Source organism: Pseudomonas sp. GD04091 (assembly GCF_029836165.1).
In the GTDB taxonomy this organism is placed as follows: domain Bacteria; phylum Pseudomonadota; class Gammaproteobacteria; order Pseudomonadales; family Pseudomonadaceae; genus Aquipseudomonas.
Map to the genome: position 1 here is coordinate 1 of NZ_JAOEBG010000024.1, position 55,640 is coordinate 55,640.

Genomic DNA, 55,640 nt, shown 5'->3' on the forward strand with positions numbered 1-55,640 from the left:
GAAGGGAGCGTGCGACACCAGTTGCCCACTGATGAAGCCCCAGGCCACCAGCCCGATGGTCAGGGCGGCGAGGGCGACACGCACGGTGAGGGCCTTGAGCAGGCGGGTCGACTGGTCGTCGTCCTTGACCAGGAACACCAGGCCACTGAACAGGCTGGCGATGGTGGCCAGCAGCATCAGGACTATCGCGGCCTTGAGCATGGCGTAACTCCGGGGGATGCGGTGATGACAACAAGTATAGCGCTCGACCTCGCGTGGCCCCGGTGAAGCCGTTTCGCCCAGGCCTGGTACCCACCCTGGTAGTGCTCGCGCTGCTGCCGGGCCTGATTGCGCTCGGCTGCTGGCAGCTGCGGCGCGCCGATGAAAAGCGCGACCTGCTCGCCACCTACACCGAACGCCAGATCGAGACACCGGTGGCCGTTGCGCAGTTGCAGGGACTGCCGGATCCGGCCTTCTACCCTGTGCATCTGTCTGGCCGCTTCGATGCCGAACACAGCCTGCTGCTGGACAACCAGATGCGCGACGGCAGGCCCGGCGTCGAGCTGCTGCAGCCATTTCACGACCAGGCCAGCGGGCAATGGTTGCTGGTCAACCGCGGCTGGCTGCCTTGGCCCGATCGCCGCGTGCCGGTGCGCTTCGACACCCCCGACCGACCGCTCACCCTGGAGGCGTCGGTCTATGTCGCGCCCGGCAAGACGTTCCAGTTGCATCCCGACGCCAGCGAGGGCCGCTGGCCACGTCTGCTGACCGCCATCGATCCGCCGACGCTGTGGCAACAGCTGGGCCGGGAGGGATTCGCCCATGAGCTGCGCCTGCAGCCTGGCCCGGCGACCTACCGCCTGGACTGGCCGGTGGTCGCCATGGGCCCGGAAAAACACCTCGGCTACGCCGTGCAGTGGTTCGCCCTGGCCACCGCGCTGGTGCTGCTCTACCTGTATTTCGGCTGGCATCACAACGACAAGGAGAACCGCCATGGCCGCCGCCACGAGTCCGCTGCACGCACCTGAAGGCCGCAAGACGCGCGGGCGATTGCAGTTGTTGCTGATCCTGTTCGTCGTGCTCGGGCCGATGATCCTCGCCACCAGCATGTACAAGCTCAAGTTCTGGGTGCCTGAGGGGCGCAGCTACCACGGCGTGATGATCGGCAACGGCGAGGGCCGCGCCGATATCGGCATCGACGCCCGGGACGAACGCTGGCAACTGTTGGTCAGTGCCCCACAAGCCTGTGCCCAGGACTGTCAGCAGCTGGTGTACCTGGCACGGCAGATCCAGATCGGCCTGGGTCGCGACGCCAGCCGCGCCAGCCATGCCCTGGCCGCGGCCCAGCCGCTGGCGGCCGATTACCAGGCGCAGCTGGAGCGCGAATACCCACAGCTGCAGCGCTACCCGCTGGACGTCCAGCGCTACCTGCAGAAAGTCGGCGAGTCAGGCCCGCAGCTGTGGATTGTCGACCCCCACGGCAACCTGGTGCTGCGCTACGGCGGCAAGGTCAATGGCAAGCATGTGCTGGACGACCTGCGCCATCTGCTCAAGCTGTCCAACATCGGTTAGGAGCCTGCCATGGCCAGACCCGGATTCCGCCTCGCCGTATTCGCCACCCTGCTGGCGCTGCTGGTCGTGCTGCTCGGCGCCTATACCCGGCTGACCCACGCCGGTCTCGGCTGCCCTGACTGGCCGGGCTGCTATGGCTTCATCGGCGTGCCCAAGACCGACGCCCAGCTGGCCCATGCCGAGTTGCACTTCCCCGAGCACCCGGTGGAAGAGGCCAAGGGCTGGGCCGAGATGGTCCATCGCTATTTCGCCGGCATCCTGGCGCTGGTGATCGCCCTGCTCGCCTTCCAGGCCGTGCGCCGGCATGCCCGTGACGGCCAGCCCTACCGCCTGCCGGTGTTGCTGCTCGGCGTGGTGCTGGCCCAGGCGGCGTTCGGCATGTGGACGGTGACCCTGAAACTGTGGCCGCAGGTGGTCACCGCGCATCTGCTCGGCGGGTTCACCACGCTGAGCCTGCTGTTCCTGTTATCCCTGCGTCTGTCCCGGGCCTTTGCGCCATTGCCGAAGCTGCCGCTGAGCCTGCGCCGGGTCGCGGCGCTGGCGCTGCTGGTGGTGATCGGCCAGATCGCCCTGGGTGGCTGGGTCAGCGCCAACTACGCGGCGGTCGCCTGCGTCGACCTGCCCACCTGCCATGGCCAGTGGTGGCCGGCGGCGGACTTCAGCAACGGGTTCCACCTGACCCAGCACGTCGGCCCCAACTACCTGGGTGGGCAACTGGACAGCGATGCGCGCACCGCGATCCACGTCAGCCATCGGCTTGGCGCGCTGATGGTGCTGGGGGTGCTGCTGATGCTCAGCTGGAAGCTACACCGCCATGGCCTGGGCGGCCTGGCGCGCCTGGTGTTGCTGGCGCTGGCGTTGCAACTGAGCCTGGGCATCAGCAATGTGCTGTTCCACCTGCCCCTGGGCGTGGCGGTCGCGCACAACGCCGGAGGCGCCCTGCTGCTGCTGACCATGGTGCTGGTGAACTACCGCATCCGCGTGGTCGACAAGGTTCGCGTTGGCCAGGGCTGGCGCCTGACGCCGGTGACGGGCGTGCGTCTCACCCATCACATGAGGAACGATTCGTGGCGACGCTTCTGAGTACGCAACGCTTGCGCGCCGGGTGGCGCGACTACATGGAACTGACCAAGCCGAAGGTGGTGGTGCTGATGTTGATCACCTCACTGGTGGGCATGTTCCTCGCCACGCGCGCCGGGGTGGCCTGGAGCGTGCTGCTGTTCGGCAACCTCGGGATTGCCTTGTGCGCGGGCGCCGCGGCGGTGGTCAACCACGTGGTGGATCGGCGTATCGATGTGCTGATGGCCCGTACCCACAAGCGGCCTTTGGCCCAGGGCCGTGTGGCGCCGTTGCCGGCCCTGCTGTTCGCCCTGCTGCTGGCCGTGACCGGGATGACCGTGCTACTGGTCTTCACCAACACCCTCACCGCCTGGCTCACGCTGGCCTCGCTGCTGGGCTATGCGGTGCTCTACACCGGCTTTCTCAAACGCGCCACGCCGCAGAACATCGTGATCGGCGGCCTGGCCGGCGCCGCCCCACCGTTGCTGGGCTGGGTGGCGGTGAGCGGGCATGTGAGCGCCGAGCCGCTGCTGCTGGTGCTGATCATCTTCGCCTGGACGCCGCCGCATTTCTGGGCACTGGCCATTCACCGCAAGGATGAGTACGCAAAAGCCGATATTCCCATGCTGCCGGTGACCCATGGCGAGCGCTACACGGCCCTGCATATCCTGCTCTACACCCTGATCCTGCTGGCGGTGAGCCTGTTGCCCTATGCCATCCACATGAGCGGCCCGCTGTACCTGGCCTGTGCCCTCGGCCTGGGCCTGCGCTTCCTGCACTGGGCCTGGGTGTTGTACCGTGGCACCCGGCCGCACGCGGCGATCAAGACGTTCAAGTACTCTATCGGCTACCTGTTCGCCCTGTTCATCGCGCTGCTCGTTGATCACTACCTGTTGCTGAACCTATGACCCGAACCCAGAAAACCGTCTTCATCCTCGTTGCCCTGGTCGCGCTGATCATGGGCCTGACCGTCAACAAGGTGCTCAACGACCGTGGTCAGTTGAACCCCACCGAACTGATCGACGCCGGCATCATCCTGTTGCCGCAGAGCCGTACCGTGCCGGACGTGACCATGACCGACCAGAACGGCCAGCCGCTGGTGCTGGACCAGCTCAAGGGCAAGTGGTCGCTGCTGTTCTTCGGCTACACCTACTGCCCGGACATCTGCCCGACCACCCTGGCCCAGTTGCGGCAGGTGAAGAGCGAGCTGCCGAAAGAGGCAGTCGATCGTCTGCAGGTGGTGCTGGTGAGCGTCGACCCGAACCGCGATACGCCGAACCAGCTCAAGCAGTACCTGGGCTATTTCGACAAGGATTTCGTCGGGGTGGCGGGGTCGATCACCGATACCCAGAAGCTGGCCAACGCCCTGAGCATTCCGTTCATTCCGGCCGATACCAGCAAGCCGGGCTACACCGTGGACCACAGCGGCAACCTGGCCATCGTCGGACCGGACGGGCGTCAGCGCGGGTTCATCCGTGCGCCGTTCAACAACCAGAAGCTGGTGGCGCAGTTGCCGGGGCTGGTCAAGCGCGATTGATCGTTCAAACGCATCGACCCTTGGGCCTGCTGCGCAGGCCATCGCGACACAAGGCCGCTCCTACAGAGGAATGCAATCTCCTGTAGGAGCGGCCATGTCAGCTTAGAACGCCGGGATCACAGCGCCCTTGTACTTCTCGGTGATGAACTGCTTCACCTCGGGCGAGTGCAGGGCCGCGGCCAGCTTCTTCATGGCATCGGCGTCCTTGTTGTCCGGACGGGCCACCAGGATGTTCACGTAAGGCGAATCGCTGCCTTCGATCACCAGGGCGTCCTTCTCCGGATTCAGCTTGGCTTCAAGCGCATAGTTGGTATTGATCAGCGCCAGGTCGACCTGGGTCAGCACGCGCGGGATGGTGGCCGCTTCCAGCTCACGGAATTTCAGTTTCTTGTCGTTGCCGATGATGTCTTTCACGGTCGACAGGATGTTCTTGCTGTCCTTGAGCTTGATCACGCCTGCCTTGTCCAGCAGCAGCAGGGCACGACCGCCGTTGGTGGCGTCATTGGGGATGACCACGGTGGCGCCGGCAGGCAGCTCGTCGAGCTTCTTGTACTTGCTCGAGTAGGCTCCCAGTGGCTCCAGGTGCACGCCGGCAACGCTGACCAGCTGGGTACCCTTGGCCTTGTTGAATTCATCCAGGTACGGCTGGTGCTGGAAGAAGTTGGCGTCCAGGCGCTTTTCGGCCACCTGCACGTTGGGCTGGATGTAATCGGTGAACTCCTTGACCTTCAGCTCCACGCCTTCCTTCGCCAGTTGCGGCTTGACGAAGTTGAGGATCTCGGCGTGCGGCACCGGGGTGGCGGCGACGGTCAGGGTCTCGGCGGCGTTGGCCGAGAAGGCCGCGACGGCGGCGACAACAGCAAGCAGCTTCTTCATTGATCACTCCTTGTGAGGGCCGCGACGGCCCCCGAACGGGTCGGCCGGGCCGACCCCATTGGGGTTACTTACGGGAAAAATGCACGACCAGCTTGTCGCCGACGCTCTGCAGCACCTGCACCAGCACCAGCAGCAGGACCACGGTGACCACCATCACGTCGGTCTGGAAGCGCTGGTAGCCGAAGCGGATGGCCAGGTCGCCCAGGCCGCCCGCGCCCACCACACCGGCCATGGCGGTGTACGAGACCAGGGTGATGGCGGTGACGGTGATGGCCGCGAAGATGCCCGGGCGGGCTTCCGGCAGCAAGGCATTGGTGATGATCTGGCGGGTGGTGGCGCCCATCGACTGGGTGGCTTCGATGATGCCGCGGTCCACCTCGCGCAAGGCGGTCTCGACCAGGCGCGCGAAGAACGGCGTGGCACCGACCACCAGGGGCGGGATGGCGCCGGCGACGCCCAGCGAAGTGCCGGTGATCAGCACGGTGATCGGGATCATCACGATCAGCAGAATGATGAACGGCAGCGAGCGCAGGATGTTCACCACCAGCGACAGCAACGCGTACAGGCCCTTCTGCTCGAACATCTGCCGTGGCCCGCAGAGGAACAGCAGCACGCCCAGCGGCAGGCCCAGCAGCACGGTGAAGAACAGCGAGCCGAACAGCATGATCATGGTGTCGATGCTGGCCAGCCAGATTTCGGCCCAGTCGACGTTGGCGAAGAAATTCAGGGCGTCCATCAACGCATTACCTCCATATGTACGTCAGCTGCCTTGAAGCGGGCGAACGCCGCTTCCATGTCACCGCCGATCAAGGCGAGGGTCAGCTGGCCATAGGGGACGTCCTTGATCCGGTCGATGCGCCCGGCGAGGATGCTGTAGTCCACGCCGGTCTCGCGGGCCACGGTGCCCAGCAGCGGCGCGTAGGTGGCGTCGCCCTGGAAAGTCAGGCGCACGATGCGGCCCGGCACATGGGCGAAGTCGTCGCGCTGGTCGTTCTCGTCGACCTGCTCGTCTTCCTGGACGAAACGCTTGGTGGTGGCGTGCCGCGGGTGCAGGAACACGTCGGCCACCGGGCCTTGCTCGACGATCTCTCCGGCGTCCATCACCGCCACGCAATCGCAGACCCGGCGGATCACATCCATCTCGTGGGTGATCAGCACGATGGTCAGTTTCAGCTCACGGTTGATCTCGGCCAGCAGTTGCAGCACCGAGGCGGTGGTCTGCGGGTCGAGGGCGCTGGTGGCTTCGTCGCACAGCAGGATCTTCGGGTTGGTCGCCAGGGCGCGGGCGATGCCGACGCGCTGCTTCTGCCCGCCCGACAGCTGGGCCGGGTACTTCCTGGCGTGGTCCTGCAGGCCGACACGGGCCAGCAGCTCGGTCACGCGCTTGTCGATTTCGCCGCGCGACAGCTCGCCGGCGAGCACCAGCGGCAGGGCGACGTTGTCGGCGACGGTCTTGGAGGCGAGCAGGTTGAAGTGCTGGAAGATCATCCCGACCTGCTGGCGGAAGCGGCGCAGCTGGTTGGCATCGAAGGCGGTGACGTCTTCACCGTCGACGATGATCTTGCCGCCGCTTGGCGCCTCGAGGCGGTTGATCAGGCGCAGCATGGTGCTCTTGCCGGCACCGGAGTGGCCGATCAGGCCGAACACCTGGCCATCTTCGATGGTCAGGCTGGTCGGGTTCAGGGCCGGGATATCCCTACCGGCGACGCGGTAGGTCTTGTGGACGTTTTGAAACTCGATCACTGAGCGAACCTTGTGGGGCGCATGGAATTTGGGTCTGGCTGTTAGCCGGGGTCGCGCATTTTAGCCTTTTCCCCTGGCTGTTCTTAGCATTTATTTCGTAATGGTCCAATCCGATGGGCATAACGCGACGGTCGGCAATCCCGATTGAACGCTCGCCGCGGCCTCCCAGTCACTACTTGAACAAGCCCGAATGGGCAGTGAAGACTGATGAGGAGAGCCGAAGATGCCCAGCAAGAAGCCCCAGGCGCCGCAGCCGAGCCCGGTCGCCGGCACCGACACCCCCGACAAGGCCAACACCAACGCCAAGTTGCAGAGCCTTGAAGCCTTTCGCAGCGACGCCAGCGGCCAGGCGCTGCGCACCAACCAGGGGGTGAAGATCGCCGACAACCAGAACAGCCTCAAGGCCGGCGCACGCGGGCCGTCGCTGCTCGAAGACTTCATCATGCGCGAGAAGATCACCCACTTCGACCATGAGCGCATTCCGGAACGTATCGTCCATGCCCGAGGCTGCGGGGCGCATGGCTATTTCCAGAGCTACGCTTGCCACGGCGAACTGACCAAGGCCGGCTTCCTCCAGGACCCGGAAAAAGTCACCCCGGTGTTCGTGCGCTTTTCCACCGTGCAGGGCCCGCGCGGTTCGGGCGACACGGTGCGCGATGTGCGCGGCTTCGCGGTGAAGTTCTACACCGACGAGGGCAACTTCGACCTGGTCGGCAACAACATGCCGGTTTTCTTCATCCAGGACGCGATCAAGTTTCCCGACTTCGTCCATGCGGTGAAACCCGAGCCGCACAACGAGATGCCCACCGGCGGCTCGGCCCACGACACCTTCTGGGATTTCGTCTCGCTGGTGCCGGAGTCGGCGCACATGGTCATGTGGGCCATGTCCGACCGCGCCATCCCGCGCAGCCTGCGGATGATGGAAGGCTTTGGCGTGCATACGTTCCGCCTGATCAACGCCGAGGGCGTGGCCAGCTTCGTCAAGTTTCACTGGAAGCCGCGCCAGGGCGTGCACTCGGTGCTGTGGGACGAAGCCCAGAAGCTGGCGGGCAAGGACACCGACTTCCACCGTCGCGACTTGTGGGAGGCCATCGAGACCGGGCACTACCCGGAGTGGGAGCTGGGCGTGCAGGTCGTCCCCGAGGCCGACGAGCACAAGTTCGACTTCGACCTGCTCGACCCGACCAAGATCATTCCCGAGGAGCTGGTGCCGGTGACGCCGCTGGGCAAGATGGTGCTCGACCGCAACCCGGACAACTTCTTCGCCGAGGTGGAGCAGATCGCCTTCTGCCCGGGGCATATCGTGCCGGGCATCGACTTCAGCAACGACCCGCTGCTGCAGGGGCGGCTGTTCTCCTACACCGATACCCAGATCAGCCGTCTGGGCGGGCCGAATTTCCATGAGATCCCCATCAACCGGCCGATCGCGCCCAACCACAGCAGCCAGCGCGACGCCATGCACCGGATGACCCTCGACAAGGGCCGCGCGGCGTACGAGCCCAACTCGATCGATGGCGGCTGGCCGCGGGAAACGCCACCGGCCGCGCAGGATGGTGGCTTCGAGAGCTATCAGGAGCGCATCGATGCGCACAAGATCCGCCAGCGCAGCGAGTCGTTCGGCGACCACTTCTCCCAGGCACGGCTGTTTTTCCAGAGCATGAGCCCCACCGAGCAGCAGCATATCGTCAAGGCCTACAGCTTCGAGCTGGGCAAGGTGGAGCGCGAGGCGATCCGGGCGCGAGAGGTGAACGAGATCCTCGCCAACATCGACCTGAAGCTGGCGGCGGCGGTGGCGGCCAACCTCGGCTTGCCGGCGCCCAAGGCCGGCACGGTCAAGGTGAAAGGCAGCAAGCCAGCGCAATCGAAGGCCTTGAGCCAGATGAACCATCCAGGGGAGATCGGCATCAGTGGGCGCAAGGTCGCCATCCTGGTGGCCGACGGGGTGGACGGCGCCAGTGTCGACAAGGTGATCAAGGCGCTGCAGGCGCAAAGCGCGCGGCCCATGCTGCTGGGGCCGACCTCGGCGCCGGTGAAGACCGCTGGCGGCAAGGCGCTGGCGGTGGATGCGTCGATGGAGGGCATGCCGTCGGTGATGTTCGATGGGGTGTGGGTGCCAGCGGGCAAGGCTTCGCTGGAGGCGCTGGAGCACAGTGGCGTCGCCAGGCATTTCCTGCTGGAAGCCTACAAGCACCTCAAACCCATCGGGGTAACCCACGAGGGCAAGCTGCTGTTGAACAAGCTGGGGCTAAAAGAGGACGCAGGGCTATTGCTGGGGGATGAGCAGAAGACGCTCGACGCGTTCTTCAAGGCGCTCGAGGGGCATCGGGTGTGGGCGCGGGAGGCGGCTGCCGAAGCGGTACCAGCCTAGCGATGCATCGCGGGGCAAGTCGCTGCGACTTGCCCCGCGATCGTTCACTGCCGATGGGGGATCAACACCACCTGCGCCGGCAGCGCGCGCTGGATCTCATGCTTGTGCTTCAGCTCGAACCCGCTGTCGAGCTTGCGCACGCGCTTCTCCAGCAAGGTCTTGAGCCACGGCGCATCCTGGGTGCGCGGCACCTGGAACACCACTTCGCACCGGTAGTTCACCACGTCGGCGGCAATGTCATCCAGCTGGCGACGCAAGGCCCGGCTGTCGGTGGTTTTCAGGGCCACGACGGTATTCGGCGCGGTCGGGTCGATCACCCGGGCCTTGGGCTTGGCCTCGGCGGCCTTGAGCGCGGCCTCGGCCTTCTCCAGCTCGGCCTTGCGTGCCTGGGCCATGGCGTCGCCACCGGTCAAGGCCGGAGCCTGGGGCATCAGCGCACGGGCGCGGGCCAGGGCGGTGGCGGCGGCGTTCACATCGCCCTTCTGCAGGACGATCTGGCTGCGGCGTAGATAGGCTTCGGCGAGCTGGCGCTGGTGGGGCTCCACGCGCGCATCGTCCGGCGCCTGGGCCTGCAGGGCGGCCAGCTGATCCTCGGCGGTGGCCAGCTCGTTGCTGGCGATGCTTTGCTCCAGCTGCTGCCAGGCGTCCGGCTGGACGGGCGCGACGGGCTGCTCGACCGGCTTGCCGGAGCAGGCGGCCAGGAACAGGGAAAACGCGGCAACAAGCAGATAACGTGAGGCGAACGGCTTCATTCCTGCGACTCTCTATTTGCGCAAAAAGCGAGCAAGTCTACACCCAGGGGCGCTCGCTCGAAAACTGGTCCTGTATGACCCGAAAGCGACGCAAAGGTTGCAGGATGCGCCTGCGCGCACCCTGAAATGTCAGCGCTTCGGCAACGCCAGGCTCAGCAAGAATAGCACCGCCGCACAGACCACGATCGACGGGCCTGCCGGGGTGTCCTTGAACCAGGACAGCGCCAGCCCGCCACACACGGCGGCAACGCCCAGCAGGCTGGCGCCCAGGGCCATCTGCTCCGGCGAGCGGGCGTGACGCTGTGCCGCGGCCGCCGGAATGATCAGCAACGAGGTGATCAGCAACACGCCGACGATCTTCATCGCCACCGCGATCACCACCGCGATCAGCAGCATCAGCGCCAGGCGCAGGCCCGCCACCGGCAGGCCCTCGACCATCGCCAGCTCCTCGTGCACGGTAACCGCCAGCAACGGCCGCCAGAACACCGCCAGCAGCACCAGCACCAAGGCGCTGCCGCCGAGGATCCAGGCCAGGTCGGTGGTGCTGATCGCCAGCAGGTCGCCGAACAGGTAGGCCATCAGGTCGATGCGCACGTCGTGCATGAAGCTCAGCACCACCAGGCCCAGCGACAGGGTGCTGGGGGCGAGGATGCCGAGCAGGGTGTCCGAGGCCAGGGGCTGGCGCTGTTGCAGGGTCACCAGCAGGATCGCCAGCAGCAGACAGCCGACGGTCACCGCCAGCGCCGGGCTGACGTCCAGGGCGAAGCCCAGCGCGACGCCGAGCAGCGCGGCATGGGACAGGGTATCGCCGAAATAGGCCATGCGCCGCCACACCACGAAGGAACCCAGGGGGCCGGCGACAAGCGCCAGCGACAGACCGGCAAGCAGGGCGTAGAGAAGAAAATCAGCCATGCTTGCAGTGCTCTCCGTGAACATGGGCGCCGGGGGCGATCACCGAGCCGTGCAGGTCGTGGCTGTGATCGTGGTGGTGGTGGTAGATGGCCAGGCTCGGGGCGTTCTGGCCGAACAGCTCGACGAAGGCCGGGTCGTTGCTGACCTGCTCCGGGTGGCCCGAACAGCACACATGGCGGTTGAGGCAGACCACCTGGTCGGTGGCGCTCATCACCAGGTGCAGGTCGTGGGAGACCATCAGCACGCCGCAGCCATGGCGGTCGCGCAGGCGAGTGATCAGGTTGTACAGCTCGGTCTGGCCGACCACGTCGACGCCCTGCACCGGCTCGTCCAGCACCAGCAGCTCGGGTTCGCGCAGCAGCGCGCGGGCCAGCAGCACGCGCTGCATCTCGCCGCCGGAGATGGTCTGGATCGGGCTGTCGATCACCTGCTCGGCACCCACCTCCTGCAACGCCGCCATGGCTGTCGCACGGTCCACGCCTGGCACCAGGCGCAGGAAGCGCAGCACCGAAAGCGGCAGCGTGGCGTCCACCTGGATCTTCTGCGGCATGTAGCCGATGCGCAGCTTCGGCTTGCGCCACACCTTGCCGCGGTGAGGCTTGAGCAGGCCGAGCACGGCGCGCACCAAGGTGGTCTTGCCGGCGCCGTTGGGGCCGATCAGGGTGACGATCTGCCCGGGCGCGACCGACAGGTCGATGCTGTCGAGCACCGCCTCGCCGCCGAAACTGACGCCGACCTGCTCGAGGCGGATCAGGGCGTCGCTCATGCGATGCCCCGGCAGTTGCCGCACAGGCCGACCACTTCCACGGTCTGCGTCTCGACGGCGAAGCCGACGGCCTTGGCGCTGCTGACGATGGCGTCGCTGATGCTCTGCTGCTCCAGTTCGATGGCCACATGACACTCGCGGCAGATCAGGAACTGGCCCTGGTGCGCGTGTTCGGGGTGGCTGCAGCCGATGAAGGCGTTGAGCGAGGCGATGCGGTGGACCAGGCCGTTGTCCAGCAGGAAGTCCAGGGCGCGATAGACGGTCGGCGGCGCGGCGCGGCGGCCGTCCTGCTCGCTGAGCACGGCGAGGATGTCGTAGGCGCCCAGCGGCTTGTGGCTCTGCCAGACCAGCTCCAGCACGCGGCGGCGCAGGGCGGTCAGGCGCAGGCCCTGACGGTTGCACAGCGCGTCGGCCTCGGCCAGCGCGCTGTGGACGCAACGGGAATGATCGTGGGGGCGGTGGGCCAGCGGCGTGATGGACATGGGCAGCGACGGTTCAGGATGGAGACGTTATTATGTTACCTGTTTCTGACGACCCGAGTATCCACCGTGTCCCGATTCCTTGCCCTCTTTGTCGCTTTCATCGCCGTCTCGGCCCACGCCGACGTGCGTGTGCTGACCAGCATCAAGCCCCTGCAACAGATCGCCGCCGCCGTTCAGGATGGCGTCGGCAGCCCCGACGTGCTGTTGCCGCCGGGCGCCTCCCCGCACAACTACGCGCTGCGCCCATCCGACGTACGGAAGGTCGGCGATGCCGACCTGCTGTACTGGATCGGGCCGGACATGGAGGGCTTCCTGCCCCGGGTGCTGGCCAGTCGCGGCAAGTCGACCGTGGCCGTCCAGTCGCTTTCGGGCATGCAACTGCGCCACTTCGGCGAGGACAGCCATTCCCACGACGAGGAAGATCACGACGATCACGACCATGACCATCGTCCGGGCAGCCTCGATGCGCACCTGTGGCTGTCGTCGGTGAATGCCCGGGTGATCGCCACCAAGATGGCCAGCGACCTGGCGGCGGCCGATCCGGCCAATGCGACGCGCTACCAGGCCAACCTCAAGCTGTTCGTCGAACGCATGGATGCCCTGGATGCGCGGATCAAGCAGCAGGTGGCGGGGATCGCCGGCAAGCCGTACTTCGTGTTCCACGAGGCCTTCGACTACTTCGAGGCCGCTTATGGCCTGAAGCACGCCGGCGTGTTCAGCGTCGCCTCCGAAGTGCAGCCGGGCGCGCAGCATGTCGCCGCCATGCGCAAGCGCCTGCAGGCCGTGGGCAAGACCTGTGTGTTCAGCGAGCCGCCACTACGGCCGCGCTTGGCCGAGACACTGACGGCGGGGTTGCCGGTGCGCCTGGCCGAGCTGGATGCGCTGGGGGGGAGCGATGCGGTGGATGCCAGGGGCTATGAGCGCCTGCTGGAGAAGCTGGGCAACGATCTGACCGGCTGCCTGGAACAGCTGTAGGAGCGGCCTTGTGTCGCGAAAGGGCCGCATAGCGGCCCCGGCAATATCAGCTTGATGCGCAGATCGGGGGCGCTTCGCACCCCTTTCCGACCGGTCCGACACCTCGGCAAGGCCGCTCCTACAGGTTGTGTTATCGCCCTTTAGAGCGCGAACGGCAGGTGCAATGCCACCTGCTGACGCTGCGCCAGGCGCACCTCGAATTCGCTCGGGTCATGGATCATCACATCCATCCCGGCGAACGCCTGGGCCGCGATCAGTCGCGACAGCCAGAAGCGCACGCACGCCACCCGCAGCATCACCGGCCACAACTGGGCTTCGGCGGCGGTGAACGGCCGCAGTGCCGCATAGGCGCCCAGCAAGGCCTGGGCGCGCGGCAGGTCGATCCCGCCCTGCTCGTTCAGGCACCAGTCGTTCACGGTGATGGCGATGTCATACAGCATCGGCCCGGAGCAGGCGTTGTAGAAGTCGATCAGTCCGGTCAGGTGGGTGCCTTCGAACATCACGTTGTCGCGGAACAGGTCGGCGTGCAGGTTGGCCTTGGGCAGGGCCAGGATCTGCGCCTTGTGCGCGGTGATTTCCTCCAGGGCCGGCTTCAGCAGCGCGGCCTGCTCGCCGCTCAGGCCCGGAAGCAGTTCGGCGCCGGATGCCAGCATCCAGTCCAGGCCCCGGTCGGTGCGGCGTTCGATGATGCGCTCGCGGGTGGCCAGGTGGATGTGCGCCAGCAATTCGCCGACCTGGGCGCAGTGCTGGTTGTTCGGCAGCTTGACGTGCTTGCCCGACAGCCGTGGCTGCAGCAGCGCCGGCTTGCCGCACAGCTCGCGCAGGCCGTTGCCGTCGCGGTCGCGCACGGCGTAGGGCACCGGCATGTCGGCATCGTGCAGCACGTCGAGCAGATCGATGAAGAACGGCATGTCTTCGGCCGGTCCGCGCTCGATCAGTGTGAGGACGAACTCCCCTTTTTCCAGGCTGACGAAGAAATTGCTGTTCTCGGTACCGGCGGCGATGCCCTGGAAGTCGAGCAGGCGGCCCAGCTCGTACGGCGCCAGAAAGGTTTCCAGCTCAGGCCGGGTCACAGGGGTGAAGACTGACATGTTGAAGAATTGCCCATGCGGGCACTTCCGCCGGAAGTGCCTGGTTGATAAGAACGATACGCGTTACTGGCTTACCACTCGAAGATCTTCCAGGACGGAATCAGCATGTCCGGCTGGTCGGAACGAATGAAATTGCCTTCGGAGCCGTCGGCGCGTACCAGGAAATAAGGCTTGCCGTTTTTCGGGGTGACCTTGATCGCATACAGGAAACCGTTCTGACGGTACTCCTGGATGGTTTTGTCGCCTTCCGTGCGAATGGTTACATCGGGATCGGCCGATGGGGCTTCGTCCGCCGCCAGGGTGACGACTGGCATGGTGGCCAGCAGACCGAGCAGTAACAGGCGATTGAGTGTGCGCATGATAACCTAGTCCCTTTGTCGTCATTGATCCGGCTATTCTAGCGCCGGACCCGCCGAAAAGGTTGATTCTCCTCATGAGCCAAGCGCCCCTCGTCCTGGTGGACGGTTCCTCCTACCTCTACCGCGCCTTTCACGCGCTGCCGCCGCTGACCACCTCCAAAGGCATGCCGACCGGCGCGGTCAAGGGCGTGCTGAACATGCTCAAGAGCCTGCGCAAACAGTACCCGGACAGCCTGTTCGCGGTGGTCTTCGACGCCAAGGGGGGGACGTTCCGCGACGCGATGTTCGCCGAGTACAAGGCCAACCGCCCGAGCATGCCCGACGACCTGCGGGTGCAGGTCGAGCCCCTGCACGCCAGCGTCCGTGCCCTGGGTTATCCGCTGTTGTGCGTCGAGGGTGTCGAGGCCGACGATGTCATCGGCACCCTGGCGCGCAGCAGCGCCGCGGCCGGCCGGCCAGTGATCATCTCGACCGGCGACAAGGACATGGCCCAGCTGGTGGACGGTCACGTCACGCTGGTCAACACCATGACCGGCAGCGTGCTGGATGTGGCGGGCGTGCATGAGAAATTCGGCGTCGGCCCGGAACACATCATCGATTTCCTCGCCCTGATGGGCGACAAGGTCGACAACATCCCCGGCGTGCCAGGCGTCGGCGAGAAGACCGCCGTGGGCCTGCTGACCGGCATCGGTGGCGGATTGCAGGGTCTGTACGACAACCTCGAGAAAGTCCCCGCGCTGGCCATTCGTGGCGCCAAGACCTTGCCAGCCAAGCTCGAGGAACACCGCGACGCGGCCTTCCTCTCCTACGAGCTGGCGACCATCAAGTGCGACGTGGAGCTGGATGTCGAGGTCGACGCGCTGGTCTGCGGCGAACCCGACCGGGAAACCTTGCTGGCGCTGTACACCGAGATGGAGTTCAAGAGCTGGATCGCCGACGTGCAGCGCGACGCCGCCCAGGCGGGCGACAGCGTCGCGGCCAGCGACGAGCCGGCAAGCGCTCAGGTCGAGCCGAAGTACGAAACCATCCTCGACCAGGCGCGTTTCGATGCCTGGCTGGAGAAACTGCGCCGGGCCCCGTTGTTCGCCTTCGACACCGAGACCACCGGCCTCGACGCCCAGCGGGCGCAGTTGGTCGGCCTGTCGTTCGCCGTCGAGCCCCACGAGGCTGCCTACGTGCCGCTGGCGCATGACTACGAAGGCGCCCCGGCCCAGCTGGATCGCGAGGCCGTGCTGCTGGCGCTCAAGCCCCTGCTGGAAGACCCGGCCAAGGCCAAGGTCGGGCAGAACGCCAAGTACGACATCAACATCCTGGCCAATGGCAGTCCGACCATCCACATGCGCGGCGTGGCCTACGACACCATGCTCGAGTCCTATGTGCTCGACTCCACCGCCACCCGTCACGACATGGACAGCCTGGCGCAGAAGTACCTGGATCACACCACCATCGCCTTCGAGGACATTGCCGGCAAGGGTGCCAAGCAACTGACCTTCAACCAGATTCCGCTGGAGCAGGCCGGCCCTTATGCCGCCGAGGATGCCGACATCACCCTGCGCCTGCACCAGGCGTTGCAGGCGCGCCTGGCGAAGACGCCGAGCGTGCTGCCGGTGCTGATGGACATCGAGATGCCGCTGGTGCCGGTGCTGGCGAAGATCGAGCGCCAGGGCGCGCTGGTCGATGCGGCATTGCTCGGGGTGCAGAGCGGCGAGCTGGGTACGAAGATGGTCGAGCTGGAGCGCGAGGCGTTCGAGCTGGCCGGCGAGGAATTCAACCTCGGCTCGCCCAAGCAGTTGGGCGCGATCCTCTACGACAAGCTGGGCATGCCGGTGCTGAGCAAGACCGCCAAGGGCCAGCCGTCCACCGCCGAGGCGGTGCTCGACGAACTGGCCGAGCAAGGCTACCCGCTGCCCAAGGTGCTGATGCAGTACCGCAGCCTGAGCAAGCTCAAGAGCACTTACACCGACAAGCTGCCGGGGCAGATCAACCCGCGCACCGGGCGCATTCACACCTCGTACCAGCAGGCCGTGGCCGCCACGGGCCGGCTGTCGTCCAGCGACCCGAACCTGCAGAACATCCCGATCCGCACCGCCGAAGGTCGGCGCATCCGCCAGGCCTTCGTCGCCAGCCCCGGCTACCGACTGCTGGCGGCGGACTACTCGCAGATCGAGCTGCGCATCATGGCCCACCTGGCCAAGGACGAAGGCCTGCTGCACGCCTTTCGCAACGACCTGGACGTGCACCGCGCCACCGCCGCCGAAGTGTTCGGCGTGGCCCTGGAGGCGGTCAGCAACGACCAGCGCCGCAGCGCCAAGGCGATCAACTTCGGCCTGATCTACGGCATGAGCGCGTTCGGCCTGGCCAAGCAGATCGGTGTCGATCGCAAGCAGTCACAGGACTACATCGACCGCTACTTCGCCCGCTACCCGGGCGTGCTGGCGTACATGGAGCGCACCCGCGCCCAGGCCGCCGAGCAAGGTTTCGTCGAGACCTTGTTCGGGCGCCGCCTGTACCTGCCGGACATCAACGCCAAGAACCCGGCTCTGCGCAAGGGCGCCGAGCGCACGGCGATCAACGCGCCGATGCAGGGCACGGCGGCGGATATCATCAAGCGCGCCATGGTGGCGGTGGACAACTGGCTGAACCAGAGTGGGCTGGATGCGCGGGTGATCCTGCAGGTCCACGACGAACTGGTGCTGGAAGTGCGCGAAGACCTGGTCGAACAGGTGAAAGATGAAATCCGCGGTCACATGAGCAATGCCGCCCAGCTGGATGTGCCGCTGCTGGTGGAAGTGGGCGTCGGCTCGAATTGGGACGAAGCTCACTGAATGACGTGGGAAAGCTGTGTAGGATCTGCGGCGTAGTGTCGCGGATCCGGAACTGGCTCAAGGCCATTAGATCGAGAGTTTCATGAAACTATCGCAAATAGTTTCGAGGGGCTCGGAACTAAACCGGTGAACCGCCACTCAGAGGTACTGAATGGCTGGTGAAGCCTTTCGATGCTCCTATGTTGTGTTAAGTGTTGGCAGATACCCGGACCCCGCCCTAGCGGTCCGGACTTAAACCCCGAACTTCCCCCTCCCCATACGAAGTCCGGGGTTTTTTTTGCCCGCAATTCAGGGTTGCGCACAGCTCTCTGTAGGAGCGGCCTTGTGTCGCGAAAGGGCTGCGCAGCAGCCCCCTGCAATCTTGAGCCAGGCTCGAGTCCTGGTGCCGCGTTGCGCCCCTTTCGCGACACAAGGCCGCTCCTACAAGGGCAGGTATCGCCTCAGGCCGGCTTGTCTTCCAGCTCCATCCAGTCCGCCAGCACCCGATAGGCCTCTTCCAGCCCCAGGCGCTTGGGCGCCGAGAACAGCTGGATGGTCGCGCCATCGCCCCAGCCCTTGCGGATCTCCGACTGCACCTTGAGCAGGGTGTTCTTGCCGGCGCCGTGGGTCAGCTTGTCGGCCTTGGTCAGCAGGATGTGCATGGGCATGGCGCTGGCCTTGGCCCAGTCGAGCATCATCTTGTCGAAGTCGGTCATCGGGTGGCGCACGTCCATCATCAGGATCACCCCACGCAGGCACTCACGGCTGCCCAGGTAGGCTTCCAGGTGCTTCTGCCAGTGCTGCTTGAGCGGGATCGGGACTTTCGCATATCCGTAGCCCGGCAGGTCGACCAAACGCCGTTCATCGTCCAGACTGAAGAAATTCAGCAGCTGGGTGCGGCCGGGGGTCTTCGAGGTACGCGCCAGGCTGGCATGGGTCAGGGTGTTGAGGGCGCTGGATTTGCCGGCGTTGGAACGACCGGCGAAAGCCACCTCGTAACCCTGGTCTTCGGGGCATTGTTCGACCTTGGCGGCGCTGAGGGCGAATTTGGCTTTCTGGCAGAGGCCGAGGATGGGGTTCTTGACTTGCATGGGATATCCGATGTGGGTGTTGCCCAGCGCTGGAACGGTTGGCCCAGGCGCGGCAAGCGGTGTCGTTTCCGTTTGGATGGCGGAAGTATATAATGCCCCAGTTTTTGTGTGCTCATTCTCCCAGCGAAGGCGATTGAGCATGGGGTGTCGAACAATAGCTCGCGCAACAGAACGCAGCGCGGCCCCCAACCCTGTCAGGTCGTTCCGCTTGGCGAAATGGCTGCTTGCTGTCGGTTTGTTCCTACCGTTTTTCAGCGCACAGGCTACACAGGATCCCGAGGCGTTGTACAACCGCACGTGCGCGGCCTGTCACGCCGGACAGTTGCCACAGGCACCCAGGAGCGGTGACCGGGCAGCCTGGGAGCCGAGGCTGGCGCAAGGCATGGAACAGCTGGTGACGCATGTGACGCAGGGTTTCAAGGCTATGCCGCCGCGTGGATTGTGCATGGACTGCAGTGCCGAGGACTACCGTTTGGTCATCCTTTGGATGAGCGGCAGTCCCGATACATAACATTTCACCCTTAGCCGTGTTGGATTAGCTGATGAACAAACTATTCGTGAGTCTGCTGTTGACCATGGGGGTCGCAGGTGCGGCAAGTGCTGCGGAACCCATCAAAGGCGATGCCGCTGCCGGTCAGGCCAAGACCGCTGTCTGTGGGGCCTGCCACAACCCTGACGGCAACAGCCTGGCGCCGAACTTCCCCAAACTCGCCGGCCAAGGCCAGCGCTACCTGGAAAAACAGCTGCACGACATCAAGTCCGGCAAGCGCACCGTGCTGGAAATGACCGGCATGCTGGCTCCCTTCAGCGACCAGGACCTGGCCGATATCGCCGCCTACTTCGCCAGTCAGAAAGGCAGTGTCGGTGCCGCCGATCCGAAGCTCGTCGAGCGTGGCCGCGCCCTGTTCAACGGCGGTGACCTCGAGAAGGGCATGCCCGCCTGCACCGGCTGCCACTCCCCCAACGGCGCTGGTATAGCCCTGGCCGGTTTCCCGCACCTGAGCGGCCAGCACGCGCAGTACGTCGGCAAGCAACTGACCGACTTCCGCGAAGGCAACCGCACCAACGACGGCGATGCCATGACCATGCGCACCATCGCCGGCAAACTGAGCAACAAGGACATCGAGGCGTTGTCCAGCTACATCCAGGGCCTGCATTGACAGCACTGTCGCTGTGGGAGTGGGCTTGCCCGCGATGAGGCCCCTGCAGACGCTGGGTGAATGTGCGTTAACACTCGGTTAATGCATCGACGCTAAAGATGAAAAGGGCAGCCCAGGCTGCCCTTTTTTCTTCCCATAGCCGTTACACTACAGAACTCGAGCCCTTCCCGGCCTGTCCTACACAGGTCGCGTCGAGGCGACCAAAGACTGCTCAGGAGTAAAGCATGCGTAAACTGATTCTCAGCGCTGCGCTGGTCGCCGCCAGCGTATTCGGTATGGCCGCCGTGCAGGCCGCGGAGCCTGCCACCGCCGGCAAGGAATATGTCGAGCTGAGCAACCCCGTTCCGGTATCCGTGCCGGGCAAGATCGAAGTCGTCGAGCTGTTCTGGTACGGCTGCCCGCACTGCTACCACTTCGAACCGGTCATCAATCCCTGGGCTGAAAAACTGCCGAAGGACGTCAACTTCAAGCGCATCCCGGCCATGTTCGGCGGCGCATGGGATGCCCATGGCCAGATGTTCCTGACCCTCGAAGCCATGGGCGTGGAGCACAAGGTTCACGCCGCGGTGTTCGACGCCATTCAGAACCAGCGCAAACGCCTGACCGACCCGAATGACATGGCCGACTTCCTGGCCACCCAGGGCGTGGACAAGGACAAGTTCCTCTCCACCTTCAACTCCTTCGCCATCAAGGGCCAGGTCAACCAGGCCAGGGAGCTGGCCAAGAAGTACGAAATCACCGGCGTACCGAGCATGGTCGTCAACGGCAAGTACCGCTTCGACCTGGGCACCGCCGGTGGACCGGAAGGTGTGCTGAACGTCGCCGACCAGCTGATCGCCAAGGAGCGCGCCGCTAAGTAAGCGGCGATCGCCATGCGCTTGCGTTCCACGCGAGGCATCGGTCTGCGCCAGCCGCAGGTCAACGAGCATCACCTGCAGGCCCCTGGCCTGCCGGAGGATGGTCGCCTGCGGCTGCTCAGTTTCAATATCCAGGTCGGCATCAGCACCGAGCGTTACCGGCACTATGTGACGCGCAGCTGGCAACACCTGTTGCCGCACAACGGACGCGCCGGCAACCTGCAGAAGATCGGCGACCTCCTTAGCGACTTCGACCTGGTGGCCCTGCAGGAAGCCGATGGCGGCAGCCTGCGCTCGGGCTTCGTCAACCAGGTGGAGCACCTGGCCCAGTTGGGCGCCTTTCCTTACTGGTACCAGCAACTCAACCGCAACCTCGGGCGTTTCGCCCAGCACAGCAATGGCGTGCTCAGCCGTCTCAAACCCCACCATCTGGAAGACCACCCGCTGCCCGGCCCGTCCGGCCGTGGGGCCATCCTGGTGCGTTTCGGCGAAGGCGAGGACGCGCTGATCGTGGTCATGATGCACCTGGCCCTGGGTGCCAAGACCCGCGCCCGCCAACTGGCCTACATCCGCGAGCTCATCGGCGGCTACCGCCACCAGATCCTCATGGGCGACATGAACACCCATGCCAACGACCTGCTCGACCATTCGCCATTGCGCGATCTTGGCCTGATCGCTCCTCAGGTCGAGGCCACCTTCCCCAGCTGGCGCCCGCAGCGCTGCCTTGACCATATCCTGCTCAGCCCGAGCCTGACGCTGGAGCGTGTCGAGGTGCTGGCCCAGCCGATTTCCGATCACCTTCCCGTCGCCGTCGAGATCCGATTGCCTGACGCCCTGACTGTGGATACGCTGCCGGTCCTGAGCTAGGGGCCTGCCGGGGCGAACCGCGCACTCAAGTGTTCGACGTTCCCGCCGAAACCCAGTCATCACAGGGCTAGATGCCATCACCCGTTGCGGATCCAGGCATGACCGAAGAAGCCGAGCGCTGGAAAGAAAAATACCTCAAGAGCATCGAGCGTCAGGAAAAGCTCGAGCGGCGCTGGGAAGCCCGTCTCGACCTGCTGCGTCGTGGTCTGGTGCGCAGCACCCTGGCGGCGGAGGGCAGCGACAAGATCGTCGACCAGTGCATGAAGGAAATGCGCGAAGTCATCCGTGGCGACAACATGGACGCCGGTCTCGCCGGGCTGATCCCGCGCCTGGAAAAAGCCGTGCTCGATTCCGAGCAGCGCCGCGAGACCCGCATGAACCAGGTCAGCGAAGCGCTCACCGCACTGGTTACTCAACTGCAGACCCTGCCCTTGCCGGGCGATGTGTCACGCCCCCTGAAAAAACTGGCGAAGAAACTCGACGGCGGCGTCAGCCAGTCTCGCGAACTCCCCCCTCTGCTGGGGGAGCTCAGCGGCTTGCAGGGGCGCGCCTTGAGTTCGGTACAGCGGCCCGGTGAAGAGGCCCGCCCTGGTTTCCTGCAACGTCTGTTCGGCGGGCGCGATGAGCCCCAGGACGAGGCGCTGGGCGTCGAGGCGCCTGCACAGGCGCCGCAGAAAGGCCCCGCCGCCCAAGCCAGCGAGCCCGAGGCACGGGATGCCGACGAGCTGCATGCCTTGCCGGCGACCCCTGTCACCCAGGTCGCGCCCGAGCCGACACGGCATCTGGATGACGTCGTGCCAGCACCTGAAGTCGAATTGCCGGGGCCGGCGCTGGTCGAGCAGACACCGGTGCTCGTCGCCGAACCGCCACCTGAAACGGAGCCTGGGGTGGTGCTGGAGGCGATCGGCGAACCTGCTCCCGAGCCCGTGGCCACACCCGAGGTCGTGCAGGCTTTGGAGGATCCTCTTGAGCCCGAACCAGAGCTCGCCGTCGACGAAGAAGGCCCTTATGGCCTCCCCGACGCGGTCGAGCCGCCCTACAGCCAGGTCGCCGCGCATATCGAGCAGACCCTGATCGGCCTGCTCGACGACCTCAGCCTGCCCGAGCGCCACAAGGCTCAGGCCCTGGAAATGCGGGAACGGGTTTCCCGTGGCCTGAACTGGTACGAGCTGATCCCGGTGCTGGATGACCTGGCGGTGCTCATGCTGGCGATCACCGACAGTGGCCAGCATGAGTTCGAAGCCTACCTGCAACAGCTCAACGTGCGCCTGGAGACCTTCCAGAGCCATCTGCACGAAGCCAGTGCCGGTCACGCCGACAACAGTTCCGCCGCCCGCGAGCTGGACAGCCAGCTGCGCGAGCAGGTCGATGGCCTGCAGAGCAGCGTGCAGGGCGCCGTCGATGTGGACAGCCTCAAGCACATCCTGGAAAACCGCCTCGAAGGCCTGCTGGTGACCATGGACGAACATCAGCACGAGCGCGATCGCCGCGAGCAGGAACTGGCCGGTCGCCTGCAAGGGCTGGCCGAGCGCGTGGCGAGCATGGAGCAGGAAGCGCTGGGTTACCGTGAGCACCTGGAGGAACAACGACAGAAGGCGATGATCGATCCGCTGACCGGGTTGCCGAACCGCGCGGCCTGGAGCGAGCAAGTCGAGCGAGAAATGCTCGACTGGCAGGAAAACGGCGGCCACCTGGCGATGGCCATCCTCGACCTCGACCATTTCAAGCGCATCAACGACGGCTATGGCCATCTGGCGGGCGACAAGGTGCTGAAGATCGTTGCCGACCAGCTGCGCAAGCGCTTGCGCGGTCGTGATTTCATCGCGCGCTTCGGGGGCGAGGAGTTCGTCCTGCTACTGCCGCAGACGACGCCGCCTGCGGCAGCGCAGGTGGCAGAGGCGCTGCGAGCGGCCATCGAAGCCTGCCCGTTCCACTTCAAGGGCGAACGGGTGGTGATCACCACGTCCATCGGCCTCAGCGCCTTCCGCTCCGGTGAGCGGAGCGAGCAGGTGCTCAAGCGAGCGGATGAGGCGCTGTACCGGGCCAAGGACCTGGGCCGCAACCGCGTCGAGCAGGCATAAATAGTTACCGCTTCTACGACTGCGCAGAGATCGACACTGTCGGCCCGCGCTGCATGCGCAGCGCATCGCCAACAGATCAATCTTGAAAAGGAGTTGTTGAATGAAACTGACCAAGTGGATCGTGCCACTGCTGCTGGGCCTGGCGTTCCAGGCAAGCGCAATGGCCAAGGATGTGATCCTGACCGCCCACGTGGGTGCCGATGGCAGCGTGCTGCGCCAATGGCCTGAGTGGATCGCCCAGGTCGAGCGCCAGCCGCAGGCCAACTACTTCACCCAGTACAAGCTGAAGTTCAATCCGCGCATCGTGCATCAGGATCCGGGTTTCTGCTCGGTGTCGCCGATCGACGCCAGCAGCTACGACCGGCAGATGCATGGCCAGGCCAAGGTGATCGGCAAGCCACTGGCCGAACAGATGACCGTCATGACCCAACTGGTGGACAAGAAAGGCCCGAGCGGGGACAACTCGCTGGAGTTTCTGGTCATGTGCGCGCGCTGAGGTGACACGCAACCGCTAACGGCAGGGCCAGAGCACGTTATACTGTAGCGCTGTTGTCGCCTACTCAATGACGTGCTCTGTGCAATGAAAAAACTCCTCACCGCCTTGCTCCTGCTGGCCCTGGCCGGTTGTTCCAGCGGCCTGCGCATCGATCGCAGCCACCCTTCGGCCAACCAGGACAGTCGTATCCAGTTCGTCGTCCTGCACTACACCAATGCTTCGCTGGAGCGTTCGCTCGCACTGCTGACCCACGGCGAAGTCAGTGCCCACTATCTGATCGGCGACGGGCCGGCCACGGTCTACCAGCTGGTGGATGAAAACCGCCGTGCCTGGCACGCCGGTGACAGCCAGTGGCAGGGCCGTACCTGGCTCAACTCCAGCTCCATCGGCATCGAGATCGTCAACCCAGGGTACACCGACACGCCTGGCGGGCGTGTCTGGCACCCTTACAGCGAGGCGCAGGTCCAGGCCCTGATCGCGTTGCTCAGGGACATCGTCAAGCGCAACAACATCGACCCGCGTCATATCATCGGCCACAGCGACATCGCGCCGCTGCGCAAGCTCGATCCGGGTCCGCTGTTCCCGTGGAAGCGCCTGGCGGATGCGGGGTTGGGTATCTGGCCGGATGCCGCCGCGGTGGCGCGGCAGCAGGCCTACTTCGCGGTCAACCCGCCAACCATCACCTGGTACCAGCAGCAGTTGTCGCGCTTTGGCTATGCCGTGGAGCAGACGGGTGAGCTGGACGTGGCCACGCGTCATGTCATCGCCGCCTTCCAGATGCGCTTCCGCCCCCAGCGCTTCGACGGCATGCCGGATGCGCAGACCGCCGCGATGCTGCAGGTGCTCAACCGCAAGGGTTGAGCTCGGGGCGCTTTGCGCCCAACGGCCGCGCCAACCCTTCATTCAGTTGCTATACCTTTTGTATTCAACTGGATGCCGCGCATGCCTGCCCCCTTTGCTTCATTGCGCCAATTTTTCCACCGTCCCTGGCTGCTGGCCGCAATCGCGGCCCTGGCCAGCGCCTCGCTGCTGCTCGCCGCCAGCGTCGGGGTGACGCTGCAGCAGATGAAGCACAGTGAAAGCGACCAGATGAACGCCCAGGGCGAGCGCTTTCTCGAGCGCCTGGAGCAGGTCTTCGGTCAGTTGCGCGAGGCGGTCGACCAGCTCCAGGCGCAACCCTTGCGCGGCTGCGACCCTCAGATGCTGGCCGAGCTGCAGCAGGTCGCGCTGAAGTCGCGTTTCATCTATGAAGCGGCCTACGTGAATGACAGGCTTACCTGTTCCAACCGGGGCGGCGGGCGCGTCATCGAGCCGTTGCGCGCACCTGACATCCAGGGCCCGACCTACAGCTACTGGCTCAATACCACCACCGAACCCAACGAGAATCTTGCGGCGCTGATGCTTGGCCGTGGCAATTTCCTGGTGTCCACCTCCCGTGGTCACCTCAGCGATGTGGTCGACCTGCCTCCCGGTGGCAGCCTGCTGGTATTGCTGGACCGCGGCACCCGGGCCATCCCGGTGCTCGGCCCGGCCCAGCCCTGGCCACCGCTCACCGATTGGCCGCCACCTTCGCACAAGTCGCTGATCGAGCTGCCCGACCGCCTGGTGTATCGCATGGCCACCAAGTCGCCGGATTACCAGTTGGTCCTGATCGCGCCCCGAGCCAGCCTGCCGCTGAAGCTCAACGGCATGCTCTGGCTGCTGTTTCCCGGCAGCGTGGTACTGGCTTGCTGCATCGGCTGGCTGGTGCTGCAACTGATCCTGCAGCGCCGCTCGATGAGTTCGGAGCTGCAGCAGGCGCTGCGCCGTGGCGAGCTGCAGGTGCTCTACCAGCCGATCTTCGAACTGGACAGCCGCCGCTGTGTCGGCGCCGAGGCGCTGGTGCGCTGGCGTCGTCCGGACGGCAGCCTGACCAGTCCGGAGTTGTTCATCCCCTTGGCGGAGAACACCGGGCAGATCCGCCAGATCACCGATTTCGTCCTGCAGCGTGTCCTGGAGCAGTTGGGGGCGCTGTTGCGGGCCAACCGCCAGTTGTACATCTCGGTGAACCTGGCGGCCTGTGACGTGATGGCCCCGCGTATCGGCCGGGTGGCGGCGCGCCTGCTGGCGCACCACCGGGTAGCTGCCAGTCAGATCGCCTTCGAGGTGACCGAGCGTGGTCTGATCGATGTGGTCGTGGCGCGGGACAACCTGCAGGCGCTGCGCGCGGTGGGGCACCAGGTGCTGATCGATGATTTCGGCACGGGCTACAGCAGCCTGGCGTACCTGCAGACCCTGCCGGTGGATTGCCTGAAGATCGACAAGTCGTTCATCGACGCCCTGGGCCATGATGCGGCCAGCAGCGGTGTGGCGCCGCACATCATTCGCATGGCCCACGACCTGCACCTGCGGGTGATCGCCGAAGGCATCGAATGCGAGGACCAGGCCGTGCTGCTCAACGCCGAAGGGGTCAATTACGGGCAGGGCTGGCTGTTTGCCCATCCGCTGAACGCGCGTCAGTTCGCCGAGCTGATCACTCGCGGGCGGCGGGTGTCGAGGCGACGGATCGATGATGAGCCGTGAGCGCAAGCGCAGCGGTCATGGCTGGGCTTTTCGAAAGGACTGGGCGGCCCCTCCCCTATACCGGCAACGCCATGTAGAACTGCGTCCCCTGCCCTGGCCGGGAGAAAACGCCCATGCGTCCGCCATGCAGTTGCACGATCTCCTTGCACAGCGCCAGGCCCAGTCCCGCCCCGCCTTTCTTGCGCCCGACCTGAACGAAAGGCTCGAAAATGCGCCCCTGCTGGCCGTAGGCGATGCCTTCGCCATTGTCCTCGACACTGACGATCACCCGCTCGGCGTGCCTGCGGGCATGCAGGCGAATGCGCCCGCCGTTGGCGGTGTGGCGGATGGCGTTGTGCAACAGGTTGTCCAGGACCCGGTCAAGCTGGGCGATATCGGCCTGAATACGTGGCAAGGGTCGTTCCAGCTCGCTCAGTAGTTCGATGTTCTTGGCCGCGGCCTGCTCGGCGAAGCGCGCCACGGCGCGGTCGAACAGCTCGTCCAGCGCACAGGGCGCCAACTCCAGTTTCTGCAGGCCGCTCTGGTAGCGGGAGAAGTTGAGCAGGTCGTTGATCAGCTGGGTCAGGCGCTGCATTTCCTCGCCGATGGTCTCCAGCAGGTCATTCTCCCGCGCCTCGGGAGGGAAGCTGACCCGCTCGCGCAGTAGCCCGAACGCCATGTGCATGCCGGTGACCGGGGTGCGCAGTTCGTGGGAGGCGCGCAGTACGAACTCGCTGCGCACGCGCTCGAAGGCGCGCTGTTCGGTGACGTCGTGCAGCACCATCACGGCGCCGAGGATGGGGCCTTGAGGGTGACTGACCGGGGTGAGGCTGTAGGTCAGCAGGCGGGTTTCCTCTTCCACTTCCAGGCTCAGGTCCTCTGGTGGCCGGTCCAGGCCACCACCGCGCAGGACCTGGCGCAGTTGCTGTTCCAGCTCGGGGCGTTGCAGCGCCTCGGCCAGGCCCACGCCCAGGCGGCTGGGGTCCCAGCCCAGCTGGCGCTGGGCCACGGGGTTGAGGTGTTCCAGGCGACCCTGGCGATCGATGATCAGCAAGCCGTCGTCGATGCTGTCGAGTACGGCCTGCAGGCGCTGCTGGCCTGCCAGCAGTTCATCGATGTTGGTGGCCTGGTGCTTGCGCAAGGCATCGGCCATCAGGCCGAAACGGCGGGTCAGCTGGTTGAGCTCGGTCGCCTGGGTGATCGGCAAGGTCACCTCGAAGTTGCCCTGGCCCACCTGGTCGGCGGCCTTGGCCAGGGCCTCGATCGGCTGGCCGAGGCGGCGCGCGATGTTATGCGCGGTGACGAAGCCCAGCACCAGCACGGCCAGGCCCACCAGGCCGAGCACGCCGCCGACCATGAGAGCGTGATTGCGCGATAGCTCTTCGCTGCGCACGATGTGTTCCAGCGCCTGGCGGTGAGAATCGAGCAGGTCGGTGCGGACCTGGTTGAATGCCGCGCCCAGAGGCTGGTCGACGCCCATGCTGAGCGCGGGTGCCGGGCTCTCCCGGTACGCTTGTATGAAGGCCTGGTAGTTGCTGCTGGCCTTGCTGAAGCCGGTGCGCTCACCGCCTTGCTCCAGCCCCTGGTTGAGCAGGCCTTGGAACTGGTTCTGCAGGGTCACCAGGTTCTTCGGGTCGGCGCCATCGTCGAGGATGAGGTTCAGTTGCTCGCCCAGGTTCTGCCTCAGCTTCAGGCCCAGCTCCAGGGTGTGGGAAGTGTCCTGCACCAGGCGCTGCTGCACGGTGGCCATCTGCAGCACGCTGATCAGCCCCAGCAACAGGCCGAGCAGCGCCACGGTCACCAGCGCCGAGATGCTGAGAAACAGCCGTGTGCGCAGCTTCATCGGCCACCTCACAAGTTGAACTGCTTGCGCTTGCGGTACAGCGTGGAGGCATCGATACCCAAGGTCTTGGCTGCCTGGTCGAGGGTGTCGCTGGCGGCCAGCACGGCGGCGATGTGGGCGCGCTCCAGCTCATCCAGGCTCAACGCCGCGCCCACCCGAGGCGCATTGCTGGTGGGGGCCTCGGCCATGCCCAGGTGGCTGATTTCCACCCACTCCTGCGGGCAGATGATGCTGGCGCGTTCGATCACGTTGCGCAGCTCGCGGATGTTGCCCGGCCAGCGGTAGTTGAGCAGCGCGGTGCGGGCTTCGTCGCTGAAACCTCGGGCCGGCCGCGAGTACTCCTTGACGAAGCGGGCCAGGAAGCGGTCGGCCAGGGTCAGGATGTCTTCGCTGCGTTCGCGCAGAGGCGGCAGATGCAGGGTGATGACGTTCAGGCGGTACAGCAGGTCTTCGCGGAAGCGGTTCTCGCGAACCATCTCCTCGAGGTTGAGGTTGGTCGCCGCGAGAATGCGCACATCGGCGCGGCGGGTGATCGGGTCGCCGACTCGCTCGTATTCCTTGTCCTGGATAAAACGCAGCAGCTTTGGCTGCAACGTGAGAGGAAAATCGCCGATCTCATCAAGAAACAGCGTGCCGCCGTCCGCCTGGCTCACACGTCCCAAGGTGCTTTCGCTGGCACCGGTGAAGGCGCCGCGGGTGTGGCCGAACAGCTCGCTTTCCATCAGTTCGGCGTTCAACGACGGACAGTTGATGGTCACGCAGGCCTTGCGCGCGCGCTTGCTCCAGCCGTGGATGGCCCGAGCCAGCTCGCCCTTGCCGGTACCGGACTCGCCGAGGATGAGGATGTTGGCGTCGGTGGTGGCCACCTGGCGGGCCGTTTCCAGCACCGCCATCATCGCCGGGCTGTGGGAGTCCAGGCCATCCTTGGGCTTGCGCACTTCGCCTTCGAGGGCTTCCAGCCGCGCCGACAGCTGGCGCACCTCCAGCTGCTTGGCCGTGGCCAGGCGCAGCTGGTCGGGGCTGCAGGGCTTGACCAGGTAATCGGCGGCACCGGCCTGGATGGCGTCCACCGCGGTATCGATGGCCGAGTGGGCGGTGACGATCACCACCCGCATCCACGGGGCCTGGATGCGCATCTGCGCGAGCACGTCCAGGCCGTTGTCCTCGCCGAGGCGCAAATCCAGGAAACACAGGTCGAACACCTGGCGCTGCAGCAGGGTCTCAGCCTGGGCGGCGCTGTTGGCGGTGGCCACGCTGTAGCCTTCGTCTTCGAGGCAGTAGCGGAAGGTGCGCAGGATGGCGGACTCGTCGTCCACCAGCAGAATGCGGCCTTGGTTGTCCGGGGCTGATTCCATTTCCTGCGCTCCTTTGGGATGAGTCTCAATTAGTGTCGGAAAAATCGGGCAAGTTGCATGGTCGATTCTGATTGATTCCGTTCCATGCATGCTAGCTGCAACTCCAGATGATGATTAAGTGATTGAAAAAATTGAAGTTGTTTGTCATGAGACACCTGGCATGCAGCTTGCGATTGTTCTGGGTTGAGGTATCCGAAAGGAGGATTTGCGATGTTCGTTTCCATTCGTGTGGCCCTGTTCATGGCCTGTGTCGCACCGCTGGCCGCCCCTGCGTTTGCCGATCCGCTGCAGGACGCCAGGCTTGAAGGTGCGCTGCAGACCGCCTTGTCGCTCAACCGCATGCTCAACCCGTTCGCGATCAAGGTGGAGGTCGATGGCCAGCGCGCCCGGTTGTCCGGTGAAGTCGAGAATCCAGTGGAGCGAGCGTTGGCCGAGCAGGTGGCGCTGGCCACCCGTGGCGTGGAGCAGGTCGACAACCAACTGCGGGTCAATCCGGCTCTGGTGGACCGGCCACTGGAACTGCGCGCCTACGCCCAGCGCCTGGAGGATGCCACGTTGGCTGCCGTGATCCGTGCGCGGCTGCTGTGGAGTCGGGTCACCGAGAAGGCGCCCATGGAGGTGGAGAGCCGTGAGGGGGTGGTCACCCTGCGTGGCAAGGTGGACAGCCCCGAGGCCAAGGAACTGGCCGGTGTGCTGGCGCGTTCGACGGAGGGCGTGCACCTGGTCAACAACCTGGTCAGCCTGGACAGCACGGGATTGGCCAAGGCCCGGGAGAAGCCAGTGGACGCGGTCGATGGGCCGGCGCCCAGCGACAGCTGGATCGTCGACAAGATCGAGGCCAGTTACCGCTTCAGTCGCAACCTCGATGGCCTGAACATCAAGGTGGCCAGCGAGCAAGGGCTGGTCAGGCTGTCTGGCGAGGTGGTGAGCAGCGAGCAGAAGACCATCGCGGTCGAGGTGGCGCGGCAGATCGTCGGGGTCCGCGGGGTGGATGCCGACCTGCTCAAGGTGGCGACCAAGGTGGAGGGTTGATCGTGCAAATCGCACGACCCAAAGGCGGGGATCGTGCAGGATACGTCCCCGCAGATGTTTTGTAGCATTCATAACTAATTGATTTTATTGGTTTTTATTGCTTTCAAAAGACTGGCATGCAGGCTGCACTGATCCCTCCAGCTCTGGATAACAAGTACAGCAGGAGGAACAGGCATGAATCGCCAGCACGTCAACCGCACGCAGTCCGCCGTATTGCCTCTGCGCCAGCTGCTGTTCCTTGGCATGGCCCTCCTGCTTACCCTGGCGGCCGGCCTGTTCTACTACAGCTGGCAGACCGCCCGACTGGCCGAGCAGGTGGCGGCGCAGACCGCACTGTTGTCCCAGATGAGGACGGCCCATGCCAACACGCTGGTCAAGGCGGCCGAGCCTCTGCCGTCCGCCGAGACTGCCCCTGCCGTGCTCGAGCGTGCCGTGCCCCAGGAGCGCTGGGTGTTCTGACGCTGAAGCAGACGATCGATTTCGCACGAGAAAAGGAGAAACATCATGCTGAGTTGGGCTATCACCTTCCTGATCATCGCCATCATTGCCGCAGTCCTGGGCTTCGGTGGTATCGCCGGTGCTGCGACCGGTATCGCGAAGATCCTGTTCATTGTCTTCCTGGTGCTGTTCGTTGCTTCCTTCTTCTTCGGACGTGGCAGAGGTTGAAGACCATGAGCAGGATGCTCCCCAAAGCCCTGATCGTCGCGTTGCTGCTGGGCAGTGGCGCGACGGCGATGGCTGCCAATGACGGTCAGGTCCGGGCCAACCAGTTGCTTGGCTCGGACCCGGAGTACCGGGAAACCTGGCAGAAGACCATCAAGAATGAAGAACGCCTGCCCGAATGGGTGATCAACCTGAGTGGCAGCTCGGCGCAGCAGATGTCGGCGGTGACCGAGGATGGCGACAAGTACCTGGTCGGTCCTCTTTGCGAGTCCGACGACAATTGCACCTACAAGCGCCTTATCGTCGCCTTCAGCTGGGACAAGGACGATGCCTACGGGATGCTCGTGGAAGTACCCGAGGGCCTGCCCGCCGACAAGTCGCCGACCCGCCATGCGAACTATCGCTGGCTGGGTGAGCCGGACGAGGGCATGAAGGCACTGCTGCAGGAGCAGCTCAAGCGCGACCCGAACTGGTACTGACCAGCGGTCGCGCGCTGTAACGCAATAGAAGCTGAACCTTTCTATCTTTCAGGCTTCTATGATGCGCGGCCCCGAGGAGGGGCCGCGCATGACCAGGGGGCCGGGCCGTTCTGACTGTTGCAGGGTCGGAGTGGCCTAGGGGTACAGGGAGTGCCTCCGCAACGGGCCAGGTCAGGAGAGGGTGGCATCGGAAGTTGCAGGTCGGCCAGGCTCGAATCGAACCTTGTGACCGATCTGACTTCCGAAGCGCCTTATTTGGGAATCCCTCCTTATATATGCGCGACTTTTCCTCTGGACACATTTTGTCGCGACCGTATATCGAAATTTTTTTACCTGTCCGACAGGTCAGCTCGCGTGGCATTTCAGCCATTCGGATTGTCGAACACGCCATCCGACACCCATCTGTCATCCCGTCAAATCTGCCGAAAAATGGCGCTTTGGTCTTGTTCGGAAATCCGAACGTTGAAAATCAAGGGCTTGGCGATGCTCGATTTTGACTTCTGGTCTCATGCCGATTCGGCATGGGGTAGTCGTTTCCGGCATTAGACTGCCCTTCCCCACGTCGCAATAGTTGCCGCCTTTTTTCTCGGCACGAGCGCCGCAAATCGCGCTCGCGGTGTCCTTACAGGGGGATGCCGGGCAGAGCGAGATGCAACCCGGAACGCTGTAAATGGCTCTGGAATGCACTTTTCGGCCCGACACCCGTGACCACTACAACAAAGGGTAATGACATGAAGAAGGCAAAACTGAGCCTCGCCTGGCAGATCGTCATCGGTCTGTTGCTGGGCGTTGCAGTCGGCGCGCTACTGAATCATTTCAGTGCAGAAAAGGCATGGTGGATCAGCAACGTCCTCCAGCCCGCCGGCGACATCTTCATTCGCCTGATCAAGATGATCGTCGTCCCGATCGTGATTTCGTCGCTGATCGTGGGCATCGCCGGGGTTGGCGACGCGAAGAAACTGGGCAGCATCGGCCTGAAGACCATCATCTACTTCGAGGTGGTGACCACCATCGCCATCGTCGTCGGCCTGGTCCTGGCCAACGTGTTCCACCCGGGTGCCGGCATCGACATGAGCACTCTGGGCACCGTCGACATCTCCAAGTACCAGGCCACCGCGGCCGAGGTGCAGCATGAACACGCGTTCATCGAGACCCTGCTCAACCTGATCCCGTCGAACATCTTCGCGGCGCTGATGCGTGGCGAAATGCTGCCGATCATCTTCTTCTCGGTGATGTTCGGCATGGGTCTGTCGAGCCTCAACGCCGATCTGCGCGAGCCGCTGGTGCGCACCTTCCAGGGCGTGTCGGAGACCATGTTCAAGGTCACCCACATGATCATGAACTACGCCCCTATCGGCGTGTTCGCCCTGATCGCCGCCACCGTCGCCAACTTCGGCTTCGCATCCTTGCTGCCGCTGGCCAAGCTGGTGCTGCTGGTGTACTTCGCCATCGCCTTCTTCGCCTTCATGGTGCTGGGCCTGGTGGCGCGCGTGTTTGGCTTCTCGATCATCAAGATCATGCGCATCATGAAGGACGAGCTGATCCTCGCCTACTCCACCTCCAGCTCCGAGACCGTGCTGCCGCGCGTGATCGAGAAGATGGAGAAGTACGGTGCGCCGAAGTCGATCTGCTCGTTCGTGGTACCGACCGGCTACTCCTTCAACCTCGACGGTTCGACCCTGTACCAGAGCATCGCGGCGATCTTCATCGCCCAGCTGTACGGCATCGACCTGTCCTGGAGCCAGCAGCTGCTGCTGGTACTGACCCTGATGGTCACCTCCAAAGGTATCGCCGGCGTGCCGGGCGTGTCCTTCGTGGTGTTGCTAGCCACCCTGGGCAGCGTGGGCATTCCGCTGGAAGGCCTGGCCTTCATCGCCGGTGTCGACCGCATCATGGACATGGCCCGTACCGCGCTGAACGTGGTTGGCAACGCCCTGGCCGCGGTGGTCATCGCCAAGTGGCAGGGTATGTATGACGCCGAGAAAGGCGCGGCGTACTACCAGTCGCTGGTGCTGGACAAAGGCAAGAAAGAGGCTGTGGTGGCGGGCAAGACCGTCAACCAGTGAGCCACTGAGCTGAACGAAGAGCCCCGACTAGTCGGGGCTTTTTGTTTTATAGGCGACCACAGCCCCTGTAGGTGCGGCCTTGTCGGGGCGCCGGAGCGGTCGGAAAGGGGCGCGCAGCGGCCCCAGAGTCTCGGCATCATGCAAAATCGCCGGGGCTGCTGCGCAGCCCTTTCGCGACACAAGGCCGCTCCTACAGCTATCATTCGTGCATTTTTCACGGGGGAACACACGGATGCTCAACGGCCTCTGGCTCGGCTTTTTCCTGGTGGCGGCCATCTCCGCCCTGGCCCAGTGGCTGGTGGGCGGCAACGCTGGCATCTTCGCCGCGATGGTCGAGAGCATCTTCGCCATGGCCAAGCTGTCGGTGGAGGTCATGGTCCTGCTGTTCGGCACCCTGACCCTGTGGCTGGGCTTCCTCAAGATCGCCGAGAAGGCCGGCATCGTCGAATGGCTGGCCAAGGTGCTCGGCCCGTTGTTCGCCCGGCTGATGCCGGAAGTGCCGCCCGGCCATCCGGCCCTGGGCCTGATCACCATGAACTTCGCCGCCAACGGCCTGGGCCTGGACAACGCCGCCACGCCCATCGGCCTGAAGGCGATGCGCTCGCTGCAGGAGCTCAACCCCAGCAGCACCACGGCGAGCAACGCGCAGATCCTGTTCCTGGTGCTCAACGCCTCGTCGCTGACCCTGCTGCCGGTGACCATCTTCATGTACCGCGCCCAGCAAGGCGCGCCCGATCCGACCATGGTGTTCCTGCCGATCCTGCTGGCCACCAGTTGCTCGACCCTGGTCGGCCTGCTGTCGGTGGCGGTGATGCAGCGCCTGCGCCTGTGGGATCCGGTGGTGCTTGCCTATCTGATCCCGGGCGCCTTGTTGCTGGGCGGCTTCATGGCGTTCCTGGGTACCCTGTCGGCGGCCGCGCTGGCCAGCCTGTCGTCGATCCTCGGCAACCTGACGCTGTTCGGCGTGATCATGCTGTTCCTGGTGATCGGCGCACTGAGACGGGTGCAGGTGTACGAGGCGTTCGTCGAGGGCGCCAAGGAGGGCTTCGACGTGGCCAAGGGGCTGCTGCCCTACCTGGTGGCGATGCTGGTGGCGGTGGGCGTGCTGCGCGCCTCGGGCGCTCTGGAACTGGCCCTGGACGGTATCCGCCACACGGTGAACTGGATGGGCCTGGACACCCGCTTCGTCGAGGGCCTGCCCACCGCGCTGGTCAAGCCGTTCTCCGGCAGCGCGGCGCGAGCCATGCTGATCGAGACCATGCAGACCCAGGGCGTGGACAGCTTCCCGGCGCTGGTGGCGGCGACCATCCAGGGCAGCACCGAGACCACCTTCTACGTACTGGCGGTGTATTTCGGCGCGGTGGGCATCCAGCGGGTGCGCCACGCGGTGGGCTGCGCCCTGCTGGCCGAGCTGGCCGGGGTGATCGCGGCGATATTCGTCTGCTACTGGTTCTTCGCCTGAGCCTGAGCGGCCTGGGCGATGCTCCAGTCGATCACCTGGCGCGACAGTTGGTCGCCGGCCGTGCCGAAGCCGGCGACCACCACTGGCACCTTTTGCCCGTCCAGCGGCTGACGCACCTCGAAACGCTTGCTGGCGAGGATGCGCTGGCTGCGGCCCTGCACCAGCCGGGCGTCATAGCGGATCACCACTTCGACCGCGCCCCCGGCCCGATACTCGCTCTGGAACGCCTGCAGCTCGCCGCCCAGCTCGTAGTCGGCCTGCAGGTTGCTGTCGTCGGCGCTCAGGCGCTGGACCCGGCCATCGCGCTGGAATCCGTCTAGCAAGCGATTACGCACCAGCAACGGCACCGGGTCGCTCCAGCGCGCGCCCTTGTAGCTGCTGATCACATCTCCCTGGGGAATCACCGCGATGCGCGGCGCGGCCAGGGCCTCGCTGGCCAGCGGTTTGTTCACCCGCAGCGACCAGTCCAGGGGCGTGGCGGCGCGGGCTTCCTGGCCGACCGGCAGGCGGTAGATATCCACAGGCTCGCTCTGCGGCAGGATCGAGCAGGCCGAAGCCAGGCTCAGGGTGGCGGCGAGCGCGACCAGGCGCAGGGACGGCTTCATGGCTGGAACTCCTTGTTGTTGTCGCGGCCCAGCAGGTAGCCGCTGGGGTCGGCCTCCAGGCGCCGGGAGATGCCCTTGAGGGCATTCAGGGTCTCGCGCAGCTCGCGGATGGCCGGGGCGATCTGGTTCAGGCCCTGGGCGCCGTCGTCGATGGACTGGCGGTTGTCCTTGAGCAGGCTGTTGATGGTGGCAGTGCTTTCGGCCAGCGACTGCATGGCCTGCTCGGCGCTGCCGATGGCCTGTTTGCCCTGGGTGCCGAGCAGGCCGTTGGCGTTGCGCATCAGCGCCTGGGTTTCGGCGAGCGTGGCGTTGGCCTGCTTGCCGACCAGGGACAGTTGCTCGATGGCCTCGGCGATACCGCCCTTGTGGTTGGCGAAGGCGCCGGTGGTCTGGTCGAGGTTGGCCAGGGTGTTGCTCAAGTGCTCGATGTTGCGCTCGGAGAACATCAGGTTGGCGTTGTGCAGCAGCAGGTTGATGTTGGTCACCAGGTCGCTGCTGTCGTTGAGCAGGCGCGAGATCGGCGACGGCGAGGCGACGATCACCGGTAGCTTGCCGCCCTTGCCCTTGAGCTCGGGGCTTTGCGGGGTGCCGCCGCTGAGCTGGATGAACGAGTTGCCGGTCACGCCGGCGAGGGTGAGCTTGGCCTGGGTGTCCTCCTTGACCGGGGTGTCGCCGTTCAGGCGCACCTGGGCCAGCACCCGGCGCGGATCCTTGGGGTCGAGGCGCAGGCTGCTGACGTCGCCGACCTTGATGCCGTTGTACTGCACCGGGCTACCTCGGGACAGGCCAGAGACCGCCTCGTTGAACACCACTTCGTAGTCCTTGAAGGCGTCATCGACACTGGACTTGGCCAGCCACAGGCCGAACAGCATGGCGCCGGCCACCACCAGCACGGTGACCAGGCCGATCAGGACATGATGAGCTCGGGTTTCCATCGTTCAGCGCTCCTGCCGGGCGCGCAGGGCGGCCTCCTCGGCCGCCCGGCCACGCGGGCCGTGAAAGTATTCGTGGATCCAGGGATCGTCGGTCTGCTCGACTTCGCTGAGCGGGCCGGCCACCAGCACCTTCTTCTGCGACAGCACCGCCACTCGGTCGGTGATGGTGTAGAGCGTGTCCAGGTCGTGGGTGATGAGGAACACCGACAGGCCCAGGGCGTCGCGCAGGGTGAGAATCAATTGGTCGAAGGCGGCGGCGCCGATCGGGTCGAGGCCGGCGGTGGGCTCGTCGAGGAACAGGATGTCCGGGTCCAGCGCCAGCGCGCGGGCCAGGGCGGCGCGCTTGATCATGCCGCCGGACAGCGAGGACGGGTACTTGTCGGCGGCGCTGATCGGCAGTCCGGCCAGGGCCAGTTTCACGCCGGCCAGGTGCTCGGCATCGTCCCGCGACAGACCGGCATGTTCGATCAGGGGCAAGGCGACGTTCTCGGTGACGGTCAGCGACGAGAACAGTGCGCCCTTCTGGAACAGCACGCCGAAGCGCCGCTCCACCTGTGAGCGCTGCGCCTCGTTGAGCGTGGCCAGGTCCTGCCCGAACACCTTGACCTGGCCTTCGTCGGGCCGGCGCAAACCGACGATGCTGCGCAGCAGCACCGACTTGCCACTGCCCGAGCCGCCGACCACGGCGAGGATTTCACCCCGATACAGGTCCAGGTCGAGGTGCTCGTGCACCACCTGGCTGCCGAACCGGTTGCAGATACCCCGCGCTTCGATCACCGTTTCCCGGCCGCTCACCAGCCCATCTCCATGAAGAACAGCGCGGCCACCGCATCCAGCACGATCACCACGAAGATCGATTGCACCACGGCGGAGGTGGTGTGCGCACCGACCGATTCGGCGCTGCCGCTGACCTTGAAGCCCTCCAGGCAGCCGATGGCGGCGATCAGGAAGGCGAAGAACGGCGCCTTGGCCATGCCCACCAGGAAGTGCTGCACGCCGATGTCGCTCTGCAGCAGCGACAGGAACATGGCCGGCGAAATGTCCAGGGTCAGGGCGCAGACCACCGCGCCACCGATCATGCCGCAGATCATCGCGACGAAGGTCAGCAGCGGCAGGGCGATCAGCAGCGCCAGCACCCGGGGTACCACCAGCAGTTCGATGGGGTTCAGGCCCAGGGTGCGGATGGCGTCGATCTCTTCGTTGGCTTTCATCGAGCCGATCTGCGCGGTGAAGGCGCTGGCGGTGCGACCGGCCATGAGGATGGCGGTGAGCAGCACGGCGAACTCGCGCAGGAAGGAGAACGCCACCAGGTCGACGGTGAAGATGGTCGCGCCGAAGTCGGCCAGCACCGTCGCGCCGAGAAAGGCCACCACCGCGCCCACCAGGAAAGTCAGCAAGGCGACGATGGGCGCGGCGTCCAGGCCGGTCTGCTCGAGGTGCGCGACCACCGGGGTGATGCGCCAGCGGCGCGGCTGGAAGAAGCGCAGCAGCAGGGTTTCGAGGATCAGGCCGATGAAACCCAGCACCTGCCGGGTGTCCTGCCACAGTTGGTCGACGGCGCAGCCGATACGCGCCAGCAGCAGGATCAGCACCGGGCGCTCGGGCTCCTTGACCGGGATGCAGTAGTCCTGGACCGAGCAGTAGACGTTCTTCAGCAGGGCGCGGTTGGCCTCGGGAAGCTCGTCGGTGCAATGCGACAGGCGTTCGGAGCCCAGCAGCTCGGCCAGCAGCGAGGCGCCGGCGGTATCCAGTCGGCCAAGCTGGCTGAGGTCGGCGAGGGTGTCGTCGCCATACTGGTTGCGCAGTTGCTCGCACTCACGCTTGAGACCGGCGTAGTGGGCCAGGGTCCAGTCGCCGACGATGCGCAGGCGGGACGGCTGCTGGCTGGTGTCCAGGGTGGCACTCGGGGTGGTCATAGGCTCCATGCATCTGACTCGGTGCTGGGGGGCGAGTCAGATCATAGCGCAGCGGGCCGCGATGAGCAGTGCATTCCTGCCGGAGCGGCCCAGGTCCTCTCAAACCTTGTCCCACACCTCGAAGTGATAGGCCGGCCCATCTCCCTGCGCGGGTTGCGGCTCGCTCGAGGCCAGTCGCCAGTGCTGCTGATCGAACTCGGGGAACCACGCGTCGCCTTGCACCGAGAGCTCGACCCGGGTCAGGTACATGCGGCTCACCAGCCCTTGCGCCAGTGCCTGCCCGTACAGCTGTGCCCCGCCGATCAGCATCAGCTCATCGACACCCTGCTCCCGGGCCCACTGCTCGGCACGGACCAGCGCAGCCTCCAGCGAGGCGAACACCTCGGCCCCCGCCAGCGCCAGGCCCGGCTGGCGGCTGACGACGATGTTCAACCGCCCCGGCAGTGGCCGACCCAGCGAATCCCAGGTCTTGCGCCCCATGATGATCGGCTTGCCCAGGGTGGTGGCCTTGAAGTACTTGAAGTCCCCCGGCAGGTGCCAGGGCATGGAATTGTCGATGCCGATCACACGGTTCTCGGCGAACGCCGCGATCAGGCTCAGGGGGAGTGATGTAGTCATGCCGGCGAGGATAGCACCGGGCACGTGGGTTATGCTTGCGCCCTGACCCGTGCAATGGAAGAGCTTGTGACTGCACCGACCCGACTCGACAAGCGCTGGCTCACCGAAGCGGTGCGCCTGCGCGAGGAACACGCCGGCGCCCTGGAGGACCAGGAGGCCAACCGCCGCGCCCGCCAACTGGGCGGCGACCTGGCGACACGCATCGAACAGCGCGCCCTGTGGCTGGCCGAGCGCGACGGTATGACCGGCGCGCTGCGCCACTGGAAACAGGGCGCGCGCCTGGCCTTGCTGGCGCTCATGCTGTTCGCCGTGCTCAGCGGCGCGGGCCTGGGCTTGGCCGCGCTGGGCGATGGCCAGCGCCCGGTGAACGTGTTCTGGGCCTTGGGCAGCCTGCTTGGGTTGAACCTCGTGCTGCTGATCGGCTGGGCCGGGGGCTTTTTCTTCGCCGGCGAGCAGGGCGCGGCGCTGGGCCGCCTGTGGCTGTGGCTGAGCGAACGCTTCGCCCGCGACGCCAAGGCTGCGCAGCTGGCACCGGCCCTGCTTGTCCTGCTGCAGCGCCAGCGTCTGAGCCGCTGGCTGCTCGGCTTGCTGGTGCATGGCCTGTGGTGCCTGGCGATGCTGGCGGCGCTGGCGATGCTGCTGGCATTGCTGGCGACCCGGCGCTACGGCTTCGTCTGGGAAACCACACTGCTGGCTGCCGAGCCTTTCGTCGCTCTCACCCAGGCCCTTGGCGCCTTGCCATCGCTGCTCGGTTTCGCCGTGCCAGACGCGGCGATGATCCGCGCCAGCGGCGACACCCTGCCGGCGCTGGACCTGGCGCGCCAGGCCTGGGCCAGCTGGCTGCTCGGCGTGGTGCTGGTCTACGGCCTGCTGCCCCGCCTGGCGCTGGCGGCGCTGTGCCTGTGGCGCTGGCGCCAGGGCCGCGAGCGCTTGTCCCTCGACCTCAACCTGCCTGGCTATGCGCAACTGCGCGAAGCACTGATGCCACGCAGCGAGCGTATCGGCGTGCAGGACGCCGCGCCCGATGCCCTGCCGCGCTTCGAGGCCGGCCAGTTGGAGAGCGGCAGCAGCGGTGCCCTGCTGGTCGGCCTGGAGCTGGATGACCAGCGCCCCTGGCCTCCGGCATTGCCGAAAAGCGTGACCAATGCCGGCGTACTCGACGGCCGCGAGTCGCGCAACAAGCTGCTCGAACAGCTCGGCCGCTTTCCCCCGGCGCGCCTGGCCATCGCCTGCGACCCGCGACGCTCGCCCGACCGCGGCAGCCTGGCCTTGCTCGCGGAGCTGGCGCGCAACGCCGGCGCCACGCGCATCTGGCTGCTGCAGGCGCAACCCGGCCAGGCGCTGGACGCCGCGCGCCTGGGCGACTGGCACCACGCCCTCGATCAGCTCGGCCTGCCCCACGCCGATACCTCCCCCCTGACCTGGCTGGAGCATGGCCATGACTGAGCCACTGAAACTGGCCGTGGTGGGCCACACCAATGTCGGCAAGACGTCGCTGCTGCGTACCCTCACCCGCGATGTCGGTTTCGGCGAGGTCTCGCACCGGCCCAGCACCACCCGCCATGTGGAAGGCGCACGCCTGTCGGTGGACGGTCAGCCTCTGCTCGAGCTGTACGACACCCCCGGCCTGGAAGACGCCATCGCCCTGCTCGATTATCTGGAGCGCCTGGAACGCCCGGGTGAGCGCCTGGACGGCCCGGCCCGCCTGGAGCGGTTCCTCCAGGGCAGCGAGGCCCGCCAGCGCTTCGAGCAGGAGGCCAAGGTGCTGCGCCAGCTGCTGGCGAGCAATGCCGGGCTGTACGTGATCGACGCCCGCGAACCGGTGCTGGCCAAGTACCGCGACGAACTGGAAGTGCTGGCCAGCTGCGGCAAGCCTCTGCTGCCGGTGCTCAACTTCGTCGCCAGCAGCCAGCACCGCGAGCCGGAGTGGCGCGAGGCCCTGTCGCGCCTGGGCCTGCATGCGCTGGTGCGGTTCGACAGTGTGGCCCCGCCCGAGGATGGCGAGCGCCGCCTCTACGAAAGCCTGGCCTTGCTGCTGGAAGATGCCCGCCCGGCCCTGCAGCGCCTGATCGATGATCAGCAGACGCAACGCCTGGCCCGCCAGCGCAGCGGCAAGCGCCTGATCGCCGAACTGTTGCTCGACTGCGCCGCTTGCCGGCGCAGCGTCGAGGCCGAGCCGGCCGCCGAGGCCCGTGCCATAGAAGCCCTGCGCCAGGACGTACGGCAACGCGAGCAGCGCTGCGTCGAGGCCCTGCTCAAGCTCTATGCCTTCCGCCGCGAGGATGCCAATGCCGGCGACCTGCCGTTGCTGGACGGACGCTGGGGCGATGACCTGTTCAATCCGGAAACCCTGAGACTGCTGGGCGTGCGCCTGGGCAGCGGGGTGGCCGCCGGCGCGGCGGCGGGCGCGGGCGTGGACCTTCTGGTCGGTGGCCTGACCCTCGGCGCAGCCGCCCTGGCCGGGGCGATTGCCGGCGGCGCCCTGCAGACCGCGCGCAACTATGGCTCGCGGTTGATGGGCAAGTTGAAGGGGCAGCGTGAGCTGACCGTGGACGACAACGTGCTGCGCCTGCTGGCGCTGCGTCAGCAGCAGTTGATGGTGGCGTTGGACGGGCGCGGGCATGCGGCGCAGGACAGCATTCGCCTGGCGGCACCCGATGAGAAGGCCTGGCGGGAGGGCAAACTGCCAGAAGCATTGAGCAAGGCGCGGGCGCATCCACAGTGGTCGACGCTCAATCCCGGGGCGAAGGTCAATCAGGCCGAGCGCCAGGAGCAGCTGGAAGCGCTGGTTTCACAGATCTGAGCGCGCAAGGCCGCCCTCTTCGCGGGTAAACCCGCGAAGAGGGCGGCCCAGTCAACCGATGATTCAAAGCAGTGCCAAGGCTTTTGCCTTCAACACCTGCAGATCCATCACCGCCACTCCCACCTCCTTGGCCCGCTCATCCCACTCGCGCATGCGCAGGCTCACGGCAAACAACGGATCACCCTCGAATGCATCGGCCTCGGCGTCGTTCATCACCCCACCCTGGTACGCCAGCGTGCGCCGGCTCGCTTCGCTCAGCCGTTCGTAGTACCCCGGCTGGCGCAAGGTGAGGTAACGCTTGGCCTCGACGTGGTACTGCACCAGCTGCGCCATGCGCTCGCTGAACCCCGCCCGGCGCAGGTATTGGGCGCCGATGCGCTCGTGGCTGGCCACGCCGAAGCCGCCCATCGGCTCGCCTTCGCACAGGTGGCCGATGTCGTGGAAAAACGCGGCGAGCACCACTTCGTCGTCGTAGCCCTCGGCCATGGCCAGTTGGGCGGCCTGGGACATGTGTTCGAGCTGGGTGATGGCCTCGCCGATGTAGTCGGCGCTGCCGTGGTGTTCGTATAAGGCGAAGATCTGGTCGATGGAAGGCATCAGGTTCTGCTCAGACTGGATTCAATGCTGCTGGTCAGTGCGCATTCGCGGAGCAAGCCCGCTCCCACAGGTTCTGTGCGGGCTTGCCCTGCGATGAGGCCCTTACTGCTGGGCCACCTTCTCCGACTTGCCGTCGTAGCGCTTGCGCCACTCGCTGAGGATCTCGTCGCGGTGCTTCGAGGCCCAGGCGAAGTCGTTCTTGATCAGGCGCTGCTCGTAGTCGGCCGGCAGTTCGGTCTGTGGCTTGGCGATGCCCGGCGCGGCGAGCACGGCGAAGTTCTCCTTGTATAGCTCCATGGCGGCGGGGCTGGCGGAGAAGTCGGCCAGGCGCTTGGCGGCATCCGCCTTCGGCGAGCCCTTGATCACGGCGGTGGCCTCGATCTCCCAACCCAGGCCCTCCTTCGGCAGCACGATGTCCAGCGGCGCGCCCTGGCGCTTGAGCTGCACCGCCGGGTACTCGAACGAGATGCCGATCGGGAACTCACCGGCGGCAGCCAGCTTGCATGGCTTGGAGCCGGAGTGCACGTACTGGCCGATATTCTGGTGCAGGGCATCCATGTAGGCCCAGCCCTGCGGCTCACCGAAGGTCTGCAGCCAGGCGCTCACATCCAGGAAACCGGTGCCGGACGAGGCCGGGTTGGGCATGACGATCTTGCCCTTGTATTCGGGCTTGGTCAGGTCCTGCCAGCTCACCGGTTTGCTCAGGCCCTGTTTCTCGGCCTCGACGGTGTTGAAGCAGATGGTCGCGGCCCACACGTCCATGCCCACCCAGGCCGGCGGGTTGGCGGCGTCGCGGTAATTGGGCGAGATCTTGCCCAGGTCCTTCGGCGCATAGGCTTCGAGCATGCCGTTCTGATCGAGGATGGCCAGGCTGGACGCCGCCAGGCCCCACACCGCGTCGGCCTGCGGCCGCTCCTTCTCGGCCAGCAGCTTGGCGGTGATGATGCCGGTGGAGTCGCGCACCCACTTGATCTCGATGTCCGGGTTGGCCTTTTCGAAGGCCTGCTTGTAGCTCTTGAGCTGTTCGGCCTCGAGGGCGGTGTAGACGGTCAGCTGAGTGCCGGCGGCCGAGGCCTGCAGGCTGAAGACGGCGGATACGGCAGCGGCAAGTGCGAGGGGCTTGAACATGATGCGTTTCCTATGGGTATGGGCAGTCGGTCAGTGGCCGGGCGCGCGCTGGCGCCAGGCCTGGGAACGGCGCAGCAGGCCGCGGGAAGCAGCGGCCAGCAGCAGCGAGGCGGCGGCGCTGGTCAGCAGGATCAGGGTGGACATGGCGGCAGCGCCGCCGACGTTGCCGGCATCGTCCATGTTCAGCACGGCGACGGCGGCGAGGATGGTGTCGGGGCTGTAGAGGAAGATCGCCGCCGATACCGTGGTCATCGCCGAGACGAACAGGTAGCGGACGATGTCCAGCAGCGCCGGCAGGCAGATCGGCACGGTGACCCGCACGAAGTGCTTGTACAGCGGCGCCTTGAGCGACAGCGCGGCAGCTTCGAACTCGCCGTCGAGCTGGCGCAGGGCCGTGGTGGCGGTCATCTGCGCGGTGGTCAGGTAGTGGGCGATGGTGCACACCACCAGCAGCGCCATGCTGCCGTAGAACACATGCAGCGGGTTGCCGGTGAGGTTGAAGAAGAAGACGTAGCCCAGGCCCAGCACCAGGCCGGGCACGGCCATGGGGATGAAGCTGAGCAGGCGCAGGGCCTGGTTGAGCAGGCGCTGGCCCTGGGTCTTCTCCATCAGGTAGGCGCCGGTGAAGATCACCACGCTGCCGATCAGCGCGGTGGCGATGGCCATGGTCACGCTGTTGCGATAGGCCAGCCAGCCGCCGCCAGCGGTGTCGTCGAACATGTAGTGCTTGAGCGACAGCGACAGGTTGTACGGCCAGAACTTGACCAGCGACGAGTACACCGCCATGCCGATCACCCCCAGCAATGCCGCGCACACCAGCAGCACGATGGCCAGGAAGCAACCATCGCGAAGCTTCGACGGCTTGGGCTCGAACACCTGGGCGCGGCCACTCATGGCCTCGCCCTGGCGTCGGCGCAGCCAGGCATCGACGGCGAAGCTGAGCAGTGCCGGTACCAGCAGGACCATGCCGATCAGCGCGCCGCGGCCGAATTGTTGCTGGCCGACCACGGCCTTGTAGGCTTCCAGCGCCAGCACCTGGTAATCGCCACCGACCACCACGGGCACGCCGAAGTCGGTGATGGTCAGGGTGAATACCAGGCAGAACGCGGCGAACACCGCCTGGCGCGTGGCCGGCCAGGTGATGCTGAAGAATGCCCGGGTCGGCCCGGCGCCCATGCTCGAAGCCGCGTCGAACAGCCGTGCGTCGGCCAGCGACAGCGCCGAGAGCAGGATCATCAGGGCATGCGGGAAGGTGTAGATGGCCTCGCCGAGGACGATGCCCCAGAAGCCGTAGATATTGTCGCTGAGCAGCCCGCGCAGCAGGCCCTGGTTGCCGAACAGGTACACCAGCGCGATGGCCGGCAGCATCGACGGCGCCAGCAGCGGCAGCAGCGAGATGCCGCGCCACAGGCCCTTGGCCGGGATCAGCGTGCGCTGCAGGGCATAGGCGAACAGGTAGGCCAGCGGCACGACGATGGCCGCAACGGTGAGCGCCACCGACAGGCTGTTGCCCAGCAGCCAGTGGAAGTTCTCGCTGGCGAACAGTTCACGGGCAGCCAGCAGGCCACCGCCCTGGCCGGCCTCGCCGCTGAAGCCCTTCCAGAAGATCGCCAGCAGCGGCATCAGCACCGCCAGCGTCAGCAGGATCAGCAGCAGGCTCTTGCCACCGACGACGAACAGACGGTCACCCAGGGCGACACCGCTGCGTGGCGCGGCCTTGGCGTGGATGAGCGGCTGGGTCATGGACGTGGCCATCTCAGGCGAACACCTGCAGGCTCTGCGGCGGCAGGGCCACCCAGATATCCTGCGAGCCCAGGCGCGGCATGGCCTCCGGCGCCAGCTCGGCAAGCAGCGCGTGGCCGGGCAGGGCCATGAGCTCGAAGCTCATGCGGCAGCGGTTACCGAGGAAGGTGATCTCGCGGACCTTGGCCGGGAACAGGTTTTCTTCATGCACCACCGGGTTGACCGTGATTGCCTCCGGGCGGCAGAACAGCCGGCCGCTGCTGGCGCCACCGGCGTTGGCCGCCAGGCGCATGTGCATGCCGCCGACCTGGGCATGGCTGTCACTGCTGCGCTGGAACGGCAGCCAGTTGCCCTGGCCGACGAATTCGGCGACGAACGGCGTGGCCGGCTGGTCGTAGATTTCCTGGGGCGTGGCGTACTGCTCGACCTGGCCGTTGTTCATCACGGCGATGCGGTCGGCCATCAGCATGGCCTCGTCCTGGTTGTGGGTGACCATCAGCGTGGTGATGCCCAGCTGGCGCTGCAGCTGGCGCAGCTCGGTGCACAGGTGCTCGCGCACCCGGGCGTCCAGTGCCGACATCGGCTCGTCCAGCAGCAACAGCGACGGCGAAGGCGCCAGGGCGCGGGCCAGGGCGACGCGCTGCTGCTGGCCGCCGGACAGTTGCCCGGGATACTTCTTCTCGCTGCCGGCGAGGCCGACCAGTTCGAGCATTTCGCCGACCCGCTGACGCGACGCGTCGCGGCTGCTGCCGGTCAGGCCGTAGGCAATGTTGGCTTCGACGGTGAGGTTGGGGAACAGCGCGTAGGACTGAAACAGGATGCCGTAGTCACGGGCCTGGGGAGGCAGCTCGGAGATGTCTCGATCACCGATGTACAACGTGCCCCGGTCCTGGCGCTCGAGCCCCGCGATGCAGCGCAGCAGGGTGGTCTTGCCGCAACCCGAGGGGCCGAGCAGGCACACCAGTTCGCCGGCGGCGATGTCCAGAGACACGTCGTTGAGCGCGGTGAAGGCGCCGAAGCGCTTGTGGATGCCGCGCACTTTCATCTGTGCGCCTGGAGTGACGTTGTTCATGGCATGGCCTCATCGAAGAGATGGGAGCCATGCTAGGAAGGCTGTGAGACGGTTGTGTGGCGGTTGGGCAAAAGTCGGTGATAGTGGTATTGGCGGATTTTGTAATGGCCTGGCGGGCCTGTTCGCGGGTTTACCCGCGAACAGGCCGACGCCGATCTAGAACTGCGAACCCACCACTTCCTGCGCCACCCCAAGGAACGCCGCCGGCAACCGCGCCTGGCGCCGCTCTTTCAGGCAATACAGGTACTCGTGCATCACCGGCGCGTTCTCCAGCGCCAGCACCCGCAGTTCCGGGTTATGCGGTACTTCGTGCCGGGCGATGATGCTGATGCCGATGTTGCGCAGCACCGCCTCGCGGATCGATTCGCGGCTGCCGATCTCCAGCAAGGCCCCTGCCTTCACGTTGGCGTCCTGCATCATCTGCTCGGTCAGCTTGCGCGTGGTCGAGCCCGGCTCGCGCATCAGCAGGCAATGCCCGGCCACCACGTCGATCGACACCACCTGGCGCTGGGCCAGGGGGTGGTTGCGATGCACCGCCACCACCAGTGGGTCGGTACCCAGCACCCGGCGCACCAGGCGGGCGTCTTCCAGCAATTGCGAGGAAGCGGCGATATCCACCCGATAGTCCTCGAGCATCTCCAGCACCTGCTGCGAGTTGCCGATCTCCACCGCCACCTCCACCTGCGGCAGGCGCTCGCGGAAGATCTTCACCAGGTCGAGGATGTAGTACGGCGCGGTGGCGGCGATGCGCAGGCTGCCCTGGGCCTGGCCGCTGTTGCGCAGCTCGAACTCGATGTCGGCCTCCTGCTGCAGCAGTGCCTTGACCATCGGCAACAGGCGCACACCCTCCTCGCTCAGCACCAGGCGTCGGCCACCGCGATAGAACAGCTCCACGGCGTACTGGCTTTCGAGGTTGCGGATCTGCGTGGTCACCGTGGGCTGGCTGAGCCCGAGCTTCTTCGCCGCCAGGGTGATGCTGCCCAGGCGGGCCACCATGTAGAAGGCTTTGAGCTCGGCGCTGAGCATTGTGGATAACCTCTAGTTGAGCAGATTCAGCACATGCTCTGTAGGAGCGGCCTTGTGTCGCGAAAGGGCTGCGTAGCAGCCCCAGGATTTCGGCATCATGCAGAATCGCCGGGGCCGCGTTGCGGCCCTTTCGCGACACAAGGCCGCTCCTACAGAGGGCTACTTGCGCAGCAGGCGCAAGCCGTTGAACACCACCAGCAGGCTCACGCCCATGTCGGCGAACACCGCCATCCACATGGTGGCCATGCCGGCAAAGGTGATCGCCAGGAAAATTGCCTTAGTCCCCAGGGCCAGCACGATGTTCTGGGTGAGGATCGCCGCACTCTGGCGCGACAGCCTGACGAACGCCGGGATTTTGCGCAAGTCGTCGTCCATCAGCGCCACGTCGGCGGTCTCGATGGCCGTGTCGGTGCCGGCGGCGGCCATGGCGAAGCCGATCTCGGCGCGGGCCAGGGCCGGCGCGTCGTTGATGCCGTCGCCGACCATGCCCACGCGGTGGTTCTGGGCATACAGGCTCTCGATGGTGGCCAGCTTGTCCGCCGGCAGCAGGTTGCCTTCGGCGCGGTCGATGCCCACCTGAGCGGCGATGGCCTGGGCGGTATGCGGATTGTCGCCAGTCAGCATGACCGTCTTGATGCCCAGCTCATGCAGCTCGGCGATAGCCTGGCGGCTGCTGTCCTTGACCGTGTCGGCCACGGCGAACAGCGCCAGCGGGCCGGAGCGGTCGAGCAGCAGGACCACGGTCTTGCCTTGACGCTCCAGCTGGTCAAGCTCGGCCTCCAGTGCCGGCGAGCACAGGCCCAGCTCCTCGACCAGGCGATGGTTGCCCAGGTGGTAGGTTTCACCCGCGATGTCGCCGCGCACGCCCCGGCCTGCCAGGGCGGCGAACTCGCTCACTTCGCTGAGCTCCAGGTTCCGCTCCTTGGCGAACAGCGCGATGGCACCCGAGACAGGGTGGTCGGAGCGCGCAGCCAGGCTGGCGGCCAGTGCCTGGGCACGGCCGTCGAACAATGGGTCGAGCACCTTGCTGTCGGTCTGCACCGGCTTGCCGTGGGTAATGGTGCCGGTCTTGTCCAGGGCCAGGAAGTCCAGCTTGCGCCCGCCTTCCAGGTACACGCCGCCCTTGATCAGGATGCCCTTGCGCGCCGCCGCGGCCAGGCCGCTGACGATGGTCACCGGGGTCGAAATCACCAGCGCGCACGGGCAGGCCACCACCAGCAGCACCAGGGCGCGGTAGATCCAGTCGAACCAGGCGCCGGCCATGAACAGCGGCGGGATCACCGCCACCGCCAGGGCCACGGCGAACACCACCGGGGTGTAGATGCGCGAGAACTGGTCGACGAAGCGCTGGGTCGGGGCGCGGGCACCTTGGGCCTCCTCGACGGCCTTGATGATACGGGCCAGGGTCGACTGCCCGGCGGCCGCGGTGACGCGGTACTCCAGGGCGCCGGCCTGGTTGATGGTGCCGGCGAACAGCTTGTCGCCCACGGCCTTCTCGACCGGCAGGCTTTCGCCGGTGATCGGCGCCTGGTCGACGCTGGACTGTCCACTGATCACCTCACCGTCCAGGCCGATACGCTCACCGGGGCGCACCCGCACCAGGGCGCCGACGGCCACCTCGCGCACCTCTACCTCACGCCATTGGCCGTCGCCTTGCTGCACGGTGGCCATGTCCGGGGTGAGCTGCATCAACCCGCTGATGGCATTGCGCGCGCGGTCGAGCGAACGCGCCTCGATCAGCTCGGCGAGGGTGAACAGCACCATCACCATCGCCGCTTCCGGCCACTGGCCGATCAGCACGGCACCGGTCACGGCGATGCTCATCAGCGCGTTGATGTTGAGGTTGCGGTTCTTCAGGGCGATCCAGCCCTTCTTGTAGGTGCCCAGGCCGCAACCGAGGATCGCGGCAAGGGCCAGCGCGGCGACCACCCACTCCGGGGCCTTGCCGGAGAAGTGCGCAAGTTCTGCGGCGATCGCCGCAATACCTGCCAGCGCCAGTGGCCACCAGCGGGTCTTGGCCGTCTGCGGCGCAGCAGCGCTGCCATCATCCTCGGCGGCCAGCGGTTCGGCCTTCATGCCCAGGCTGTCGATGGCCCGCTCGATCTCGGCGGTGCCGTCGAGCGTGTGGCGCACGCCGAGCACACGGTTGATCAGGTTGAATTCCAGCTGCTCGATACCGGCCAGCTTGCCCAGCTTGTCCTGGATCAGGGTCTGCTCGGTGGGGCAGTCCATGGCCTGGATCCGGAAGCGGCTGAGTTGCGCCTGAGCGCTGGCCTTTTCGCTCAGCTGCACCAGGGCCGGGCCGGCGCCGCAGCAGCTGTGGGCGTGGTTGTCGTGGCACTGCCCTTTTTCGGCATGCGCGTGATCATGGTCGTGCTTGTGTTCGGGGCTGACAGGCTGGTTCATGGAGTTGTCCTTAGGGGGAGCCTGTTGCCAAGTGAACACCCTGTAGCCACTATAGGGTCAAGCCCTGCATTGGAGATTTGCCATGAAGATCGGAGAACTGGCCAAGGCCACCGACTGCGCGGTGGAGACCATCCGCTACTACGAACGTGAACAGTTGCTGCCGGAACCCGCCCGCAGCGACGGCAACTATCGCCTCTATACCCAGGCCCATGTCGAGCGCCTGACCTTCATCCGCAATTGCCGCACCCTGGACATGACCCTCGACGAGATCCGCAGCCTGTTGAACCTGCGCGACAGTCCCGAGGCGTCCTGCGGCAGCGTCAATGCGCTGATCGACGAGCATATCGAGCATGTGCAGGCGAGGATCGACGGGTTGATGGCGCTGCAGGCGCAGTTGGTGGAGTTGCGGCGCAGGTGCAATGCGCAGGGGGCGGAGTGCGCGATCTTGCAGCAGTTGGAGACCAACGGCGCGGTGACAATGCCGGAGGTGGAGCATTCCCATGTGGGGCGCAGCCACGGGCATTGAGTTCGAATCGCTCGCGGGTAAACCCGCTCTCACAGAATCTGTGGGAGCGGGTTTACCCGCGAAGCAGGCGACACTGAGGCTGGATCAGACAGCCATCGGCGCCGTCATCGGCGCATGGTGCTCGTACCCTTCCAGCCAGAAGTCGCTCGGCTCGATCTGCTCCAGCCACTGCGGCTCGTACTTGCCGGTCTTGGCGAAGTCCGGCACACGGTCGCTGATCACCAGCTTCGGCGCTTCCAGCGGCTGGCGCTTGAGCTGCTCATTCAGCATGTCCAGGTGGTTCTCGTACACGTGCGCATCGCCGATGAAGTAGGTGAACCAGCGCGGGGTGTAGCCGGTCAGGCGACCGAACAGCGACAGCAGCGCCGCGCCCTCGGTGAGGTTGAACGGCGTGCCCAGGCCCAGGTCGTTGGAGCGGATGTAGAGGGTCAGGGAGATTTCCTTCGTCTCGACATTGGGGTGGAACTGGTACAGCAGGTGGCACGGCGGCAGGGCCATCTCGTCGAGCTGGGCGCAGTTCCAGCCGTGGAACAGGATACGGCGGCTGCCCGGGTCGTTGGCGATGGTGTCCAGGCACTGGCGCACCTGGTCGATGGCCTTGTACAGGATGACGAACGCCTGGCCGTCCTCCTCGTCACGGGCGATCTGGCGGAAGCCGGCCTTCTCGGCCATCTCGATGGCTGCCGGGTTGCTCAGCGGGATGCGCTTGTAGCCCGGCCACTGGCGCCACTGCACACCGTAGATCTCGCCAAGGTCGTCATGTCCCTGGCGGAACGGGTTGGCCAGCCACTGGGCGTTCTCGTTGGCGTTCTGGTCCCAGACCTTGCAGCCCAGGTCACGGAACTCGCCGGCGTTCTTTACGCCGCGCAGGAATCCGACCATCTCGCCGATCGCCGACTTGAACGCCAGCTTGCGCGTGGTGATGGCCGGAAAGCCCTTCTGCAGGTCGAACTTGAGCATGGCGCCCGGCAGGCTGATGGTGCGGATGCCGGTGCGGTTTTCCTGCAGCGTGCCGTTGTCGATGACGTCACGGACCAGATCTAGATACTGTTTCATGGCTTACCTGTAGCAAGAACGGCAGGGGGATCGCCCCTGCCGTGGAAATCAAACGGTGGCCTTGGCCGTCGGTTTGCGGTTGTAGGCCCACCAGATCAGGAAGATGCCGCCGAGAATCATCGGTACGCAGAGCAACTGACCCATGGTCAACCAGCCGAAGGCGATGTAGCCGAGCTGGGCGTCGGGTACCCGCACGAACTCCACGATGAAGCGGAAGATGCCGTAGAACAGCGCGAACATGCCGGACACGGCCATGGTCGGGCGCGGCTTGCGCGAGTACAGCCAGAGAATGACGAATAATGCCACACCTTCGAGGGCGAACTGGTACAGCTGCGACGGGTGACGCGGCAGCTGCGCCGGGTCGCTGAACGGCGGGAACACCATCGCCCAGGGCACATCGGTGGCCTTGCCCCACAGTTCGGCGTTGATGAAGTTGCCGATGCGCCCGGCACCAAGGCCGATCGGCACCAGCGGCGCGACGAAGTCCATCAGCTCGAAGAACGACTTGTTGTTGCGCTTGCCGAACCACAGCGCCGCCAGCATCACGCCGATGAAGCCGCCGTGGAACGACATGCCGCCCTTCCACACCTCGAAGATCAGCGTCGGGTTGGCCAGGTACTGGTGCAGGTCGTAGAACAGCACGTAGCCCAGGCGGCCGCCGACGATCACCCCCATCGACAGCCAGAACACCAGGTCGGAGAGTTTCTCGCGGGTCCAGGTGGGGTCGAAGCGGTTCAGCCGGCGCGAGGCCAGCAGCCACGCACCGCCGATGCCGATCAGATACATCAGGCCGTACCAGTGGATTTTCAGCGGTCCGAGGGCCACGGCCACGGGGTCGATCTGCGGGTAAGGCAGCATGGTTATTCCTCTTGGTTCAAATCAGGAAGCTCAAGCCGACGCAGAACAGCAACGCGGCGAACAGACGCTTGAGCACGCGCGGCGACAGCTTGTGCGCCAGGCGCGCGCCGAAACGGGCAAAGAACATGCTGGTCACGGCGATGCCGACCAGCGCCGGCAGGTAGACGTAACCGACGCTGTGGGCCGGCAGGTGCGCATCGTGCCAGCCCAGCCACATGAAGCTCAGGGCGCTGGCCAGGGCGATCGGCAGGCCGCAGGCCGACGAGGTGGCCACCGCCTGCTGCATCGGCAGGCTGCGCCAGGTCAGGAAGGGCACGGTCAGCGAGCCGCCACCGATGCCGAAGATCGCCGAAGCCCAGCCGATCACGCCACCCGCGGCGGTCAGGCCCGGCTTGCCAGGGATGCCACGGCTGGCCTTGGGTTTGAGGTCCAAAGCCATCTGCGCGGCGATCACCAGGGCGAACACGCCGATGATCTTCTGCAGCATCGGGCCCTGAATCAGCGAGGCGGTCTTGGCCCCGACCAGCGCTCCCAGCAGGATGCCGACGGTCATCCAGGCGAAGATCGGCCACTGCACGGCGCCCTTGCGCTGATGCTCGCGCACGGCGTTGATCGAGGTGAAGACGATGGTCGCCAGCGAGGTGCCCACCGCCAGGTGGGTCAGCACCGAGGGGTCGAAGCCCTGCAGGGTGAAGCTGAACACCAGTACCGGCACGATGATGATGCCGCCGCCGACGCCGAACAGCCCGGCCAGTACGCCGGCGCAGGCCCCCAACAGCAGGTAGAGAGCGAATTCCATTCGTGGCCCCTGTGGAAAACAATCCGGCATGGTAACGGAAGCCAAGCCCGGCGCTCTAGTGAAGTCTGTGTCAGGTGATGGATCGCGGCCGGTGGCGCGGGTAGAGTGGCCGAAAACACAGGGGACAACCTATGTGCCTGATCGTATTCGCCTGGCGGCCGGGGCATGCTCTGCCGCTGATCGTCGCGGCCAACCGCGACGAGTTCTACGCCCGCCCGACCCAGGCCCTGGCCGCCTGGGACGATGCGCCGGGCGTGCATGCCGGGCGTGACCTGGAAGCCGGTGGCACCTGGCTGGGCGTCGGCCCGCAGGGGCGATTCGCGGCGCTGACCAATATCCGTGATCCCGGACAACACCAGGGCCCGCGCTCGCGGGGCGAACTGGTGGCGGCGTATCTGCACGGCGAGCTGGGGGTCGAGGCCTATCTGGACCAGGTGGCCGGCCGCAGCGGCCAGTATTCGGGGTTCAACCTGCTGGTGGGCGACGGTCGGCGGCTGGGCTATCTGCACGCCCGCAGCGCTACGCCGCAGGTGCTGGCGCCAGGTGTCTACGGGCTCTCGAACGCGGGACTGGATACGCCATGGCCGAAGCTGCTCAAGGCGCGGGCGGGGCTGGAAAGGCTGCTTGAAACACCCGAGCCGCAGCAGCTTCTGGCGCTCCTGTCTGACGGCGAGCCGGCGGCGGAGGCGGAGCTGCCGGAGACAGGGGTAGGACTGGCCACCGAGAAACTGCTGTCGAGCGTGTTCATCGCCAGCCAGAACTACGGGACGCGGGCCAGCACGGTGCTGATCGTCGATGACCAGGGGCAGCGGCGGATGATCGAGCGCAGTTTCGGGCCGTTTGGCGGGCACCTGGGTGAGGTCAGCCTGGAGGTGTGATCGGACCTTATCGTGGGGCAATGCACCTTTGTGGGAGCGGGTTTGCTCCGCGATCAGGCTGACACAGGCGATCAGAGGGTCTTGTTCGCCCCTGGCCCGATCATCCGCGCCAGCCCGAGGTTCTTCAGCGCCAGCTGCAGCGAGCTGTGGATAACCTGCGGGTTGTCATGGCTCATGGCGTCGGCCAGCAGTTCCCTGGCCTTGCTCAGGTTGATCTGACGCAGCATCCACTTGACCTTCGGCAGGTTGGTGGCGTTCATCGACAGGCTGTCGAAGCCCATGGCCATCAGCAGGATCGCCGCCGCCGGGTCACCGGCCATCTCGCCGCAGATGCTCACCGGCTTGCCTTCTTCGTGGGCGACGCTGACCACGGTCTGCAAGGCCTGCAGCACCGCCGGGTGCAGGTAGTCGTACAGGTCGGCGACCCGTGGGTTGTTGCGGTCGACCGCCAGCAGGTACTGGGTGAGGTCGTTGGAGCCGACCGAAAGGAAGTCCACCTGGCGTGCCAGCTCGCGGGTCTGGTACACGGCGGCGGGAATCTCCACCATCACCCCCACCGGCGGCATCGGCACGTCGGTGCCTTCGTCACGCACCTCGCCCCAGGCGCGGTGGATCAGGTGCAGAGCTTCTTCCAGTTCGTGGATGCCGGAAATCATCGGCAGCAGGATGCGCAGGTTGTTCAGGCCTTCGCTGGCCTTGAGCATGGCGCGGGTCTGCACCAGGAAGATTTCCGGGTGGTCGAGGGTGACGCGAATGCCGCGCCAGCCGAGGAACGGGTTCTCTTCCTTGATCGGGAAGTACGACAGCGACTTGTCGCCGCCGATGTCGAGGCTGCGCATGGTCACCGGCAGCGGATGGAAGGCCTGCAACTGTTCGCGGTAGATCGCCAGTTGCTCCTTCTCGCTGGGGAAGCGCTGGTTGATCATGAACGGCACTTCGGTGCGGTACAGGCCGACGCCCTCGGCGCCGCGCTGCTGGGCGCGGGCTACGTCGGCGAGCAGGCCGGTGTTGACCCACAGCGGCATGCGGTGGCCGTCCGGGGTGATGCACGGCAGCTCGCGCAGGGCGTCCAGGCCGCGGGCCAGCTGGCGTTCTTCCTCGACCACGTCGCTGTACTGTTTGCGCAGCACCTCGCCGGGGTTGGTGAACACCTCGCCCTTGTAGCCGTCGACGATCATCTCGATGCCGTCGGCCTTCGAATACGGCAGGTCGACCACGCCCATGACCGTGGGAATACCCATGGCCCTGGCGAGAATGGCCACATGGGAGTTGCCCGAGCCGAGCACCGAGACCAGGCCCACCAGTTTGCCTTCCGGCACTTCGCCGAGCATGGCCGGGGTCAGCTCTTCGCTGACCAGGATGGTGTTGTCCTGGTAGACCAGCGACTGCGAGCGCGCCTCCTGCAG

54 protein-coding genes (1 of these 54 running past the window's edge) are annotated in these 55,640 nt (G+C 65.7%); 26 read left to right on the plus strand and 28 right to left on the minus strand.

Annotation, left to right across the window (positions count from 1 at the left end):
* A partial coding sequence (locus tag N7422_RS22380; RefSeq protein WP_279808579.1) for a twin transmembrane helix small protein occupies positions 1 to 201 on the minus strand: 201 nt, incomplete at its 3' end.
* Positions 202 to 263: 62 nt separating this feature from the next.
* Here N7422_RS22380 and N7422_RS22385 point away from each other — a divergent pair.
* The 5 genes from N7422_RS22385 to N7422_RS22405 are packed head-to-tail and all read left to right on the plus strand — an operon-like array spanning position 264 to position 4,147.
* Positions 264 to 1,007 carry an SURF1 family protein gene (locus tag N7422_RS22385; protein ID WP_279808580.1) on the plus strand — a complete coding sequence of 248 codons (744 nt, stop codon included), beginning with the start codon at positions 264 to 266 and terminating at the stop codon, positions 1,005 to 1,007.
* Positions 973 to 1,551, plus strand: coding sequence for a hypothetical protein (locus N7422_RS22390; RefSeq protein ID WP_279808581.1), 579 nt, complete (start codon positions 973 to 975; stop codon positions 1,549 to 1,551). The genes N7422_RS22385 and N7422_RS22390 overlap by 35 nt, the downstream gene beginning before the upstream one ends.
* A 9-nt stretch (positions 1,552 to 1,560) precedes the next feature.
* A complete protein-coding gene (locus N7422_RS22395) occupies positions 1,561 to 2,634 on the plus strand; it encodes a COX15/CtaA family protein (RefSeq protein WP_279808582.1) in 1,074 nt (357 codons plus the stop codon).
* On the plus strand, positions 2,619 to 3,518 hold the full coding sequence (cyoE, locus tag N7422_RS22400; RefSeq protein WP_279808583.1) for a heme o synthase: 900 nt from the start codon (positions 2,619 to 2,621) through the stop codon (positions 3,516 to 3,518). The genes N7422_RS22395 and cyoE overlap by 16 nt, the downstream gene beginning before the upstream one ends.
* Positions 3,515 to 4,147, plus strand: coding sequence for an SCO family protein (locus tag N7422_RS22405; protein WP_279808584.1), 633 nt, complete (start codon positions 3,515 to 3,517; stop codon positions 4,145 to 4,147). Before cyoE ends, N7422_RS22405 begins: the two co-directional genes overlap by 4 nt.
* 102 nt (positions 4,148 to 4,249) lie before the next feature.
* Here the strand turns inward: N7422_RS22405 and N7422_RS22410 are convergent, their stop codons facing one another.
* From N7422_RS22410 to N7422_RS22420, 3 genes are all read right to left on the minus strand, one after another.
* Positions 4,250 to 5,023, minus strand: a complete 774-nt coding sequence (locus N7422_RS22410; protein ID WP_279808585.1) for a MetQ/NlpA family ABC transporter substrate-binding protein — start codon at positions 5,021 to 5,023, stop codon at positions 4,250 to 4,252.
* Between the two features lie 64 nt (positions 5,024 to 5,087).
* A complete protein-coding gene (locus N7422_RS22415; RefSeq protein ID WP_279808586.1) occupies positions 5,088 to 5,759 on the minus strand; it encodes an ABC transporter permease in 672 nt (223 codons plus the stop codon).
* Positions 5,759 to 6,766, minus strand: coding sequence for a methionine ABC transporter ATP-binding protein (locus N7422_RS22420; RefSeq protein WP_279808587.1), 1,008 nt, complete (start codon positions 6,764 to 6,766; stop codon positions 5,759 to 5,761). Before N7422_RS22420 ends, N7422_RS22415 begins: the two co-directional genes overlap by 1 nt.
* Positions 6,767 to 6,989: 223 nt before the next feature.
* Here N7422_RS22420 and katE point away from each other — a divergent pair, with 223 nt between their 5' ends.
* Complete coding sequence (gene katE / locus N7422_RS22425; RefSeq protein ID WP_279808588.1) at positions 6,990 to 9,134, plus strand: catalase HPII; 2,145 nt, start codon at positions 6,990 to 6,992, stop codon at positions 9,132 to 9,134.
* Between the two features lie 44 nt (positions 9,135 to 9,178).
* On the opposite strand, the gene N7422_RS22430 is transcribed toward katE, so the two are convergent.
* From N7422_RS22430 to zur, 4 genes are all read right to left on the minus strand, one after another.
* Complete coding sequence (locus tag N7422_RS22430; RefSeq protein WP_279808589.1) at positions 9,179 to 9,886, minus strand: PA5502 family lipoprotein; 708 nt, start codon at positions 9,884 to 9,886, stop codon at positions 9,179 to 9,181.
* A 129-nt stretch (positions 9,887 to 10,015) separates the two neighbouring features.
* Entirely contained in the window at positions 10,016 to 10,798 is a 783-nt protein-coding gene (gene znuB / locus N7422_RS22435; RefSeq protein WP_279808590.1) for a zinc ABC transporter permease subunit ZnuB, read from the minus strand.
* Positions 10,791 to 11,564: a zinc ABC transporter ATP-binding protein ZnuC gene (gene znuC, locus N7422_RS22440; RefSeq protein ID WP_279808591.1), complete on the minus strand. Its 774-nt coding sequence runs from the start codon at positions 11,562 to 11,564 to the stop codon at positions 10,791 to 10,793. The genes znuB and znuC overlap by 8 nt, the downstream gene beginning before the upstream one ends.
* The gene (gene zur / locus N7422_RS22445) at positions 11,561 to 12,046 is read right to left on the minus strand and encodes a zinc uptake transcriptional repressor Zur (RefSeq protein WP_279808592.1); all 486 of its coding nucleotides are present in this window, start codon (positions 12,044 to 12,046) and stop codon (positions 11,561 to 11,563) included. Before zur ends, znuC begins: the two co-directional genes overlap by 4 nt.
* Positions 12,047 to 12,064: 18 nt before the next feature.
* Between zur and N7422_RS22450 the strand changes: the two genes are divergently transcribed.
* A complete protein-coding gene (locus N7422_RS22450; protein WP_279808593.1) occupies positions 12,065 to 13,021 on the plus strand; it encodes a zinc ABC transporter substrate-binding protein in 957 nt (318 codons plus the stop codon).
* A gap of 140 nt (positions 13,022 to 13,161) precedes the next feature.
* On the opposite strand, the gene N7422_RS22455 is transcribed toward N7422_RS22450, so the two are convergent.
* Positions 13,162 to 14,112, minus strand: a complete 951-nt coding sequence (locus tag N7422_RS22455) for a homoserine kinase (RefSeq protein WP_279808594.1) — start codon at positions 14,110 to 14,112, stop codon at positions 13,162 to 13,164.
* 71 nt (positions 14,113 to 14,183) lie between these two features.
* The gene (locus N7422_RS22460) at positions 14,184 to 14,471 is read right to left on the minus strand and encodes a DUF2782 domain-containing protein (RefSeq protein ID WP_217867806.1); all 288 of its coding nucleotides are present in this window, start codon (positions 14,469 to 14,471) and stop codon (positions 14,184 to 14,186) included.
* A 74-nt stretch (positions 14,472 to 14,545) separates the two neighbouring features.
* On the opposite strand from N7422_RS22460, the gene polA reads away from it, so the two are divergent.
* Positions 14,546 to 17,296: a DNA polymerase I gene (polA, locus tag N7422_RS22465; RefSeq protein ID WP_279808595.1), complete on the plus strand. Its 2,751-nt coding sequence runs from the start codon at positions 14,546 to 14,548 to the stop codon at positions 17,294 to 17,296.
* Between the two features lie 440 nt (positions 17,297 to 17,736).
* Here polA and yihA read toward each other — a convergent pair whose 3' ends face one another.
* A complete protein-coding gene (yihA, locus tag N7422_RS22470; RefSeq protein WP_279808596.1) occupies positions 17,737 to 18,366 on the minus strand; it encodes a ribosome biogenesis GTP-binding protein YihA/YsxC in 630 nt (209 codons plus the stop codon).
* A 208-nt stretch (positions 18,367 to 18,574) separates the two neighbouring features.
* Between yihA and N7422_RS22475 the strand changes: the two genes are divergently transcribed.
* From N7422_RS22475 to N7422_RS22510, 8 genes are all read left to right on the plus strand, one after another.
* Positions 18,575 to 18,877, plus strand: coding sequence for a c-type cytochrome (locus N7422_RS22475; protein ID WP_279808597.1), 303 nt, complete (start codon positions 18,575 to 18,577; stop codon positions 18,875 to 18,877).
* Between the two features lie 31 nt (positions 18,878 to 18,908).
* Positions 18,909 to 19,526, plus strand: coding sequence for a c-type cytochrome (locus tag N7422_RS22480; RefSeq protein ID WP_279808598.1), 618 nt, complete (start codon positions 18,909 to 18,911; stop codon positions 19,524 to 19,526).
* Positions 19,527 to 19,750: 224 nt separating this feature from the next.
* Positions 19,751 to 20,386: a thiol:disulfide interchange protein DsbA gene (gene dsbA / locus N7422_RS22485; protein WP_279808599.1), complete on the plus strand. Its 636-nt coding sequence runs from the start codon at positions 19,751 to 19,753 to the stop codon at positions 20,384 to 20,386.
* Positions 20,387 to 20,398: 12 nt separating this feature from the next.
* Complete coding sequence (locus N7422_RS22490) at positions 20,399 to 21,250, plus strand: endonuclease/exonuclease/phosphatase family protein (RefSeq protein WP_279808600.1); 852 nt, start codon at positions 20,399 to 20,401, stop codon at positions 21,248 to 21,250.
* Positions 21,251 to 21,348: 98 nt separating this feature from the next.
* Positions 21,349 to 23,331 (plus strand): diguanylate cyclase, encoded by a 1,983-nt coding sequence (locus N7422_RS22495; RefSeq protein ID WP_279808601.1) that lies wholly within the window; start codon positions 21,349 to 21,351, stop codon positions 23,329 to 23,331.
* 100 nt (positions 23,332 to 23,431) lie between these two features.
* Positions 23,432 to 23,827 carry a hypothetical protein gene (locus N7422_RS22500; RefSeq protein ID WP_279808602.1) on the plus strand — a complete coding sequence of 132 codons (396 nt, stop codon included), beginning with the start codon at positions 23,432 to 23,434 and terminating at the stop codon, positions 23,825 to 23,827.
* A 72-nt stretch (positions 23,828 to 23,899) separates the two neighbouring features.
* Positions 23,900 to 24,688: an N-acetylmuramoyl-L-alanine amidase gene (locus tag N7422_RS22505; protein WP_279808603.1), complete on the plus strand. Its 789-nt coding sequence runs from the start codon at positions 23,900 to 23,902 to the stop codon at positions 24,686 to 24,688.
* Positions 24,689 to 24,760: 72 nt separating this feature from the next.
* Complete coding sequence (locus N7422_RS22510; protein ID WP_279808604.1) at positions 24,761 to 26,389, plus strand: EAL domain-containing protein; 1,629 nt, start codon at positions 24,761 to 24,763, stop codon at positions 26,387 to 26,389.
* Between the two features lie 55 nt (positions 26,390 to 26,444).
* On the opposite strand, the gene N7422_RS22515 is transcribed toward N7422_RS22510, so the two are convergent.
* Positions 26,445 to 28,223 (minus strand): KinB sensor domain-containing domain, encoded by a 1,779-nt coding sequence (locus N7422_RS22515; RefSeq protein ID WP_279808605.1) that lies wholly within the window; start codon positions 28,221 to 28,223, stop codon positions 26,445 to 26,447.
* Entirely contained in the window at positions 28,220 to 29,566 is a 1,347-nt protein-coding gene (gene algB / locus N7422_RS22520; protein ID WP_279808606.1) for a sigma-54-dependent response regulator transcription factor AlgB, read from the minus strand. The genes N7422_RS22515 and algB overlap by 4 nt, the downstream gene beginning before the upstream one ends.
* A 210-nt stretch (positions 29,567 to 29,776) precedes the next feature.
* On the opposite strand from algB, the gene N7422_RS22525 reads away from it, so the two are divergent.
* The 6 genes from N7422_RS22525 to N7422_RS22550 all read left to right on the plus strand — a co-directional run bounded on the left by N7422_RS22525 (position 29,777) and on the right by N7422_RS22550 (position 35,268).
* The gene (locus tag N7422_RS22525; protein ID WP_279808607.1) at positions 29,777 to 30,598 is read left to right on the plus strand and encodes a BON domain-containing protein; all 822 of its coding nucleotides are present in this window, start codon (positions 29,777 to 29,779) and stop codon (positions 30,596 to 30,598) included.
* A 174-nt stretch (positions 30,599 to 30,772) separates the two neighbouring features.
* On the plus strand, positions 30,773 to 31,057 hold the full coding sequence (locus tag N7422_RS22530; protein WP_279808608.1) for a hypothetical protein: 285 nt from the start codon (positions 30,773 to 30,775) through the stop codon (positions 31,055 to 31,057).
* A gap of 45 nt (positions 31,058 to 31,102) precedes the next feature.
* Positions 31,103 to 31,264: a DUF1328 domain-containing protein gene (locus N7422_RS22535; protein WP_008092060.1), complete on the plus strand. Its 162-nt coding sequence runs from the start codon at positions 31,103 to 31,105 to the stop codon at positions 31,262 to 31,264.
* Between the two features lie 5 nt (positions 31,265 to 31,269).
* Entirely contained in the window at positions 31,270 to 31,740 is a 471-nt protein-coding gene (locus tag N7422_RS22540) for an inhibitor of vertebrate lysozyme family protein (protein ID WP_279808609.1), read from the plus strand.
* A 731-nt stretch (positions 31,741 to 32,471) separates the two neighbouring features.
* A complete protein-coding gene (gene gltP / locus N7422_RS22545) occupies positions 32,472 to 33,806 on the plus strand; it encodes a glutamate/aspartate:proton symporter GltP (protein ID WP_186732102.1) in 1,335 nt (444 codons plus the stop codon).
* Positions 33,807 to 34,038: 232 nt separating this feature from the next.
* Positions 34,039 to 35,268, plus strand: a complete 1,230-nt coding sequence (locus N7422_RS22550) for a spore maturation protein (RefSeq protein ID WP_279808610.1) — start codon at positions 34,039 to 34,041, stop codon at positions 35,266 to 35,268.
* Here N7422_RS22550 and N7422_RS22555 read toward each other — a convergent pair.
* From N7422_RS22555 to N7422_RS22575, 5 genes are all read right to left on the minus strand, one after another.
* Positions 35,250 to 35,873 carry an ABC-type transport auxiliary lipoprotein family protein gene (locus N7422_RS22555; protein WP_279808611.1) on the minus strand — a complete coding sequence of 208 codons (624 nt, stop codon included), beginning with the start codon at positions 35,871 to 35,873 and terminating at the stop codon, positions 35,250 to 35,252. The two genes, N7422_RS22550 and N7422_RS22555, sit on opposite strands and share 19 nt — an antisense overlap.
* Positions 35,870 to 36,808, minus strand: coding sequence for an MlaD family protein (locus N7422_RS22560; protein ID WP_279808612.1), 939 nt, complete (start codon positions 36,806 to 36,808; stop codon positions 35,870 to 35,872). Before N7422_RS22560 ends, N7422_RS22555 begins: the two co-directional genes overlap by 4 nt.
* A 3-nt stretch (positions 36,809 to 36,811) precedes the next feature.
* Positions 36,812 to 37,603, minus strand: a complete 792-nt coding sequence (locus N7422_RS22565; RefSeq protein WP_279808614.1) for an ABC transporter ATP-binding protein — start codon at positions 37,601 to 37,603, stop codon at positions 36,812 to 36,814.
* On the minus strand, positions 37,600 to 38,733 hold the full coding sequence (locus N7422_RS22570; RefSeq protein WP_279808615.1) for an ABC transporter permease: 1,134 nt from the start codon (positions 38,731 to 38,733) through the stop codon (positions 37,600 to 37,602). Before N7422_RS22570 ends, N7422_RS22565 begins: the two co-directional genes overlap by 4 nt.
* 90 nt (positions 38,734 to 38,823) lie before the next feature.
* Positions 38,824 to 39,342 (minus strand): dihydrofolate reductase, encoded by a 519-nt coding sequence (locus N7422_RS22575; RefSeq protein WP_279808616.1) that lies wholly within the window; start codon positions 39,340 to 39,342, stop codon positions 38,824 to 38,826.
* 54 nt (positions 39,343 to 39,396) lie between these two features.
* Here N7422_RS22575 and N7422_RS22580 point away from each other — a divergent pair, with 54 nt between their 5' ends.
* Both N7422_RS22580 and N7422_RS22585 read left to right on the plus strand, forming a co-directional pair.
* Complete coding sequence (locus N7422_RS22580) at positions 39,397 to 40,788, plus strand: DUF2868 domain-containing protein (RefSeq protein WP_279808617.1); 1,392 nt, start codon at positions 39,397 to 39,399, stop codon at positions 40,786 to 40,788.
* Positions 40,781 to 42,145 carry a GTPase/DUF3482 domain-containing protein gene (locus tag N7422_RS22585; RefSeq protein WP_279808618.1) on the plus strand — a complete coding sequence of 455 codons (1,365 nt, stop codon included), beginning with the start codon at positions 40,781 to 40,783 and terminating at the stop codon, positions 42,143 to 42,145. The genes N7422_RS22580 and N7422_RS22585 overlap by 8 nt, the downstream gene beginning before the upstream one ends.
* 63 nt (positions 42,146 to 42,208) lie before the next feature.
* On the opposite strand, the gene N7422_RS22590 is transcribed toward N7422_RS22585, so the two are convergent.
* The 6 genes from N7422_RS22590 to N7422_RS22615 all read right to left on the minus strand — a co-directional run bounded on the left by N7422_RS22590 (position 42,209) and on the right by N7422_RS22615 (position 50,117).
* Positions 42,209 to 42,742, minus strand: coding sequence for a phosphonate degradation HD-domain oxygenase (locus tag N7422_RS22590; protein ID WP_279808619.1), 534 nt, complete (start codon positions 42,740 to 42,742; stop codon positions 42,209 to 42,211).
* A 102-nt stretch (positions 42,743 to 42,844) separates the two neighbouring features.
* Positions 42,845 to 43,870 carry a putative 2-aminoethylphosphonate ABC transporter substrate-binding protein gene (locus N7422_RS22595; protein WP_279808620.1) on the minus strand — a complete coding sequence of 342 codons (1,026 nt, stop codon included), beginning with the start codon at positions 43,868 to 43,870 and terminating at the stop codon, positions 42,845 to 42,847.
* Between the two features lie 30 nt (positions 43,871 to 43,900).
* Complete coding sequence (locus N7422_RS22600) at positions 43,901 to 45,625, minus strand: putative 2-aminoethylphosphonate ABC transporter permease subunit (RefSeq protein ID WP_279808621.1); 1,725 nt, start codon at positions 45,623 to 45,625, stop codon at positions 43,901 to 43,903.
* A gap of 1 nt (position 45,626) precedes the next feature.
* Positions 45,627 to 46,685 carry a putative 2-aminoethylphosphonate ABC transporter ATP-binding protein gene (locus tag N7422_RS22605; RefSeq protein ID WP_279808622.1) on the minus strand — a complete coding sequence of 353 codons (1,059 nt, stop codon included), beginning with the start codon at positions 46,683 to 46,685 and terminating at the stop codon, positions 45,627 to 45,629.
* 156 nt (positions 46,686 to 46,841) lie between these two features.
* Complete coding sequence (locus N7422_RS22610; protein WP_279808623.1) at positions 46,842 to 47,711, minus strand: LysR family transcriptional regulator; 870 nt, start codon at positions 47,709 to 47,711, stop codon at positions 46,842 to 46,844.
* A gap of 159 nt (positions 47,712 to 47,870) precedes the next feature.
* Positions 47,871 to 50,117, minus strand: coding sequence for a heavy metal translocating P-type ATPase (locus N7422_RS22615; protein WP_279808624.1), 2,247 nt, complete (start codon positions 50,115 to 50,117; stop codon positions 47,871 to 47,873).
* Between the two features lie 82 nt (positions 50,118 to 50,199).
* Between N7422_RS22615 and cadR the strand changes: the two genes are divergently transcribed.
* Positions 50,200 to 50,643 carry a cadmium resistance transcriptional regulator CadR gene (gene cadR / locus N7422_RS22620; protein ID WP_279808625.1) on the plus strand — a complete coding sequence of 148 codons (444 nt, stop codon included), beginning with the start codon at positions 50,200 to 50,202 and terminating at the stop codon, positions 50,641 to 50,643.
* 84 nt (positions 50,644 to 50,727) lie between these two features.
* Here the strand turns inward: cadR and N7422_RS22625 are convergent, their stop codons facing one another.
* Genes N7422_RS22625 through N7422_RS22635 form a run of 3 tightly spaced genes read right to left on the minus strand, consistent with a single transcriptional unit; the run spans position 50,728 to position 53,356 of the window.
* Complete coding sequence (locus tag N7422_RS22625) at positions 50,728 to 51,699, minus strand: thymidylate synthase (RefSeq protein ID WP_279808626.1); 972 nt, start codon at positions 51,697 to 51,699, stop codon at positions 50,728 to 50,730.
* Positions 51,700 to 51,747: 48 nt separating this feature from the next.
* Positions 51,748 to 52,557, minus strand: coding sequence for a prolipoprotein diacylglyceryl transferase (lgt, locus tag N7422_RS22630; protein WP_279808627.1), 810 nt, complete (start codon positions 52,555 to 52,557; stop codon positions 51,748 to 51,750).
* 16 nt (positions 52,558 to 52,573) lie between these two features.
* Positions 52,574 to 53,356 (minus strand): sulfite exporter TauE/SafE family protein, encoded by a 783-nt coding sequence (locus N7422_RS22635; protein WP_279808628.1) that lies wholly within the window; start codon positions 53,354 to 53,356, stop codon positions 52,574 to 52,576.
* 131 nt (positions 53,357 to 53,487) lie between these two features.
* Here N7422_RS22635 and N7422_RS22640 point away from each other — a divergent pair, with 131 nt between their 5' ends.
* Entirely contained in the window at positions 53,488 to 54,234 is a 747-nt protein-coding gene (locus tag N7422_RS22640) for an NRDE family protein (RefSeq protein WP_279808629.1), read from the plus strand.
* A 71-nt stretch (positions 54,235 to 54,305) separates the two neighbouring features.
* On the opposite strand, the gene ptsP is transcribed toward N7422_RS22640, so the two are convergent.
* Positions 54,306 to 55,640 carry the 3' portion of a phosphoenolpyruvate--protein phosphotransferase gene (ptsP, locus tag N7422_RS22645; protein ID WP_279808630.1) on the minus strand. 945 nt of this gene lie beyond the right edge of the window, so the window shows 1,335 of its 2,280 coding nt (coding positions 946-2,280); its start codon lies beyond the right edge, outside the window; it ends in the stop codon at positions 54,306 to 54,308.

Coding starts and splice junctions, on each gene's coding strand:
- N7422_RS22390 (WP_279808581.1), top strand. CDS start 973: ATGGCCGCCGCCACGAGTCCGCTGCACGCACCTGAAGGCCGCAAGACG.
- N7422_RS22395 (WP_279808582.1), top strand. CDS start 1,561: ATGGCCAGACCCGGATTCCGCCTCGCCGTATTCGCCACCCTGCTGGCG.
- N7422_RS22405 (WP_279808584.1), top strand. CDS start 3,515: ATGACCCGAACCCAGAAAACCGTCTTCATCCTCGTTGCCCTGGTCGCG.
- N7422_RS22410 (WP_279808585.1), bottom strand. CDS start 5,023: ATGAAGAAGCTGCTTGCTGTTGTCGCCGCCGTCGCGGCCTTCTCGGCC.
- N7422_RS22415 (WP_279808586.1), bottom strand. CDS start 5,759: ATGGACGCCCTGAATTTCTTCGCCAACGTCGACTGGGCCGAAATCTGG.
- katE (WP_279808588.1), top strand. CDS start 6,990: ATGCCCAGCAAGAAGCCCCAGGCGCCGCAGCCGAGCCCGGTCGCCGGC.
- N7422_RS22430 (WP_279808589.1), bottom strand. CDS start 9,886: ATGAAGCCGTTCGCCTCACGTTATCTGCTTGTTGCCGCGTTTTCCCTG.
- znuB (WP_279808590.1), bottom strand. CDS start 10,798: ATGGCTGATTTTCTTCTCTACGCCCTGCTTGCCGGTCTGTCGCTGGCG.
- znuC (WP_279808591.1), bottom strand. CDS start 11,564: ATGAGCGACGCCCTGATCCGCCTCGAGCAGGTCGGCGTCAGTTTCGGC.
- zur (WP_279808592.1), bottom strand. CDS start 12,046: ATGTCCATCACGCCGCTGGCCCACCGCCCCCACGATCATTCCCGTTGC.
- N7422_RS22450 (WP_279808593.1), top strand. CDS start 12,065: ATGGAGACGTTATTATGTTACCTGTTTCTGACGACCCGAGTATCCACC.
- N7422_RS22455 (WP_279808594.1), bottom strand. CDS start 14,112: ATGTCAGTCTTCACCCCTGTGACCCGGCCTGAGCTGGAAACCTTTCTG.
- N7422_RS22460 (WP_217867806.1), bottom strand. CDS start 14,471: ATGCGCACACTCAATCGCCTGTTACTGCTCGGTCTGCTGGCCACCATG.
- polA (WP_279808595.1), top strand. CDS start 14,546: ATGAGCCAAGCGCCCCTCGTCCTGGTGGACGGTTCCTCCTACCTCTAC.
- yihA (WP_279808596.1), bottom strand. CDS start 18,366: ATGCAAGTCAAGAACCCCATCCTCGGCCTCTGCCAGAAAGCCAAATTC.
- N7422_RS22480 (WP_279808598.1), top strand. CDS start 18,909: ATGAACAAACTATTCGTGAGTCTGCTGTTGACCATGGGGGTCGCAGGT.
- dsbA (WP_279808599.1), top strand. CDS start 19,751: ATGCGTAAACTGATTCTCAGCGCTGCGCTGGTCGCCGCCAGCGTATTC.
- N7422_RS22490 (WP_279808600.1), top strand. CDS start 20,399: ATGCGCTTGCGTTCCACGCGAGGCATCGGTCTGCGCCAGCCGCAGGTC.
- N7422_RS22495 (WP_279808601.1), top strand. CDS start 21,349: ATGACCGAAGAAGCCGAGCGCTGGAAAGAAAAATACCTCAAGAGCATC.
- N7422_RS22500 (WP_279808602.1), top strand. CDS start 23,432: ATGAAACTGACCAAGTGGATCGTGCCACTGCTGCTGGGCCTGGCGTTC.
- N7422_RS22510 (WP_279808604.1), top strand. CDS start 24,761: ATGCCGCGCATGCCTGCCCCCTTTGCTTCATTGCGCCAATTTTTCCAC.
- algB (WP_279808606.1), bottom strand. CDS start 29,566: ATGGAATCAGCCCCGGACAACCAAGGCCGCATTCTGCTGGTGGACGAC.
- N7422_RS22525 (WP_279808607.1), top strand. CDS start 29,777: ATGTTCGTTTCCATTCGTGTGGCCCTGTTCATGGCCTGTGTCGCACCG.
- N7422_RS22530 (WP_279808608.1), top strand. CDS start 30,773: ATGAATCGCCAGCACGTCAACCGCACGCAGTCCGCCGTATTGCCTCTG.
- N7422_RS22535 (WP_008092060.1), top strand. CDS start 31,103: ATGCTGAGTTGGGCTATCACCTTCCTGATCATCGCCATCATTGCCGCA.
- N7422_RS22540 (WP_279808609.1), top strand. CDS start 31,270: ATGAGCAGGATGCTCCCCAAAGCCCTGATCGTCGCGTTGCTGCTGGGC.
- gltP (WP_186732102.1), top strand. CDS start 32,472: ATGAAGAAGGCAAAACTGAGCCTCGCCTGGCAGATCGTCATCGGTCTG.
- N7422_RS22550 (WP_279808610.1), top strand. CDS start 34,039: ATGCTCAACGGCCTCTGGCTCGGCTTTTTCCTGGTGGCGGCCATCTCC.
- N7422_RS22555 (WP_279808611.1), bottom strand. CDS start 35,873: ATGAAGCCGTCCCTGCGCCTGGTCGCGCTCGCCGCCACCCTGAGCCTG.
- N7422_RS22560 (WP_279808612.1), bottom strand. CDS start 36,808: ATGGAAACCCGAGCTCATCATGTCCTGATCGGCCTGGTCACCGTGCTG.
- N7422_RS22570 (WP_279808615.1), bottom strand. CDS start 38,733: ATGGAGCCTATGACCACCCCGAGTGCCACCCTGGACACCAGCCAGCAG.
- N7422_RS22575 (WP_279808616.1), bottom strand. CDS start 39,342: ATGACTACATCACTCCCCCTGAGCCTGATCGCGGCGTTCGCCGAGAAC.
- N7422_RS22580 (WP_279808617.1), top strand. CDS start 39,397: ATGGAAGAGCTTGTGACTGCACCGACCCGACTCGACAAGCGCTGGCTC.
- N7422_RS22585 (WP_279808618.1), top strand. CDS start 40,781: ATGACTGAGCCACTGAAACTGGCCGTGGTGGGCCACACCAATGTCGGC.
- N7422_RS22590 (WP_279808619.1), bottom strand. CDS start 42,742: ATGCCTTCCATCGACCAGATCTTCGCCTTATACGAACACCACGGCAGC.
- N7422_RS22595 (WP_279808620.1), bottom strand. CDS start 43,870: ATGTTCAAGCCCCTCGCACTTGCCGCTGCCGTATCCGCCGTCTTCAGC.
- N7422_RS22600 (WP_279808621.1), bottom strand. CDS start 45,625: ATGGCCACGTCCATGACCCAGCCGCTCATCCACGCCAAGGCCGCGCCA.
- N7422_RS22605 (WP_279808622.1), bottom strand. CDS start 46,685: ATGAACAACGTCACTCCAGGCGCACAGATGAAAGTGCGCGGCATCCAC.
- N7422_RS22610 (WP_279808623.1), bottom strand. CDS start 47,711: ATGCTCAGCGCCGAGCTCAAAGCCTTCTACATGGTGGCCCGCCTGGGC.
- N7422_RS22615 (WP_279808624.1), bottom strand. CDS start 50,117: ATGAACCAGCCTGTCAGCCCCGAACACAAGCACGACCATGATCACGCG.
- cadR (WP_279808625.1), top strand. CDS start 50,200: ATGAAGATCGGAGAACTGGCCAAGGCCACCGACTGCGCGGTGGAGACC.
- N7422_RS22625 (WP_279808626.1), bottom strand. CDS start 51,699: ATGAAACAGTATCTAGATCTGGTCCGTGACGTCATCGACAACGGCACG.
- lgt (WP_279808627.1), bottom strand. CDS start 52,557: ATGCTGCCTTACCCGCAGATCGACCCCGTGGCCGTGGCCCTCGGACCG.
- N7422_RS22635 (WP_279808628.1), bottom strand. CDS start 53,356: ATGGAATTCGCTCTCTACCTGCTGTTGGGGGCCTGCGCCGGCGTACTG.
- N7422_RS22640 (WP_279808629.1), top strand. CDS start 53,488: ATGTGCCTGATCGTATTCGCCTGGCGGCCGGGGCATGCTCTGCCGCTG.